50 protein-coding genes (2 of these 50 running past the window's edge) are annotated in these 57,671 nt (G+C 58.1%); 32 read left to right on the plus strand and 18 right to left on the minus strand.

Features of this window, described 5'->3' with window-relative positions; genetic code table 11:
• The 4 genes from fadJ to hemH form a co-directional block, all read left to right on the plus strand.
• Positions 1 to 617: the end of a fatty acid oxidation complex subunit alpha FadJ gene (gene fadJ / locus Q0753_RS02080; RefSeq protein ID WP_298716613.1), read on the plus strand. It extends 1,498 nt beyond the left edge of the window; only the last 617 of its 2,115 coding nucleotides appear in the window; the start codon falls outside the window, past its left edge; the stop codon is at positions 615 to 617.
• Between the two features lie 179 nt (positions 618 to 796).
• A complete protein-coding gene (htpG, locus tag Q0753_RS02085) occupies positions 797 to 2,713 on the plus strand; it encodes a molecular chaperone HtpG (RefSeq protein WP_298716436.1) in 1,917 nt (638 codons plus the stop codon).
• Positions 2,714 to 3,017: 304 nt separating this feature from the next.
• On the plus strand, positions 3,018 to 3,662 hold the full coding sequence (gene adk, locus Q0753_RS02090; protein WP_298716438.1) for an adenylate kinase: 645 nt from the start codon (positions 3,018 to 3,020) through the stop codon (positions 3,660 to 3,662).
• Positions 3,663 to 3,754: 92 nt separating this feature from the next.
• Complete coding sequence (hemH, locus tag Q0753_RS02095; RefSeq protein WP_367179484.1) at positions 3,755 to 4,723, plus strand: ferrochelatase; 969 nt, start codon at positions 3,755 to 3,757, stop codon at positions 4,721 to 4,723.
• 130 nt (positions 4,724 to 4,853) lie between these two features.
• On the opposite strand, the gene Q0753_RS02100 is transcribed toward hemH, so the two are convergent.
• The 3 genes from Q0753_RS02100 to mtgA form a co-directional block, all read right to left on the minus strand.
• Positions 4,854 to 6,443, minus strand: coding sequence for a cation:proton antiporter family protein (locus Q0753_RS02100; RefSeq protein WP_298716443.1), 1,590 nt, complete (start codon positions 6,441 to 6,443; stop codon positions 4,854 to 4,856).
• A 23-nt stretch (positions 6,444 to 6,466) separates the two neighbouring features.
• Positions 6,467 to 7,219: an HAD-IIA family hydrolase gene (locus tag Q0753_RS02105; protein WP_298716446.1), complete on the minus strand. Its 753-nt coding sequence runs from the start codon at positions 7,217 to 7,219 to the stop codon at positions 6,467 to 6,469.
• Positions 7,220 to 7,340: 121 nt separating this feature from the next.
• On the minus strand, positions 7,341 to 8,015 hold the full coding sequence (gene mtgA / locus Q0753_RS02110; protein WP_298716448.1) for a monofunctional biosynthetic peptidoglycan transglycosylase: 675 nt from the start codon (positions 8,013 to 8,015) through the stop codon (positions 7,341 to 7,343).
• Between the two features lie 221 nt (positions 8,016 to 8,236).
• Here mtgA and Q0753_RS02115 point away from each other — a divergent pair, with 221 nt between their 5' ends.
• The 3 genes from Q0753_RS02115 to Q0753_RS02125 all read left to right on the plus strand — a co-directional run bounded on the left by Q0753_RS02115 (position 8,237) and on the right by Q0753_RS02125 (position 11,269).
• The gene (locus Q0753_RS02115; RefSeq protein ID WP_298716451.1) at positions 8,237 to 9,259 is read left to right on the plus strand and encodes an adenosine deaminase; all 1,023 of its coding nucleotides are present in this window, start codon (positions 8,237 to 8,239) and stop codon (positions 9,257 to 9,259) included.
• 53 nt (positions 9,260 to 9,312) lie between these two features.
• Complete coding sequence (locus Q0753_RS02120; protein WP_298716454.1) at positions 9,313 to 10,182, plus strand: OmpA family protein; 870 nt, start codon at positions 9,313 to 9,315, stop codon at positions 10,180 to 10,182.
• Between the two features lie 295 nt (positions 10,183 to 10,477).
• Positions 10,478 to 11,269, plus strand: coding sequence for a sulfite exporter TauE/SafE family protein (locus Q0753_RS02125; protein WP_298716456.1), 792 nt, complete (start codon positions 10,478 to 10,480; stop codon positions 11,267 to 11,269).
• A gap of 421 nt (positions 11,270 to 11,690) precedes the next feature.
• Here the strand turns inward: Q0753_RS02125 and lpxM are convergent, their stop codons facing one another.
• The 4 genes from lpxM to Q0753_RS02145 form a co-directional block, all read right to left on the minus strand.
• Positions 11,691 to 12,659 carry a lauroyl-Kdo(2)-lipid IV(A) myristoyltransferase gene (gene lpxM / locus Q0753_RS02130; protein ID WP_298716459.1) on the minus strand — a complete coding sequence of 323 codons (969 nt, stop codon included), beginning with the start codon at positions 12,657 to 12,659 and terminating at the stop codon, positions 11,691 to 11,693.
• 54 nt (positions 12,660 to 12,713) lie between these two features.
• Complete coding sequence (locus tag Q0753_RS02135; protein WP_298716462.1) at positions 12,714 to 13,487, minus strand: DUF3025 domain-containing protein; 774 nt, start codon at positions 13,485 to 13,487, stop codon at positions 12,714 to 12,716.
• A 323-nt stretch (positions 13,488 to 13,810) separates the two neighbouring features.
• Positions 13,811 to 13,912, minus strand: coding sequence for a MetS family NSS transporter small subunit (locus tag Q0753_RS02140; protein WP_139215073.1), 102 nt, complete (start codon positions 13,910 to 13,912; stop codon positions 13,811 to 13,813).
• Entirely contained in the window at positions 13,909 to 15,387 is a 1,479-nt protein-coding gene (locus Q0753_RS02145) for a sodium-dependent transporter (RefSeq protein WP_298716474.1), read from the minus strand. The genes Q0753_RS02140 and Q0753_RS02145 overlap by 4 nt, the downstream gene beginning before the upstream one ends.
• Before the next feature lie 573 nt (positions 15,388 to 15,960).
• Here Q0753_RS02145 and Q0753_RS02150 point away from each other — a divergent pair.
• On the plus strand, positions 15,961 to 16,170 hold the full coding sequence (locus tag Q0753_RS02150; protein WP_298716477.1) for a DUF1127 domain-containing protein: 210 nt from the start codon (positions 15,961 to 15,963) through the stop codon (positions 16,168 to 16,170).
• A gap of 87 nt (positions 16,171 to 16,257) precedes the next feature.
• Here Q0753_RS02150 and Q0753_RS02155 read toward each other — a convergent pair whose 3' ends face one another.
• Entirely contained in the window at positions 16,258 to 17,625 is a 1,368-nt protein-coding gene (locus tag Q0753_RS02155) for a DASS family sodium-coupled anion symporter (RefSeq protein WP_298716480.1), read from the minus strand.
• Between the two features lie 69 nt (positions 17,626 to 17,694).
• On the opposite strand from Q0753_RS02155, the gene Q0753_RS02160 reads away from it, so the two are divergent.
• The 19 genes from Q0753_RS02160 to Q0753_RS02250 all read left to right on the plus strand — a co-directional run bounded on the left by Q0753_RS02160 (position 17,695) and on the right by Q0753_RS02250 (position 38,562).
• Positions 17,695 to 20,505 carry a response regulator gene (locus Q0753_RS02160; protein WP_298716485.1) on the plus strand — a complete coding sequence of 937 codons (2,811 nt, stop codon included), beginning with the start codon at positions 17,695 to 17,697 and terminating at the stop codon, positions 20,503 to 20,505.
• A 248-nt stretch (positions 20,506 to 20,753) separates the two neighbouring features.
• A complete protein-coding gene (locus tag Q0753_RS02165; protein ID WP_298716487.1) occupies positions 20,754 to 22,007 on the plus strand; it encodes a D-amino acid dehydrogenase in 1,254 nt (417 codons plus the stop codon).
• Positions 22,008 to 22,104: 97 nt separating this feature from the next.
• Positions 22,105 to 22,986, plus strand: coding sequence for an AEC family transporter (locus Q0753_RS02170; protein WP_298716616.1), 882 nt, complete (start codon positions 22,105 to 22,107; stop codon positions 22,984 to 22,986).
• Positions 22,987 to 23,285: 299 nt separating this feature from the next.
• Positions 23,286 to 24,152 carry an MSHA biogenesis protein MshI gene (locus Q0753_RS02175; protein WP_298716489.1) on the plus strand — a complete coding sequence of 289 codons (867 nt, stop codon included), beginning with the start codon at positions 23,286 to 23,288 and terminating at the stop codon, positions 24,150 to 24,152.
• Positions 24,149 to 24,727: a fimbrial assembly protein gene (locus Q0753_RS02180; protein ID WP_298716492.1), complete on the plus strand. Its 579-nt coding sequence runs from the start codon at positions 24,149 to 24,151 to the stop codon at positions 24,725 to 24,727. Before Q0753_RS02175 ends, Q0753_RS02180 begins: the two co-directional genes overlap by 4 nt.
• Complete coding sequence (locus Q0753_RS02185; RefSeq protein ID WP_298716494.1) at positions 24,724 to 25,374, plus strand: MSHA biogenesis protein MshJ; 651 nt, start codon at positions 24,724 to 24,726, stop codon at positions 25,372 to 25,374. Before Q0753_RS02180 ends, Q0753_RS02185 begins: the two co-directional genes overlap by 4 nt.
• Positions 25,367 to 25,699, plus strand: coding sequence for a hypothetical protein (locus Q0753_RS02190; RefSeq protein WP_298716497.1), 333 nt, complete (start codon positions 25,367 to 25,369; stop codon positions 25,697 to 25,699). The genes Q0753_RS02185 and Q0753_RS02190 overlap by 8 nt, the downstream gene beginning before the upstream one ends.
• The gene (gene mshL / locus Q0753_RS02195; protein WP_298716500.1) at positions 25,696 to 27,327 is read left to right on the plus strand and encodes a pilus (MSHA type) biogenesis protein MshL; all 1,632 of its coding nucleotides are present in this window, start codon (positions 25,696 to 25,698) and stop codon (positions 27,325 to 27,327) included. Before Q0753_RS02190 ends, mshL begins: the two co-directional genes overlap by 4 nt.
• Entirely contained in the window at positions 27,327 to 28,076 is a 750-nt protein-coding gene (locus Q0753_RS02200; protein WP_298716503.1) for a tetratricopeptide repeat protein, read from the plus strand. The genes mshL and Q0753_RS02200 overlap by 1 nt, the downstream gene beginning before the upstream one ends.
• On the plus strand, positions 28,054 to 29,751 hold the full coding sequence (locus tag Q0753_RS02205; protein WP_298716505.1) for a type II/IV secretion system protein: 1,698 nt from the start codon (positions 28,054 to 28,056) through the stop codon (positions 29,749 to 29,751). The genes Q0753_RS02200 and Q0753_RS02205 overlap by 23 nt, the downstream gene beginning before the upstream one ends.
• Positions 29,751 to 30,971 carry a type II secretion system F family protein gene (locus Q0753_RS02210; RefSeq protein ID WP_298716508.1) on the plus strand — a complete coding sequence of 407 codons (1,221 nt, stop codon included), beginning with the start codon at positions 29,751 to 29,753 and terminating at the stop codon, positions 30,969 to 30,971. Before Q0753_RS02205 ends, Q0753_RS02210 begins: the two co-directional genes overlap by 1 nt.
• A 179-nt stretch (positions 30,972 to 31,150) precedes the next feature.
• The gene (locus tag Q0753_RS02215) at positions 31,151 to 31,630 is read left to right on the plus strand and encodes a type II secretion system protein (protein WP_298716511.1); all 480 of its coding nucleotides are present in this window, start codon (positions 31,151 to 31,153) and stop codon (positions 31,628 to 31,630) included.
• A gap of 40 nt (positions 31,631 to 31,670) precedes the next feature.
• Complete coding sequence (locus Q0753_RS02220) at positions 31,671 to 32,207, plus strand: prepilin-type N-terminal cleavage/methylation domain-containing protein (RefSeq protein ID WP_298716514.1); 537 nt, start codon at positions 31,671 to 31,673, stop codon at positions 32,205 to 32,207.
• Between the two features lie 12 nt (positions 32,208 to 32,219).
• Positions 32,220 to 32,771 (plus strand): prepilin-type N-terminal cleavage/methylation domain-containing protein, encoded by a 552-nt coding sequence (locus Q0753_RS02225; protein ID WP_298716517.1) that lies wholly within the window; start codon positions 32,220 to 32,222, stop codon positions 32,769 to 32,771.
• Complete coding sequence (locus Q0753_RS02230; RefSeq protein ID WP_298716520.1) at positions 32,761 to 33,330, plus strand: prepilin-type cleavage/methylation-like protein; 570 nt, start codon at positions 32,761 to 32,763, stop codon at positions 33,328 to 33,330. The genes Q0753_RS02225 and Q0753_RS02230 overlap by 11 nt, the downstream gene beginning before the upstream one ends.
• Positions 33,327 to 34,088, plus strand: coding sequence for a type II secretion system protein (locus Q0753_RS02235; RefSeq protein WP_298716522.1), 762 nt, complete (start codon positions 33,327 to 33,329; stop codon positions 34,086 to 34,088). The genes Q0753_RS02230 and Q0753_RS02235 overlap by 4 nt, the downstream gene beginning before the upstream one ends.
• A 34-nt stretch (positions 34,089 to 34,122) precedes the next feature.
• Positions 34,123 to 34,467: a hypothetical protein gene (locus Q0753_RS02240; protein WP_298716618.1), complete on the plus strand. Its 345-nt coding sequence runs from the start codon at positions 34,123 to 34,125 to the stop codon at positions 34,465 to 34,467.
• Positions 34,464 to 36,533: a hypothetical protein gene (locus tag Q0753_RS02245; protein ID WP_298716525.1), complete on the plus strand. Its 2,070-nt coding sequence runs from the start codon at positions 34,464 to 34,466 to the stop codon at positions 36,531 to 36,533. Before Q0753_RS02240 ends, Q0753_RS02245 begins: the two co-directional genes overlap by 4 nt.
• Positions 36,534 to 36,795: 262 nt before the next feature.
• Positions 36,796 to 38,562, plus strand: a complete 1,767-nt coding sequence (locus tag Q0753_RS02250; RefSeq protein WP_298716528.1) for a bifunctional diguanylate cyclase/phosphodiesterase — start codon at positions 36,796 to 36,798, stop codon at positions 38,560 to 38,562.
• Here the strand turns inward: Q0753_RS02250 and glpD are convergent.
• The 3 genes from glpD to mepA all read right to left on the minus strand — a co-directional run bounded on the left by glpD (position 38,559) and on the right by mepA (position 42,526).
• Positions 38,559 to 40,067: a glycerol-3-phosphate dehydrogenase gene (gene glpD, locus Q0753_RS02255; protein WP_298716531.1), complete on the minus strand. Its 1,509-nt coding sequence runs from the start codon at positions 40,065 to 40,067 to the stop codon at positions 38,559 to 38,561. The two genes, Q0753_RS02250 and glpD, sit on opposite strands and share 4 nt — an antisense overlap.
• Before the next feature lie 170 nt (positions 40,068 to 40,237).
• The gene (gene glpK, locus Q0753_RS02260; RefSeq protein ID WP_298716534.1) at positions 40,238 to 41,755 is read right to left on the minus strand and encodes a glycerol kinase GlpK; all 1,518 of its coding nucleotides are present in this window, start codon (positions 41,753 to 41,755) and stop codon (positions 40,238 to 40,240) included.
• 51 nt (positions 41,756 to 41,806) lie between these two features.
• Positions 41,807 to 42,526, minus strand: coding sequence for a penicillin-insensitive murein endopeptidase (mepA, locus tag Q0753_RS02265; protein ID WP_298716537.1), 720 nt, complete (start codon positions 42,524 to 42,526; stop codon positions 41,807 to 41,809).
• 157 nt (positions 42,527 to 42,683) lie between these two features.
• On the opposite strand from mepA, the gene Q0753_RS02270 reads away from it, so the two are divergent.
• Positions 42,684 to 43,298 (plus strand): hypothetical protein, encoded by a 615-nt coding sequence (locus Q0753_RS02270; RefSeq protein ID WP_298716540.1) that lies wholly within the window; start codon positions 42,684 to 42,686, stop codon positions 43,296 to 43,298.
• 6 nt (positions 43,299 to 43,304) lie between these two features.
• On the opposite strand, the gene Q0753_RS02275 is transcribed toward Q0753_RS02270, so the two are convergent.
• From Q0753_RS02275 to Q0753_RS02295, 5 genes are all read right to left on the minus strand, one after another.
• Complete coding sequence (locus tag Q0753_RS02275; RefSeq protein WP_298716542.1) at positions 43,305 to 45,155, minus strand: methyl-accepting chemotaxis protein; 1,851 nt, start codon at positions 45,153 to 45,155, stop codon at positions 43,305 to 43,307.
• 102 nt (positions 45,156 to 45,257) lie between these two features.
• Positions 45,258 to 45,890: an MBL fold metallo-hydrolase gene (locus Q0753_RS02280; protein WP_298716544.1), complete on the minus strand. Its 633-nt coding sequence runs from the start codon at positions 45,888 to 45,890 to the stop codon at positions 45,258 to 45,260.
• A 317-nt stretch (positions 45,891 to 46,207) separates the two neighbouring features.
• On the minus strand, positions 46,208 to 47,302 hold the full coding sequence (gene mnmH / locus Q0753_RS02285) for a tRNA 2-selenouridine(34) synthase MnmH (RefSeq protein ID WP_298716546.1): 1,095 nt from the start codon (positions 47,300 to 47,302) through the stop codon (positions 46,208 to 46,210).
• Between the two features lie 5 nt (positions 47,303 to 47,307).
• Positions 47,308 to 48,342, minus strand: a complete 1,035-nt coding sequence (gene selD / locus Q0753_RS02290; RefSeq protein ID WP_298716549.1) for a selenide, water dikinase SelD — start codon at positions 48,340 to 48,342, stop codon at positions 47,308 to 47,310.
• Positions 48,343 to 48,583: 241 nt separating this feature from the next.
• Complete coding sequence (locus Q0753_RS02295; RefSeq protein ID WP_298716552.1) at positions 48,584 to 49,777, minus strand: class I SAM-dependent methyltransferase; 1,194 nt, start codon at positions 49,775 to 49,777, stop codon at positions 48,584 to 48,586.
• Between the two features lie 76 nt (positions 49,778 to 49,853).
• On the opposite strand from Q0753_RS02295, the gene yccX reads away from it, so the two are divergent.
• Positions 49,854 to 50,126 carry an acylphosphatase gene (yccX, locus tag Q0753_RS02300; RefSeq protein WP_298716555.1) on the plus strand — a complete coding sequence of 91 codons (273 nt, stop codon included), beginning with the start codon at positions 49,854 to 49,856 and terminating at the stop codon, positions 50,124 to 50,126.
• Positions 50,127 to 50,386: 260 nt separating this feature from the next.
• On the opposite strand, the gene Q0753_RS02305 is transcribed toward yccX, so the two are convergent.
• On the minus strand, positions 50,387 to 51,907 hold the full coding sequence (locus Q0753_RS02305) for a fumarate hydratase (RefSeq protein ID WP_298716557.1): 1,521 nt from the start codon (positions 51,905 to 51,907) through the stop codon (positions 50,387 to 50,389).
• Between the two features lie 126 nt (positions 51,908 to 52,033).
• Here Q0753_RS02305 and pabB point away from each other — a divergent pair, with 126 nt between their 5' ends.
• The 3 genes from pabB to Q0753_RS02320 all read left to right on the plus strand — a co-directional run bounded on the left by pabB (position 52,034) and on the right by Q0753_RS02320 (position 55,509).
• Positions 52,034 to 53,410 carry an aminodeoxychorismate synthase component I gene (pabB, locus tag Q0753_RS02310; protein ID WP_298716559.1) on the plus strand — a complete coding sequence of 459 codons (1,377 nt, stop codon included), beginning with the start codon at positions 52,034 to 52,036 and terminating at the stop codon, positions 53,408 to 53,410.
• On the plus strand, positions 53,407 to 53,970 hold the full coding sequence (locus tag Q0753_RS02315; protein ID WP_298716562.1) for a CoA pyrophosphatase: 564 nt from the start codon (positions 53,407 to 53,409) through the stop codon (positions 53,968 to 53,970). Before pabB ends, Q0753_RS02315 begins: the two co-directional genes overlap by 4 nt.
• Before the next feature lie 156 nt (positions 53,971 to 54,126).
• Entirely contained in the window at positions 54,127 to 55,509 is a 1,383-nt protein-coding gene (locus tag Q0753_RS02320; RefSeq protein ID WP_298716565.1) for an L-serine ammonia-lyase, read from the plus strand.
• 541 nt (positions 55,510 to 56,050) lie between these two features.
• Here the strand turns inward: Q0753_RS02320 and metG are convergent.
• A protein-coding gene (gene metG, locus Q0753_RS02325; RefSeq protein WP_298716568.1) for a methionine--tRNA ligase crosses the window boundary here: on the minus strand, positions 56,051 to 57,671 show its 3' portion. 416 nt of this gene lie beyond the right edge of the window; 1,621 of the gene's 2,037 nt are visible here — the last part of the coding sequence; the start codon falls outside the window, past its right edge — the gene reads right to left on this strand; the stop codon is at positions 56,051 to 56,053.

Below are 57,671 nucleotides of genomic sequence, written 5' to 3' on the forward strand. Positions count from 1 at the left end.
TGGCGCCCTATCTCAACGAGGCGGCGCGGCTGCTGCTGGAAGGCGAGCCGATAGAAGCGATCGACCGGGCGCTGCTGGATTACGGTTTTCCGGTAGGTCCTTTTACCTTGCTGGATGAAGTGGGTATCGATGTGGCCGCCAAAATCTCGCCCATTCTGGCGCGAGAGCTGGGTGAACGCTTCACCGCCCCCGACGCATTTGGCACGCTGCTGGAGGACGAACGCTTTGGGAAGAAGAACGGGCGTGGTTTTTATCGTCATGACAAGAAAGGCAAGCACAAACCGGTGGACGACAGCCTGTACCCGCTGCTGGGCATCAAGCCCCGGCACCGATTGCCGGCCCAGGATCTGGCCGAGCGCTGCGTACTGTTGATGCTGAACGAGGCGGCGCTGGCGCTGGACGAGAGCGTGATTGCCTCGGCCCGGGACGGCGATATCGGCGCTGTCTTCGGCATCGGTTTCCCGCCCTTCAGCGGCGGTCCCTTCTTTTACATGCACCAGCAGGGTATTCAAGTCGTGGTGGATAAGATGGAAGAATACGCCCGCAAATACGGCCAGCGTTTCGCGCCCTGCGAGCCATTGCAGAAGCTGGCGGAAAGCGGCGGCAGTTATTACTGATTTTACGTAAGGGGTGAAGGGTGAGGGGAAAGGGTCTGCGAGCTTGCGCCGTATGAAGGCGCTTCTACCCTGTATCGCCTCACGCCTCACGCCTCACGTTTTTTCCTCCAGCCCTTGAAATCCTCCCGGCCAGCCCCATCTTTCTGTACATAAGTCAAACCCAAGCAAGGAACATGAAGATGTCAGAAGCTGTGCATACCGAAACTCATGGTTTTCAAACCGAAGTCAAACAACTGCTCAACCTGATGGCCCATAGCCTCTATTCCAATAAAGAGGTGTTTCTGCGCGAGCTGGTGTCCAACGCCGCCGATGCCGCCGACAAGCTGCGCTTCAAGGCGCTGTCCGACAGCGCCCTCTATGAAGCGGACGGCAACCTGCGGGTGCGGCTGGTACTGGACAAAGACAACAAGACCCTGACCATCTCCGATAACGGCATCGGCATGAGCCGTGACGAGGTGATCGAGCACCTGGGCACCATCGCCAAGTCCGGCACCAAGGCCTTTTTCGGTCAGCTGTCGGGTGATCAGGCCAAGGACTCCCAGCTGATCGGTCAGTTCGGCGTGGGTTTCTACTCCGCCTTTATCGTGGCCGACAAGGTGACCGTGCTCAGCCGCGCCGCCGGCCAGCCTACCGACCGGGGCGTGCGTTGGGAGTCCGACGGTGACGGCAGCTTCACCGTGGCCGACATCGAAAAGCCGGGCCGCGGCACCGACGTGATACTGCACTTGCGTGAAAGCGAAGAAGAATTTCTCGACGACTGGCGTCTGCGCAGCATCATCGGCAAATATTCCGATCACATCAGCATCGCCGTGGAAATGTGGAAAGACGGCGAGCCCGAGCAAACCGACGAAGACGGCACCGTTACCTCTGCCGCCACCGAAGGCGAGTGGGAGCAGGTGAACAAGGCCACCGCCCTGTGGACCCGCGCCAAGGGCGAGGTGAGCGACGAAGAGTACCAGGAATTCTACAAGCACATTTCCCACGACTGGCAGGACGCCCTGACCTGGAGTCACAACAAGGTAGAAGGCAACCAGGAATACACCAGCCTGCTGTATGTGCCGGCCAAGGCACCGTTCGACATGTGGAACCGGGACCAGAGTCACGGCCTCAAGCTGTATGTGCAGCGGGTGTTTATCATGGATGATGCCGAGCAGTTTATGCCAACATACCTGCGGTTCGTGAAAGGGGTGCTCGACTCCAACGATCTGCCGCTGAACGTATCGCGCGAAATCCTGCAGGACAACAAGATCACCGCCCAGCTGCGCAAGGCCTGCAGCAAGCGGGTACTGACCATGCTGGAGCAGATGGCGAAGAACGACGCCGACAAATACCAGGGCTTCTGGAAAGAATTCGGCAATGTGCTGAAAGAAGGCCCGGCCGAAGACTACGGCAACCGCGAGCAAATCGCCGGCCTGCTGCGTTTTGCCAGCACCCACAACGACGCCGATGCCCAGACCGTGTCGTTGGAAGACTATCTCGGCCGCATGAAGGAAGGTCAGGACAAGATCTACTACATCACCGCCGACAGCTATGCCGCCGCCAGCCACAGCCCGCACCTGGAAATCTTCAAGAAGAAGGGCATCGAGGTGCTGCTGATGTGGGAGCGGGTAGACGAGTGGCTGATGAACCACCTGAGCGACTTCAAGGACAAGCAGTTCGTGTCCGTCACCAAGGGCGAACTGGATCTGGGCGAGCTGGACGACGAAGAAACCAAGAAGGCCCAGGAAGAAGCCAAGGAAGCCCTGAAGCCGCTGCTGGAGCGGGTGCAGACTGCCCTGGGCGAAGAGGTGAAGGAAGTGCGTCTGACCCATCGTCTGACCAGCACGCCTTCTTGTGTGGTCGCCGGTGAGCACGACATGAGTACCCAGATGATCAAGCTGATGCGCTCTGCCGGTCAGCCGGTACCGGAGCAGAAGTACATTCTGGAGCTGAACCCCGAGCACACCCTGGTGAAAAAACTGGAAACCCTGGCAGAAGGCGACCAGTTCAACGAGTGGTCCCAGCTGCTGCTGGAGCAGGCTCAGCTGGCCGAGCAGGGCGGTCTGAAAGATCCCGCCGCCTTCGTGGCGCGGGTCAACCGCCTGCTGCTGGGTTAATCATCCCTGTGGAATAACCAAAAAACCCGGCCAGGTGCCGGGTTTTTTATTGGCTGATCCACACCCATTTGGCAGCTTCTGCTAACGATAAATGACGTTGTTGTTAAATGAGTTCGGTAAAAATACGAGTTTTCTGTTGTTCTCTCACACGGCACACCTTGCCGCCCACTTTTTTCACGTTTTTTCCTTTGCCTAATATCATCAATAGGTCTAACAGAGCCCTGCTGTTACTTGTCCCGATGGCGGTGTCATGACACAATTGTGACCCAAATCGTGAATTACTAATCAAGAAGAGGACGCTGTTATGCGCATCGTTTTGTTGGGTGCTCCGGGCGCGGGCAAGGGAACGCAGGCTCAGTTCATCATGGAGAAGTTCGGCATTCCACAAATCTCCACCGGTGACATGCTGCGTGCCGCTATCAAGGCCGGCACTCCGCTTGGTTTGAAAGCGAAAGAAGTCATGGATCAGGGCCAGCTGGTATCCGACGATCTGATCATCGGCCTGGTCAAGGAGCGCATCAGTCAGGACGATTGCGCCAAGGGCTTCTTGCTCGACGGCTTTCCGCGCACCATTCCCCAGGCCGATGCCATGAAGGAAGCCGGTGTAGCGGTAGACTACGTGCTGGAATTTGCCGTGCCGGACGAAGAAATCGTCAAGCGCATGAGCGGTCGTCGCGTGCACTCGGGCTCCGGTCGCGTGTATCACCTGATCTACAATCCGCCGAAGGTGGAAGGTAAAGACGATGTCACCGGCGAAGATCTGGCGATTCGTGCCGACGATGAAGAAGGCACGGTACGCAAGCGTCTGGCCGTATATCACGAGCAGACGGCGCCGCTGATCGAATACTACAAGCAAGCCGCCGAAGCCGGCCAGACTCGCCACTATAAAGTGGATGGCACCCAGTCTGTTGACACCGTCAGCAAGCAATTGGCCGAGATCCTGTCTTAAGGTCATTGCTACCAACCGGGCGCGTCTTGCGCCCGGTTTTTTTCCGCTTTTTCTCCGCTTTCCCTCCGTTTTTTTCAGATATGGATAACAAAGTGAAAACAGGCGTTTTACTGGTTAACCTGGGTACTCCTACCGCTCCCACCGCCAAGGCGGTCAAAACCTTCCTCGGTCAGTTTCTGCATGATTATCGCGTCGTCGATATTCCCAGAATGCTATGGTGCCCGCTGTTGCACGGCATTATTCTGCCGTTTCGCTCTCCCAAGGTCGCCAAGCTGTATCAGTCTATCTGGTGGGAAGAGGGCTCGCCGCTGATGGTGGTCAGTCGTCGTCAGCAGGCGGGTTTGAGTGCCGCCTTGCAGGAAGCGGGTATCGACATGCCGGTGGCCCTGGGCATGAGCTACGGCGAGCCGTCGATGGCGACAGCCTGGCAGGAGCTGAAGGATCAGGGGGTTGACCGGGTCATACTGTTGCCCATGTATCCGCAGTATTCGGTGAGTACCACCGCCTCGGTATTCGACAGCTGGGCCCGGCTGATGAAAAACGAGCGGCGTCTGCCGGCGTTCCGCTTTATTCACGATTATCATGACAGCCACGGCTATATTCAGGCACTGGCGGAGTCGGTACGCGAGCACTGGGAAGCCAGGGGCCGCACCGATTTACTGCTGTTGTCTTACCACGGCATTCCCAAGCGCTTCGAAGACGAAGGCGACCCCTATGGCCACCAGTGCCATCGCACCTCCGAGTTGCTGGCCGCCGAGCTTGGGCTGGAGCGCCATGAATGGCGTACCACCTTTCAGTCTCGTTTTGGCCGCGAGCCCTGGCTGCAGCCCTACACCGACGAAACCATGAAGGCGCTGCCGGGCGAAGACATCAAGAGCGTGAGCGTGATTTGCCCCGCCTTTTCGGCCGATTGCCTCGAAACGCTGGAGGAAATTGCCGAGCAGAACAAAGAGATCTTCATGGAAGCCGGTGGTGAGGCCTATCATTATATTCCCGCATTGAATGACAACCCGGCCCATATTCGCATGATGATGGATCTGGTCTGCCGCGAGCTGGGATAACGGCACTTTGTGGGGAGTGGGATTGGCTCTTGTAGCTGCCACTTCAGTCGGCAGGGCCTGCGCAGCAGGCCATTAACTTGAATAAAAGGGGTCGGAGTCATTTAAAAATGACTCCGACCCCTTTTTCTTTTTACGCGGATTGTAACTGTGGGCTGGTATTTTCGATCACGTGGCGAGCAAAGCCGCTGCCGGCCTCTTCGTAGATATTGAAGATATCGTCCGCCCCCATGTCACGCAGCTGAGCGCCTTCTTCCGGATAGCAGATAATGGCAGCCACCTGGCCCTTGAACTGGTTGTGGCGAATCTGCTCCAGGGCGTAGAGGTTACCCGCATGATTCGGCATGGCGAGAAAGATGTATTCCAGCTGTGTACTGATATTGGCTTTGTCCCAGAAGTCCGAATCCGAGGCATCGCCTTCGATGGCGTTGATATTCAGTTCCTGCAGCAGCGTGATTTTTTTCTTGTCGCTGTCGATCCCCAGTAACTGGCCCGGATAGTGTTGTTCCAGCTCCATGTAGGCGCCCTGACCGATACGACCCATGCCGATCACCAGCACCCGGGCGTCGCCCAGCTGAATGGGGGTGTCGTCCGGGTGCAGCTGCGGGTTTTCCCGAGGCTGAAAGCGGTTCATCAGGCGGCGATAGATATTTTCATTTTCGGCGTTCAGCGGGGCCGACACCATAAATGAAACCGCCAGCGCAATGGAGGCGACAATGGCCCAGTCGTTGCTAAGCAACCCCTGCTTGGCCGCCAGAGCGGCCACGATAAGACCGAACTCCGAATAGTTGGTCAGGCTGAAGGTCGCCAGCAGCGAGGTACGGATCCGCAGGCCGCAGCGGCTGTAAAACAGGTAGTAGAGCAGGCTTTTCAGCGGCAGCACCAGCAACAGTATGGCGGCAATCCACAGGGCGTCCATGGTCGGCATGCCGTTCAGGCCGATGCTCAGGAAAAACGCCACCAGAAACAGCTCTTTCATGTTGAACAGGGACTTGGCCAGTGAAGAGGCGCTGTAGTGAGAGGCCAGCATCATGCCGATGATCAGGGCACCAAGGTCGCCCTTGAGTCCGACCAGCTCGAAGCCGCCGACACCCACCACCAGGGCCAGAAACACCGCAAACAGGGTTTGCAGCTCGCCGTGACCGCTTCGTTCCAGCATCTTGAAAAACAATGGCCGCAGCAATGGCAGCAGCACCAGCAGGCCCAGCGCCCAGGGGCTGGGCACCTTGCCGCTGGAGATGGTTAAAAACGCCACCGCAAACAGATCCTGCATCACCAGCACACCGATGGCGATGCGACCATAGAAGGTGTTCATGTCGCTGCGCTCTTCGAGCACCTTGACCGCAAAGACGGTGCTGGAAAAACTGAGCGCAAAGCCCATCAGCATGGCCTGACGCCATTCCAGCTCCAGCGCCAGGCTGAAACCGATGGTTTTCACCGCCAGCAGCACCCCGGTAAACAGCAGGGTCGAAAACAGGATATGGCCGGTGGCCGTGCCCCAGACTTCTCTCTTGAGCAGGGTCTTGATGTCCAGCTTGAGCCCGATGCTGAACAACAGCAGGGTGACCCCCAGGTTGGCGAGGGTGTCGAGGGTAGCGTTGCTTTCATAGCCCATGGCGTTGAGCACGAAGCCCGCTGCCAGAAAACCAATCAGCGGGGGCAGGTTAATCAGATAAACAGCCAGGCCGCAGCCAAAGGCAATAGCGATAAAAATGGGATCCATTGGTGCTTCTTATTATTACTGGGTCAGAACAGGTCGATATCGGCGACGGATGAATAAACATGCTGCGGACGGAAGGGCATCTTGTCAATGTCTGCGACCTGACTGACACCGGTCAGCACCAGTACGGTTTCGAGTCCGGCCTGAAACCCCGCCAGAATGTCGGTTTTCAGGTTGTCACCCACGATCAGGGTGTTTTCGGAATGGGCGTCCATGTGATTCAGTGCGGCCCGTACTATCCAGGCGCTGGGTTTGCCGACGTAAAACGGTTTCTTGCCGGTCATCCGCTCTATGGGGGCACAGAGCGCGCCACAGGCCGGGTGCATGTTCGGGCCGTGGGTATCCGGATTGGTGGCAATAAAGCTGGCACCGTCGGCCACGAAGCGGGCCGCCATCTGGATCATGCTCCAGTTGTAGTTGCGGGTTTCGCCCACCACCACAAAGTCCGGGTCGATATCGGTAATGGTAAAGCCGGCCTTGTACAGTTCGTGGATCAGCGCCCCTTCACCGATGACATAGGCTTTTTCGCCGTTCTGGCGTTTCAGAAAGTCGGCGGTGGCCATGGCCGAGGTATAGAAACTGCTTTCCGGTACTTCGATGCCGGCGGAATAAAAACGGTTTTGCAGATCCTTGGGCGTCTGGGCCGGATAGTTGGTCAGAAACAGCAGGTTGATGTCCTGCTCCAGTACCCGGCGTATAAAGGCGTCGGCGCCGGGGATCAAGTCGTTGTTATGCAGAATGACGCCGTCGATGTCACAAATCAGATTTTTCTTATGCACTCATGCTCTCCTTGAGGCCCGTATTGAGTAGGCCCTTGTCTAGTAGGCCAGAGCCCGCTATGGCTTTATGCCTACTGTCATCGCAGCTTATGACAAATTGATGACCAGCGTCACCGTTTTATTACTTTTCTATGCAGCTTAACAGGGGGCCGAGTTGATTGATGCGATAGCCAATGGTGCTGGCGCGGCCTTGTACGTAAGCCGAGGGCCGCCCGGCATGGTACTGTCGCGGATTAGGCAGCACCGCGGCCAGCAAGGCGGCCTGATGGCGAGTGAGATTGGCGGCGGAGCTATTGAAATAGGCTCGTGCCGCCGCCTCGGCACCGTAGATGCCGGGGCCGAATTCGGCGATGTTCAGATACAGGGTCATGATGCGGTCTTTCGGCAAGATCAGCTCCAGCATGGGGGTATAAATGGCCTCCAGTAGCTTGCGGGTAATGCTGCGTCCCGGCCACAGATAGAGGTTTTTGGCGGTCTGCATGGTAATGGTGCTGCCGCCGCGTAACCGGCCCTGGTCCCTAAATTCGTTGAAGACATCATTGAAGGCGCCCCAGTCAAAGCCCCGGTGGCGACAGAACTTGTTGTCTTCGGAGGCGATCACCGCCTTCTTCAGGTGGTGGGAAAGCCGGGAGGACGCTTGCCAGTCTTTGGCCAGGGACTCACCTTCAAACAGCCGGATCACCATCAGCGGCGTCACCGGCACCGGAACGTAGCGATAGAGGAATGTCAGCAGCAGGGGGCCCAGGATCACCAGGCCCAGCAACCAGAGTACACAGCGTTTTAAAAAAGCAATCATCGATAGGGCATTCCCATGGTGGCGTTGATATCACCGAGCGAGCTTTGGCCTGTTTGAGCCCGATTTGTGACCATTCGGTTATTTTGTGGCGGCAGCGGCGATGGAATCTTTGTTATCTTTAACCTTATTGGTTTCAGCATCCTGCTTTCATGACCGGTTTATCCGCTTTCGGTTGATAAATAGTCGGTTAACAAGCGGTGTATAAACAGCGGAGAAACGCCATGTCCACGTTTATCAGTGAATTGCCCAAGGTGGAATTGCACCTGCATATAGAGGGAACCCTGGAGCCTGAAATGGTGTTCGCCCTGGCCAGGCGCAATGGTATCACCCTCGATTACCCGGATGAAAGCGCCCTCAAGGCGGCCTATCGGTTTGAAGATCTGCAATCGTTTCTCGATGTCTATTACCAGGGCATGCAGGTATTGCTGACCGAGCAGGACTTTTTCGATCTGACCTGGGCCTATCTGCGCCGGGCACATGCCGAGCGGGTACGCCATGTGGAGATCTTCTTCGACCCCCAGGCGCACACCGGGCGCGGCGTGCCCCTGGCGGTGGTGGTGGGGGGCATAGGGCGAGCATTGGAGCAGGCCCGCCGGCAGTGGGGGCTGACCAGCCGGCTGATCATGTCGTTCTTGCGTCATCTGTCTCAGGAGTCGGCCTTCGACACCCTGCATCATGCCGAACCCTTCCGCCAGCAACTGTCGGGCATCGGCCTCGATTCGGCCGAAAAGGGCAATCCGCCCACCAAATTCACCCAGGTGTATGCCGCCGCCCGGGAGCAGGGCTATCGGCTGGTGGCCCACGCCGGTGAAGAGGGCCCGGCCAGCTATATTCGCGATGCGCTGGATGTGCTCGAGGTGGAACGCATCGACCACGGGGTGGCGGCCATTACCGACACGCCCCTGATGGCGCGACTGGCGCAGGAGCGTATTCCGCTTACGGTGTGTCCGCTGTCCAATCTCAAGCTCAAGGTTGTCGAGACCATGGCCGAACACCCCATGCTCCAGCTGCTGCATGCGGGTCTGTGCGTGACGGTCAACTCCGATGATCCGGCCTATTTCGGCGGTTACATGAACGCCAACTACCAGGCGCTGCAGCAGGGGCTGGGTGCCAGCAACGAGGAGTTGTTGCAGCTGGCGCTGAACGGGGTGGAAGCCTGCTGGTTGTCACCGGAAGAAAAGGCGGTGCTGACACGGGAGCTCAAGGTATATGGAGAGCAGGCCGGCATCCGGTTAAATCATTAAAGAGTTGGGGCCGACCGCCGATAACCTGCGTAACGATGATCAGGAGAGCTGACGTGCGCATTATTTCTGTAGTGGCAGGGCTGACCCTGTGCGCCGGGGCCTGGGCCCAACCCCGTACCTATATGGCGAATATGGATCAGTCTCTGTGGCGGCTCACCTCGGATTCGGCGGTGCAATGCCGGCTGGAACACCCCATTCCCGGTTTTGGCACCGGTGCCTTTACCAGCCGGGCGTCCAAAAACATCAATCTGGTGTTTGAACTCAAACCACTGCGGGCCCAGCCGCGTACCCAGTCGGCGATGCTGAAAAGTGTGCCGCCGCAATGGCAGCCGGGCCGGGTTGCCAACAACCTGACCCGGGTGACCTTTTATCAGCAGTTCGATGCCATGGTCGAGCAGCAGTCGGCCTGGGTGATGCTGGAGGAGCTGAGTGAAGGACATTGGCCGACCTTCTATTTTGATGACTGGTATCGCAATGGCCAGCCGACCGGGGTGGGACTGTCGTCGGTCAACTTTCGTGCCCGTTATGTCGCCTTTCTCGACTGTCAGGCCAATTTGCTGCCCTACAGTTTTGAGGATATCGCCTTCAGCGTGCTCAATTACGTCAACAACGACGACGTGCTGACGATTCATTCCAGCCAGCGACTGGCGATGATTGCCGAGTATGTGAAGGCCGACCCCAACATCGGCGAAGTGGTGATCAACACCTATACCGACAGCTTCGGTACCGCCGGTCACAACAAACAGTTGTCGCAACGCCGTGCCGAAGCCATCAAGACCCATTTCATGAACCTCGGCCTGCCGGAAGACACCATCAGCCTGGAAGGGCATGGCGAGCGTCGGCCCATCGCCGACAACCGCACCCCCGAAGGACGCGACACCAACCGTCGGGTGGTCATCAGCCTCGGCCACGACAGGCTCTGAGAGAGGATATCTACAGCTTTATCCGGACATGCGGGCTCTTTTTGATATGGCCTTGCCGTGGGTTTTGTAGCCGGCGCTTCAGCTGCCGGAGCAGACGGTGCCGAATCATCAGGCACAGCGCCGTTTGCAGGTTTGCGTCGGCTAAAGCGGCGCCTACCATTTTTGCCTCACGCCTCACGCCTCACGCCTCACGCCTCACGCCTCACGCCTCACGCCTCACGCCTCACGCCTTTCTGGTTGGCTTTTACCACCGTCTTAGGTAGTTTATGGCCTTTGTCTTTTTTAGGGATTCAATATGACCTGGTTGATGTATCTGGCTCTGGGCGCCTTCGCCGGCACTCTGGCCGGACTGTTTGGCGTGGGCGGCGGCCTTATTATTGTGCCTGTGCTGATTATCAGCTTTAAATTGCAGGGCATCGGCGGCGATCTGATCACCCACATGGCGGTGGGCACCTCGCTGGCCACCATCATGTTTACCTCGCTGAGTGCCATTCATACCCACCATGGTCGCAAAGCCATCGACTGGCGCCTGGCGGCGCTGTTGTCTGTCGGCATTGTCGTGGGGGCCTGGATGGGCGGTTATACCGCTGACAAGCTCTCTGGCCCGCTGCTGCAGCGGCTGATCGGCCTGTTTGCCTGGCTGATGGCGGCGCAGATGCTGTTTGGCCTGGCGCCCAGCGGCGGCGCTAAACTGCCCGGCAAGCCGGTGCAGGTGGCGGTGGGCGGTGTGATTGGCTGGGCCTCGGGTATTTTCGGTATCGGCGGTGGCTCGCTGACGGTGCCGTTTCTCAGCTGGTGTTCTGTGCCCATGCAGCGGGCGGTGGCGGTGTCGTCGGTCTGTGGTTTTCCCATCGCGCTGGTGGGGGCGTTGAGCTATGTGGTGCACGGCATGGCGCATCAGGGGCTGCCGGCCGAGGCCTGGGGTTATGTTTACCTGCCGGCGATGCTCGGCATCAGTCTGGCCAGCATGCCCTTCGCCCGTTTCGGCGCCATTCTGGCGCATAAACTGTCGGCGCCGGTACTGAAACGCGCCTTTGCGGTATTCCTGTTGCTGGTTGGCGCCAAGTTCCTGTTTTTTCCGGGATAAAGCAGAATCAGCCCGCGTTGTAGGGTCGATTTCAATCGACCAGCGAGCCACGCCTTTGGTCGAATAAATTCGACCCTACGACTACCAGAAAACACGACGCCAAACGTTTTGTGCCGTCATCCTGACGAAGGTCAGGATCTTGTTTTGGTTTCGATGCTATTTGCAAGAAGATACCGGGGCCGTCATGCTGAACTTGATTCAGTACCGGTATGACGAAGGTCACTCTGCACCTGTAGGCGCCCATTTATGCGGCGCAAACCCACAGGCGTTGCCTGCTCCGCCAGCTAAAGCGGCGGCTACAACACCTCCCCCCTCACGCTTTACCCCTTACGTTCTTTCTCGATCAACCAGTCGTCGATACGAGCCACCAGCCAGATGATGAGCAGACCGATGGCGATGGTCAGCAGATATTCCAGCCAGCTCATTGTTTTCTTATCTCCCTGATCCCCGCCTCGTAACGGCCCTCGTTGCTGTCGACCTGGGTCTGAAAATATTTCAGGAACCACATGTACTGCTCGGGCCAGTCACCGAGCAGGGCTTCTATTTCCGCGTTCATTGCCCGGGTGTCGGCGGTGATGTCGGCGGTGGGGTAGGGCGCCATGGGCGGGCGCAGGATCAGCTCGTAGCGATGCTGCTCCATGTTGTAGACGCTGAGCACGGGAATCACCTTGGCCCCGGTGAGCTTTACCAGCTTGGGCAGAGCCGGCAGGGTGGCCTTGAGTTCGGCGAAGAAGGGCACAAACAGGCTGGCTTCCCGGCCGTGATCCTGATCCGGCAGATAGAAGAAATGCTTGCCGCTCTTGATGGTCTTGATCACCGCCTTGATGCCGGCGTCGCGCTCGTAGACGATGCCGTTGAAACGTGCCCGCTGACGATTGATAAACCAGTCAAACACCGGGTTCTTGGCGCTGTGCATCATGGTACACATGGGCAGCCCCAGTGACGTCAGGTAAAGGCCGCCGGCGTCGATGGCCCAGGTATGAGGGATCATGAAGATGATTTTTTCATCATTAGCCAGGCAGGTATCCAGATGTTCCCGGCCCTGCACCACGAAGCGGCCCTGCAGATAGTCACGGCTGCGGGCGGTCCACTCGCCGTAGCCCATAAAGGTCATCAGGCCGGCACGAATGGAATTCAGCAGCATGCGCTCTACGTCATCGGCAGGCAATTCGGGAAAACACAGCCGAATATTGGTGCGGGCTATGTAGCACTGCTTCCTGGCCAGCCTTACCAGCAAGGGCGCCAAGGCGCCGGCAATCGCATCGCGCGCGCGCGCCGGCAACCAGGCCAGCAACCACAGCGCGCCGATGGCCAGCCAGGTTGGCCAGTATCTGGGGTGCAGATAATGACGTTTGAATTCAAGGTCATAAACGGGGTCGGACCCGGACATAACAACATCCTCTTTCTGATAAGGCGGCAAGTGTAAGAAAAAACAGGCGTTAAATCACCTGTTACGCCGAGGGCGGAAGTAATCCCGGTTCTGATAAAAGTCCGGATTCTCATTGGCCGGCCACCAGCCGGGGATGCCCAGCAACGGCAGCGGCAGCAGCGGGCGTGGCCGATCGAACAGGGCATACTGCGCCAGATGGTCGGCCAGCCTTGCATCCAGCAGCGGATAACGGGCCGCGATGGGCAGCTCAAAAAAGGCGGCAGGCATCTCCAGCACCACACATTTGCCGGTCATGCCGATAAACGGCGCCAGCGCCTGTTCATACAGCGCATGGCCGAAGATAAAGGGCTGCCAATCCCGATTCCAGCGTTTGCGTTCGGTGATAAACAGCCGTTGCCAGTCGTGCTCGCGCAACCAGTGCTCCGTCTCGGTTTTATCCGGCACTGCCAGCACCAGGCCACATTCGTCGAAATGGGTGATTCTGTCGCGTCGGGGCGTGCGTTTACCGAGGCCGTTGGCCGCAATATCTTCCATGTGCAGCCGGTTGAGTAACCCCTTGGTGCGGGGAAACAGCGCCCAGATCACGGCGCCGAAAAAGTCATGCCAGTTATTGGCCCGCGTCGGCACCATGCCCTGCGCCACCGCCTGCTCGTAGTAGCAGTTCAGCTCGGCAAAACGGTCATCATCGATAAATTCCACCGGCAAGTCGGCGGCCAGTTGCCGGTTAAGCTCAATCAGGGTCGGCCATTGCGCCGTAGTGATATCGACCAGACCGGCCAGCTGCGCCAGCACACCATTGCGCCCGGTAACATGGGGATCCCAGTCCATGATGACTACCTGTATGAATGAAAACGCGCAAGCATACCCGGAGTCGCGGCCGAGATCACCTTCGGGGACATGTTCAGGTGTATGAGGTGGCCTGGTGGCAGCCTGTACGTCGGGCAAAGGGCCCGCTCCGCCGACCCGCTTCGAGCACATCCTTGTGACGCTCAGCACATAACGTCCGACCGTCCGCTTCAGGGATGAAGCGGCTGAGCGTACACGGATGTATTTACAGCGTGTCGGAAGAGGCAACTGTGTTGTCTCTGGATTGCGGGGACTGGCTTATACAAGGCCGAAAAAAAAGGCAGCCTGTCGGCTGCCCTGGTGCGTTATTTTGCTTTGGACTTCATCGCCCGGCGAATACAGAGGGCGGCACCGCCCCAGGTAATGCCGAGTCCGATCAGCATCATGATGATGGCTCCGGTGCTCATGCGGTGGTCTCCTTCTTGCTGCTGAGGTTGATGACGATGGCCACAACCAGCATCAGTGCAATCATGCCCCAACCGATAAAGGTCACGTCATTATCGGAGTAACCGCCGTAGTTTTCGCGGAAGGCACTCAGAATATTGTTGAACAGGATCACCACCAGAATGCCGATAGAGACAAACTTGATGCAGATGGCCCACCAGCCGCCGATGGTGAACTCGGACAAACGGTTGGCATGGGCACGGAAGTCCTGCAGTTTGCACAACCAGCCCACCAGCAGCAGCTCAAGCAGGCAAGAGCCGAGCAGGGCGATGTTGTTGATGAAGTAATCCACCAGATCCAGCAGCAGCAGGCCACCCTGGGTGATGAACATCAGGCTGACCACCAGGCCGGTCGAGCAGAAGATGGTGGCGGTTTTCGGACGGCTCCAGCCCAGCTTGTCCATCAGGCCGGTGGTCACCGCCTCGGCGATGGAAATGTGCGAGCTGATACCGGCAAACACCAGCGCCAGGAAGAACAGCGGCCCCATCACGCCGGGGGCGGGCAGCAGGTTGATGGCGGTCGGCAGGGTCACGAAGGCCAGACCCACACCGGAGCTCACCACCTCGGTCAGTTCCTTGCCCTGGGCGTTGGCCATGTAGCCGAGCGCGCCGAAGATCATGATACCGGCCAGCATGGAGAAGCCGCAGTTCATCAGCACCGTCATGAAGGCGTTGTTGTTGATGTCGGACTTTTCCGGCAGGTAGCTGGCGTAAGACAGCATGATGGCGAAGCCGACACTCAGGGTGAAGAAAATCTGGCCGTAGGCGGCAGACCATACCTTGAGATCCCAGATCTTGCTGAAGTCGGGCTCCAGCAGCCAGTTGATGCCGTTCAGGGCACCGGGCAGGAAGGCGATGCGGCCAATCAGCAGCAGTACCATCACGAACAGCAACGGCATCAGCACCTTGTTGACCTTCTCTATGCCGCCTTTCACGCCACGGAAGGTGGCGAAGTAGGTCGCGGCCCAGGCCAGGCACAGCGGCAGCAGCAGGTGCCACTGCAGGCCACCCAGGTTGGAAGGTGCACTGTCATCCCCCAATCCCAGAAACTCGCCGAAGAAGAAGCCGTTGCTGTCTTCTCCCCAGGCCTGGGTAAAGGCGAAGTAGGCATAGGAAATGGCCCAGGCAATCACCACCACATAGTAGAAGGCGATAATGGCCGAGATCATCACCTGAAACCAACCCAGCCACTCAAAGCGATGATTCAGGGCCTTGAGCGTTTTTGGGGCACCGGAGCGGTATTTATGGCCCAGGGTAAACTCCAGGATCATGAAGGGAATGCCGGCGGTGAGCATGGCAAACAGGTAGGGAATGAAAAAGGCACCGCCACCATTTTCATACGCCATGTAAGGGAAGCGCCAGATGTTACCCAGGCCGACGGCAGAGCCGACGGCGGCAAGGATAAAGCCGGTGCGAGAACCCCATTGCTCTCGTTTCATAATGACTCCGAATCAGGATATTTCAGATGTGTAAGGATAGGTAAACGGAGCGCAGAGTAGGGAGGCTGTGGCATAAAATCAACGAGCTCGGTTGCTGCAGGTGCATGAGTCAACCCTACAACAAGGGGTTAACCGCTTCCGTGGTGGTGATATTGATTATTTTTTATTGTTAACTTGGTGTTATCTTTCAAATGTTTCTTAAATCATGGTTCATCTGTGTTTTTTGCATTTTGAGTATAATCGTCGACAGGAGCACATTCTGGTAGCAGTGAGTGCTGTTTGCTATTTATGCGCCTGTTGTCGTGAAAACAGCGCAATAGCAAGGTGTGAAGCGCTTATTTTGCATAAAAAAACCTTATTGTTGACTGTTTATTTTGTTGTGGTGTTTTTTGATGGCGATGACCTGATCCTGGTTCGCATGGCCTCTGTTAAGGCAATGATCGCGCAATGTTTAATCGTTTCCTTCGGCCGTTAACCTATTATAAAAACTAATGTTGTGATCGAATAAAAGTGGGTTGAGCCGGGATCGGCGGCTCACTATCCTGTGCCCCATATCAGCTCAGGAGGCGCATCATGAACACCGCAACGTATCAAACTCAAGACCTGTCGCACGCAGGCAAAAAGACAACTCAAGCCGGCCTGCTGGCCACACTCGGCCTGTGGCTGCAACGCACCCGTACCCGTCGCCAGTTATCCGAGCTGCCGGCCTACTTGCTGAAAGACATTGGTTTGAATGAATCCGACCGCTATCAGGAGATCAGCAAGCCGTTCTGGCAACAATAAACCGGCAAGGATGCGCCCGAAAAAAGCCGCTGACGTTCAGCGGCTTTTTTGTATCTACAGTTTTTATGTTTACAGCATGGGTAAGGCTCAGGCGAAGACGAAGAAATACACCGCCAGCATGCTGATACAGACCAGGTTGAGCACAAAACCCGCCCTCATCATGTCTTTCTGGCGAATGTAACCGGAGCCGAACACGATGGCGTTGGGCGGGGTCGCCACCGGCAGCATGAAGGCGCAGGAGGCGGATACCGCAATCACCGAGGCCACCATCACCGGGGTCAGTCCCAGGCCTTCGGCGACCGCCACAAATACCGGAATCAACAGCGCCGCACTGGCGGTATTGGATGCCAGTTCGGTCAGGAACACCACGAAGGCGGTAATTACCAGCAGGATCACGAAGGGACTGGCATGACCCAGCATGTCGGCCAGATGGTGGGCCAGAAACTCGCTGGTGCCGGTGGCCTTGAGCACATGGCTCAGGGTCAGACCACCACCAAACAGCAGCAATACGCCCCAGTCGGTGTGCTTTTCAATGTGCTTCCATTCCGCCACCCGGGTAATGCCGATCAGGGCGATGGCCAGTAGCGCAACAATGGTGTCAAATGAACTCAGACCACCGAGGGCCCTGGATACGGAGCCGGAGAAAATCCACAGCAATACCGTCAGGCCAAAAATGGCCAGGGTGGTTTTGCGTTGGCCGGTCCAGCTGATGTGCTCTTCGGCCAGCTCGATGCGCTCGCTCAGTTTGGGGCGGAACAACAGATAGAGCACCAGAATGGCCACCGGCAGCAGCAGCAGGGTAATGGGCAGACCCAGGGCCATCCATTCGCTGAAGCTCAGCCCCACCTGGGCGGCGGCAATGGCGTTGGGCGGGCTGCCGACCAGGGTGGCAATACCACCGATGCTGGCGCTGTAGGCCACACCCAGCAGCACGAAGATATAGGTACTGCGATAACGCTCGCCATCCAGGCAGCTCAACAGACCCAGCGCCAGCGGCAGCATCATGACGGTGGTGGCGGTATTGCTGATCCACATCGACAGAAAGGCGGCGGTGCCAAACAGCAGGAACACGGCGGTACCGAGCCGACCTTTGGCCAGCCGCAGGATCCGGCTGGCAATCAGCCGGTCCAGTTGCTGACTGTGCATGGCGGCGGCCAGTGCAAAACCGCCCAGAAACAGAAAAATGATGGAGTTGGAGAAGTTGCCGAGCGCCTCTTTGGTATCCAGCACGCCCAGCAGGGAAGCCAATAGCGGCACCAGCAAGGCGGTAATGGTAATATTCAGTGCTTCGGTCAGCCAGAGCACGGCAATAAAGACCAGCAGGCTCAGTCCCTTGGTCACGCCGGGATCAAAAGGCAGTGTATTGAGCAAGAGCAGGAACAGGAGCAGGTTGGCACTGAGAATGCCCCACTTGGCCCTGATGTTTACACCTTGTTGTGGAATCTCGTCGGACATGTTTTTTACTCGTTATGTTGTTGTTTTGGTTGAATTTGTCAGTATATCACCAGACGGTGGGAGCAAAAGATGATGTCGGTTGCAAAACGACGCAATTTACCGGTGCCGCGCTGGACAATACTGACTTGTGCGCTGCTGTTGTGTCTGCTGTTCATAGCTTATGGTAGCAATCAATATCGGCAGTATCGTTATTACCAGGTGCTGCAACAGCAGACCGAGCCGGTACTGAAGGCGCTGCACCGGCAGCAGAGCCAGGCAACGACCAGCGCAAAAAGCGGCCTGCAACTGAACGAACAGCTCACCTCGCTGGCACTGACGGTGTCGCACTTTATCCGGTTTATCGAACAGCATCCGATTCCGCTGGCGGGCACCGACGAGGTGTTTGCCGAACTCAATCGCTATCAGGAAACGGTGCTGGCGCTGCAGGATGCCGATATTCGCAGCCGTCATGCCTTGCAGTCTTTTGCCGAAGCCCTGCAGGGTCTGCCTACCCGGCCGGAATACGAGCAGTTTTTGCAGCATAGCCGGCTTTATCTGACGGTGCCCAACCAGCGATTTCTGTACGCGCTGGATGACGAAGCCGAACGGTTACGGCAAGCGGCCACCGGCGAGTGGCTGGATGCATTCTATTATCATCGGCTTTACCGCCATCGCGTGGGCGAGGTGATACGGCTGCGCGAGGCGATGGCCGCCAATGATCTGTCTGCACTGCTCCAGCGCACCGACGACTGGCGGCAACAGGCCGAAGACAGCTGGAAGCAGATGCGGGCGATACTGGCATTGCTGGTGCTGCTGTTTGTCGGCCTGGGGGTCTTGTTGCTGGTGGTTCGCAACCGGCAATTACGCGAGGCAAGTCAGGCCTCGTTTGCGCTGGCCCGGGCCAAAACCGATTTTCTGGCCAACATGAGCCACGAAATCCGCACGCCCATGAATGCCATTATCGGCTTCGCGTCCCTGTTGCAGCAGACACCGCTGAATGGACAACAGTCCGAATACCTGAAAAAAATCAAGAATTCGTCCGATAACCTGCTGCTGCTGATCAACGACATTCTGGATCTGACCAAGGTGGAGGCGGGCAAGCTGGAGCTGGAAGACATCGAGTTTGATCTCAACGAGCTGCTGGAACGACTGTCCGGGCTGTTTGCCGACATGTCCGAGCAGAAACAGCTGGAAGTCATCATCAACAAGGTGGCCGATGTGCCCGACTGTCTGCATGGTGATCCCTTGCGACTGGGACAGGTGCTGGTCAATCTGGTCAATAATGCGGTCAAATTTACCGAGCGTGGTGAAGTGGTGCTGACGGTGTCGGTGTGCGCCGACCCCGAGCCGAGGCTGTGTATCGAGGTCAGCGATACCGGCATCGGCATCATGCCCGACCAGCTCAACCGACTGTTTGGCTCCTTTACCCAGGTGGATGCCAGCACCACCCGCAAGTACGGTGGCAGCGGCCTGGGTCTGAGTATCAGCCGTCATCTGGTGCAGTTGATGGGGGGCACTATCGAGGTCAGCAGTCAGCCGGGGCGGGGCTCTATCTTTACCGTCAAGATGCCGTTGCAACCGGCAACCATGGTCCGGGCCGAGCTGCAGCCGGCACATCTGGCGGGACAGAAGGTGCTGCTGGTTGACGATAACGCGCTGGTGCTGGAGGTGATGAGCCGGTTACTCCGTGGGCTGGGGCTGGTGGTTTACAGCGCCCAGGATGTGGGCACGGCCAGAGAGCTGCTTCACAAACGGGGCTTTGAGCTGAATCTGGCGTTAATCGACTGCTGTCTGGGGCAGGACAACGGCCTGGAGCTGGCCCGTTACCTGGTGCAGCAGCCCCACTTTGGCCATATCGGCGTGGTGATCATGAGCGCCTTTGGCCGAGAGCGGCCAGAGCCCCGCATGCAGGCGCTGGGTATCGAGCATTACCTGTCCAAACCCGTCACCGAGCACAGCCTGATCCAGTGTCTGAACCAGGTGCTGGGTAATGATGCCGATGCAGCGGGCAGCAAACTGGTGGCCGGCCTGCAGGATCTGGCGTTTTATCACGGCCAGCTGGCGGGCAAACAGATATTGCTGGCCGAAGACAACCGCATGAACCAGCAGTTGATCGTGGAGTTTCTGAAACAGGTCTCGGTGTCGGTGACCCTGGCCGACAACGGTCGCCAGGCGGTTGAACAGATGGTCAGGCGCCGCTTCGACGCGATTCTGATGGACTTGCAAATGCCGATACTGGACGGGTTGGAGGCGACGCGCCAGATCCGCAAACTGCGGGTGCACCACGATATTCCCATCGTGGCACTGACCGCCAGCGCCATGCGCGGCGATCGGGAAGCAAGCCTGGAGGCGGGCATGAATGGTTATGTCACCAAGCCGGTCAACCGGCTCGATCTCTATCAGGCGCTGACGCAGATACTGGCACATTCTCCGGCGGCAGCTGCCAGCGTAGCGGACAGGAACACCGATAGTGCAGAGACCACTAATGCAGAGAGCAAGAGTGCAGCGGATAACGCTGCGGCCGACGCCGAACACGCGGACGCATGGGACACGCAACCGCGTACGACCGCCGTGTCGAGTGAAGGCGCCGGACCTTCCTTCGATACGGCAACCGATGCGGCCACCGAGCTTTTAGCGCGGCAAAGGGCGGATTTTGCCGCGCAGCACCAGGACGATGTCTGGCTGCTCCAGGCCGCGCTGGCCGGTGAAGACTGGAGCGAGGCATTGGCGGTAGTGACGGCGCTGGCCGAACAGGCCGAGGCCTGCGGGCTGGCGCCATTGGCGGCGCAGGCCCGGGCACTGCGGTTGCCGTTGCAACAGCGGCGACGACCCGAGCCGGAGCAACTGACGGCCTTGAGTCACGCGCTTGGCCGGCTGGCGGATGAACCGGTGACATCCTGAGAACGTGATTTTATTGAATTGAGATATTCGTCACACTTTGCTGTTTGTTAGTTAATTATTCTGATAATTTTATTTTAACTGAATTTATTCACCAATACAGAAACCGAGCTCAGATAAAGATAGAGCCCCCGAATTCACCGGCCCTGTGCCGGTTATTCCCGCCGTAATACGTGATGCGTTTTGCTCTGGATTTTATTGTTTTTTTAGACGATATTGCCGCTATACAAGCATCTTGGTAGGGGAGTGTCATGAAAGTATTAGTATTGGGTAGTGGTGTCGTCGGTGTTACCAGCGCCTGGTATCTGTCGCAGCAGGGCCACGAGGTGGTAGTGGTAGACCGGCAGCCCGATGCGGCCGAAGAAACCAGCTTCGCCAATGCCGGCCAGCTTTCATTCGGCATGAGCTCCCCCTGGGCCGCCCCCGGTATTCCCCTTAAAGCCGCCAAGTGGATGTTTCAGACCCATGCGCCACTCAAGCTGCGTCCCAGCCTCAATCCGGCCCAGTGGCAGTTTATGCTGTCGATGCTGGCCAACTGCAACGAAAAATCCTACGGCGTCAACAAGTCGCGCATGGTACGGGTATCCGAATACAGCCGTCAGTGCATCAATGCGCTGCAGAGTGAGCTGAAACTGCCGTTTGAAGGCCGCAAGCAGGGGCTGTTGCAGGTATTCCGTACCCAGAAGCAGATTGACGATGCCGCCAAAGACATCAAGGTACTGCAGGAATTCAACGTACCTCACGCCATGCTGAATGTGGACGAATGTATCGCCCGTGAGCCGGCGTTGGCGCGGGTGAAGCACAAGCTGGTAGGCGGTCTGCACTTTCCCGACGATCAAACCGGTGACTGCAACCTCTTTACCAAGTCGTTGGTGAAGAAGTGTCAGGAAAACGGTGTGGTGTTCAAGTTCAACACCGAGATCAAGGCGCTGGTCAGCGAAGGCGATCAGATCCGTGGTGCGCAAACCTCGAATGGTCTGGAAACCGCCGATCAGGTGCTGGTGTGCATGGGCAGTTATTCTCCCTTCCTGCTCAGCCCGCTGGGCATTCGTCTGCCGGTATACCCGATCAAGGGCTACTCGCTGACCATCGACGTCAAGAATGATGTCGATGCACCGCAGTCCACCGTCATGGATGAAACCTACAAGGTAGCCATCACCCGTTTCGAAAATCGCATTCGTGCCGCCGGCACCGCCGAGCTGGCCGACTTCAATGCGGATCTGCCCAAGGCCCGCCGTGCCACCATCGCCGAATCGGTCAGCAGCCTGTTCCCCGAAGGCGGCAAGGTAGAAGAAGCCGAATTCTGGAGCGGCTTCCGTCCCATGACCCCGGACGGCACGCCCATCATCGGCGCCACCCGTTACAAGAACCTGTGGCTGAATACCGGCCACGGCACCCTGGGTTGGACCATGGGCGCGGGCTCCGGCAAGCTGATCGCCGATTTGATCAGCGGCAACAAGCCGGAAATAGACGACAGCGGCCTGGCGTTCAGCCGCTACGGTTAAGCCCTGATCTAACCGGGCGATCGGCCAACCGCCGCCGTCCCCGGCGGCTGGACAGCTCCATAGCAAGGCGCCATACTGGCGCCTTTTGCGTCTCTATATGTTTTCTACCCTGCTTAATATCGTGGTGCCGGTGTTTGCGGTGGTGGCGGTGGGCTTTGCCTTCGGTCGCCGTCAGCGTCATGCCGACATGGGATTCATTAACCTGGCCAATGTGGCGGTGTTCTGCCCGGCATTGGTATTTTCTGCCCTCATCGACAACCCGGTGCGACTCGGCACCAGCTGGCCGCTGATGCTGGCCGGTACCCTGATCATCGTGCTGCCGGGCCTGCTGTTGTGTCTGTTTCGTTTCAAGGGACTGGAGCGCCGGACCCTGGTGCTGGGCGGCATGTTTCGCAACACCGGTAACATCGGTATTCCGCTGATGATGCTGGCCTATGGCGAGGATCAACTCGGCGCCATCATTATTCTGTTTGTGCTCTCCAACCTGATTCATTTTTCGCTCGGGCTCTTTATCCTGTCGCGCGAAGCCGGTCGCTGGCTGTGGCTGAAAAACCCCATCATCTGGTCTGCGGTGCTGGGCATGCTGCTGGCGGATCACCCGAGCCTGTTGCCCGAGTTTGTCTACACCAGCACCGGACTGCTGGGGCAAATGGCGGTGCCATTGATGCTGTTTGCCCTGGGCGTGCGGCTGTCGGGCGGTGAAATGGGGGATCTGGGGCTGGCGCTGCGGGTGAACCTGAGTTATTTGCTGGTCGGGGCGGCGAGCCTGCTGCTGGTGGCCTGGTGGTTGCCGTTAAGCGCAGACTGGCTGCGGTTACTGGCGTTGTCGGTGATGCTGCCGCCGGCGGTACTCAATTACCTGCTGTGCGAACAATATCGTTGCCAGCCCGATAAAATGGCCAGCATAGTACTGCTCGGTAATGCGCTGTCGGTATTGACCATTCCGCTGGTGATTTATCTGACCCTGACTTTGCTTTGAGGTCATACCGCAGCATAGGGTCGGATGAAGAGTTCTACTCTACCGACCGTCACATGACAGGACGTCATGTGCTGAGCGCCACATGGAGGTGCTTGCAGCGTGTCGGTGGAGTAGGCCCTTCATTCGACCTTTACAGAGCAGCTGCTTTAGTCAGATTGGTATAAATTATTGATCTTAATCAAGGGGAATAATTGAGAAGGTCTAATTAGAGTCCTTTTTCTAATCGCTTTATAATAGCTTGTTTATAAATAGATTTTATCTGTTTATACTGCTGCTTTAATTCTTTTTGTGCGGTGCAGATGGCCTTTATTTCCCGGTGGTTCAAACCCGTCAAATCCTTGTCTTCGGTGGGAATTTACATTACCCGGCAATGCCTGTTTGCGGTAGATGAACTTCAACCTCAGCAAACGGTGCAGCGCGATCTCGGCCATGGCGAGTCATTGCCGATGGCGCTGAAGGCGTTGATTGATGAACAGCACTGGCAGGGCCGACGGCTGTATCTGGTGCTGAACCGGCACTGGTATCAGCAAAGCCAGATAGACAAACCCGCCATGCCCGATGACGAGCTGGCACAGGCATTGCCCTGGTGCATGCGCGAGCTGGTCAACGCACCGGTAGAAAGCCTGCTGTTTGATTATATCGAACTGCCGCCAAGCCCAAGCGGGCAGGCGCGCATCGCGGTATACAGCAGCGAGCGGGAGAGGCTGGCCGAGCTGGTGCGGGCCGTTACCCCGCAACACGAGATTGTCACCATCGGGGTGGACGAGCTGGCCATGGCCAATTTGCTGGAGCCGGAGGTGCGGGGTCTGTTGCTGCACAAAATGCCAGGGCAGGAGTTGACCCTGACCTTTATTCATCAGCGTCAATGGCATTTTTCCCGTACCATTCGCGGCTTTCAGGCGCTGGATGACGAGCAGATGCCGGTCGACCAGTTCGTGTTCGACAACCTGCTGCTGGAGCTGCAGCGCAGCATCGATTATGCGGTCGGTCAGCTCAAGCTGAGCGCGCCCAATCGCTGGTATCTGGCCCTTCCCCAACGGGTTACCCCGGCCATTCAGGAGGCCATTCGTCAGGTATTCGATATCAAGTCCGAGTCGCTCACCAGCAGTACCCTCAGCCCCATCAGTTTGCCGGCGCTCGGTATCTTGCGGGAGGAGCAAGCGTGAAACGGCGTATCGAGTTTTATCAGGCCGCGCTCAAGCCGTCGCAGGATCCGGCTTCCATCACCCTGCTGTGGCGCGTTGGCCTGGCCATCGTGGTGCTGTGGGGGTTCATGTTTGCCTATGCGGGCTTCAATCAGTATCAACTGCAGCAACAGAATAGCGCCCTGCAGGCGTCGGTATTGTCGGGTGACAATGATCTGAACCGGCTGCGTCAGGGACTGGCCACGCTCAACAGCCGGCAGGACGACGGCCGGCTCGAGCGCATAGAGCAGAATATCAATGCGCGCCAGCGGTTGCTGGGCGTGCTGCTACAGGAAAACTTTGTGTCTTATGCCAATACCCTCAACGATCTGGCGCGCATTCCCTGGCAGGGCATCTCTCTGCAGGGGCTGACCCTGGAAGGCAAGCGCATGGTGTTGCGCGGCGAGGCCGCCAGTGCCAGTCAGGTACCGGCCTGGATTCTGGGCTTTGAGCAGCGCGACAGCCTGCGCGGTCACCGTTTTGGTCAACTCGAGATCAGTCGGCGACCCCGGGGCGGCCTGGGCTTCAGCCTTTACAGCGCCGAGGCGACCCCATGAGCCGCTTGGCCGAACAGCTGAAAAAGGGGCAAGAGCGCTTTGACGCCCTGTCGCGCCGGGAGCGCTGGCTGGTGCTGGGTGTCAGCTGGGCGCTGCTGGCCTGGCTGGGATTACTGCTTTATGAATCCACACTGCAGGCCGGCGTGATCCGTCTGCAGCAGGAACAGCTTGGGCTGCAGCGTCAGCTGGCCGAGCAGCAGCAGCTGCGAGATGAGCTGGCCCAGGGTATCTCCCGGTTGTCGAATAACGACAGCGAACAACAGCTGGCGCGGCTGAACCGTCGCCTGAGCAAGCTCAACGAGAACGTCGATCAGCGCATGCGTACCCTGGTGGGGCCGGAGCAAATGGCCGGCCTGCTGCTGACCATACTCGAACAAAGCCAGGGGCTGGAACTGCGGGAACTGAGCAACCGGCCGCCGCAGCGGCTGAACGGCGCAGAAAACACCGAGCCCTTGTATCGGCACGATCTGAGCCTGCATTTAACCGGCAGCTATCTGGCGTTGCTCGACTATGTGCAGCGCCTCGAGCAGCTGTCGGGGCGCGTGTTCTGGCGCGGGCTGGAATTCGAGCTGGAGCAGTATCCCGACGCCATCATTCGGCTCGACTTCTTTACCATCAGCCAACACAAGGAGCTGCTGCGTGGTTAACCCGTTATTGTTACTGCTGCTGAGCAGCACCGCCGGACTGCAGGACCCGACCCGGCCACTGACGGCCATGACGGCCACGGCCGACGCGCCGGCGACGTCTCAGGCGCAACAACATCAGCAACAAACGCCATTGCGGTTGCAGGCCATTTTCACCGGCGGCCATCGCCCCAGCGCCATTATCGACGGCCGCCGTTACCAAACCGGCGATGCGGTTGCCAACTACCGGCTGGTGCGCATCAGGCCGGACCATATTCTGCTGGAAGGCCAGGGCGATCCCCTGACTCTGACGCTGTTTCCCTCATTATCAACCCTGAGTAGCCAATGAATTTCACGACACGACCTTTTGCAGTGGCCCTGCTGGGTGCCTCTCTGGCCGCCTGTGTACATGCGCCGGATGGCTCCTTACCCAAGGACGCGCTGGATGAGGCGCTGACTGCTCGCCCGCATGCGGTACCGGCGGCGGTTGAGCAGGAATTGTTGAGCGGCCGTTCAACCGCGGCAGCCCTGAGCGCCGAGCCACGGCTGCGCCGCTTCAATATTGCCGCCAACGACGTAGAAACGGCCGACTTTTTCAATGCCCTGGCCAGCCAGCACGGTATCAGCATAGCGGTGCACCCGGATGTGCGCGGCACCATCAGTCTCAACCTGCGCCAGGTCACCCTGGCCGACACCCTGGCCGCCATTTCCCGGTTATACGGTTATGGCATAGAGCAGCAGGGCGGTGTGTATCAGGTGTATCCCAACGGGGTGCGTACCCGTACCTTCAGCGTGAACTATCTGATGCTGTCCCGTAATGGCCAGTCGCAAACCGCCATCAGCGGCAGCAGCCTGTCAAACGGTGAAGACGGTGGCAACAGCGCCGGTAACAGCTCGACCCGCATCAATACCGAGTCCAGCAACGACTTCTGGGCCGATCTGGAATCGGCGCTGGGCCGGTTGATCGGCAGCGAAGACGGCCGGGTGGTGGTCACCAATCCCCAGGCCGGGCTGGTGAGTGTGCGCGCCGCCCCCGACGAGCTGGCGCTGGTGGAAGACTTTTTGAGCCGGGCCGAACGCCAGCTCAAGCGCCAGGTGATACTGGAAGCCCGTATCATAGAAGTGGAGCTGAACGACGGTTATGAGCAGGGCATCGACTGGGATAATCTGAGTGCCGGCAGCACGGCCAGCCGTTCGGTCACGCCGCTGGTGACCGCTGGTAATGTATCGCCTTATCCTGCAGGTACCGTGCAACTCAATCCACTGGCCAAGTTACTCGGCGGTGGCGTGGTGTTCAATATTACCGATGGCAATTTTACCTCCGTCATCAGCCTGTTACAGACCCAGGGGGAAGTGAATACCCTGTCCAACCCCAGAGTGACCACCAGCAATAACCAGAAAGCGGTGATCAAGGTGGGGACCGATGAGTACTTCGTGACCAACTTTACCCTGGAAACCACCACCAGTAACAACGGTCCACCAGTACAGTCACCGGATATCGAGCTGACGCCGTTTTTCTCCGGTATCTCGCTCGATGTCACGCCGCAGATAGCCGAAGACAACCGTATTCTGCTGCACGTTCATCCCACCGTCAGTCAGGTTCAGGACAGTAACAAGATCATCAATTTCGGCAATCAGTCGGTTGAGTTGCCGCTGGCAAGCAGCAGCATCAGAGAATCCGATACCGTCGTCGAGGCCCGCTCGGGCGAGATGATCATCATCGGCGGCCTGATGCAGGAAACCCAGAGCGAACAGAATTCCGGTGTGCCCCTGCTCAGCCAGATACCGGTATTGGGCAACCTGTTCAAGAACCGTAAACTGGGCACCAAGAAAAGCGAACTGGTGATCATGTTGCGCCCTGTGGTGGTGAATGAAAATACCTGGCAGAACGAGCTGCAGCGCTCGCGCGACCTGCTGGAAAAATGGTATCCGCCCTTGTCGGAGCCGCTTGCTTCCGTGCACAGCGGGGTACGCTGATGAAAGGCGCCCGTTACTGGTCTCGGTTATTGCTGATGTTGCTGCCGCTGGCACCGCTGGTGCAGGCGCAGGCGCCGGATGAAGAAGAGTGGGAAGCGTCCGAATGGGCCGATGTCATGGTGGCGCCGCCGGCGGCAGAAAGCAGCCTCGACATCAGCGAAGTGACCCTGAGCCGGGCCGACTGGCTGGCCGAGATTGGCCAACAGGCCGACGCAGCCCTGGCCGCCGGTGACTGGGCCCGGGCCGAGTATCGGCTGGCTCAGGCGCTGACGGAGTACCCCGACGACGCTGCCACCCGCCTGCGCCTGGCCTCATTGCAGTTTGGCCGGGGCGCATTGGATCAGGCCCGCGCCCGGTTGCAGCAGGGGCTGGAGCTGAACCCGCAACAGGCGGATATGCGCCTGGCGCTGGCCCGCCTGCTGGCCGAACAACAGCGTTATGATGCGGCCTGGCAGGTGCTGGATGAAAGCCGGCCCCCCTTGCCGATGCACCTCGATTATTACAGCCTCAAGGCCGACATGGCCCGGCGCAGTGGTCAGTGTGCAGCGGCGGCAGAGATCTATCGTCTGTTGCTGGCCGAAAGCCGGGTCGGTGCCTGGTGGCTGGGGCTGGGGTTATGTCAGCGCCAATTGGGTGAAGACTTTATCGGGGCCTTTCAACAGGCGCGGGCCAGTGCCGATCTGGGGATGGCCTCGCAGCATTTTGTAACACAGCAACTGGAGCAACATGGCACAGCGCAAACTCACTAAACGGCTCGGCGAGTTGCTGATTGAGCACGATGTTATCAGTAACCAGCAGCTGGAGTCGGTGTTAAAGCAGCAGCAACGCGAAGGCGGCCGCATCGGCACCCTGCTGGTGCAGATGGGCATATTGAGCGAGCTGGAACTGCTGGGCTTTGTGGCCGAGCAGCTGGACCTGTCGTTGCTGGATTTGAACAAGACCGAGATAGACCCGCAGGCGGTCAAGCTGCTGTCTGAAGTGTATGCGCGGCGTTACCGCGCGCTGGTGATTGCCGCCGACGACACCGAGGCCACGGTAGTGCTGTCGGATCCGGCGGATCTGGACACCCAGGATGCGATCGGCAACCTGCTGTCGCCCCGCGAGATCAAACTGGCGGTGGCGCCCCAGAGCCAGCTGTTCGGGCTTTACGATCAGCTGTACCGACGTACCGACGACATTGCCAACCTGGCCGAGCAGCTGCAGGGTGAAAACACCCCCAGCCGACCGGCGCTGGAAGCGGCCGGGCTGGACGACAGCGACGCCACCGTGGCCAAGCTGCTGTATTCGTTGTTTGAAGATGCCCTGCAGGTCGGCGCCTCCGACGTGCATATCGAGCCCGATAAAAACCTGATCCGCTTGCGGATGCGGGTCGATGGCCTGCTGCAGGAAACCGAGCTCAAGGAAGTCGGCATCGCCCCGGCGCTGGTATCCCGGCTCAAGCTGATGGCCGGGTTGGATATCGCCGAGCGGCGGTTGCCGCAAGACGGTCGCTTCGCCCTGAAAATAAAAGACAGCCCGGTGGATGTGCGTATGGCCACCATGCCGGTGCAGTTTGGCGAGGCGGTGGTGTTGCGACTGCTGGATCAGACCCACGGGGTGCGCAGTCTGACCCAGGCCGGCATGCCACCGGCGTTGCTGGCCGCTTTTCGGCGCAAACTGGCCAGCCCCAACGGTATTATTCTGGTGACCGGCCCCACCGGCAGCGGTAAAACCACCACCCTTTATGGCGCCCTGAGCGAGTTGAATACGCCGGATCGCAAGATTATCACCGCCGAAGATCCGGTGGAATACCAGTTGCCACGGGTCAATCAGGTGCAGGTGAACAACAAGGCCGGCCTGACTTTCGCCCGCATTCTGCGCACCAGCCTGCGCCAGGATCCGGATATTTTGCTGATCGGCGAAATGCGCGATCAGGAAACCGCCGAAATCGCCATGCGCGGCGCGCTCACCGGTCACCTGGTGCTGTCTACCCTGCACACCAACGACGCCCCCAGCTCGGCGGTGCGACTGATGGACATGGGCGTGCCCGGTTATCTGGTGGCCAGCACCCTCAAGGGCATTCTGGCTCAGCGCCTGGTGCGCCGTTTGTGTAAACACTGCAAGGTAGAGCAGGTGCCGGAGCAAAGCGAACAACAGTTTTTACAGTATCTTGCCCCCGGCCTCGGCGCCGGTCGTTATTATCGGGGCGAGGGCTGTGCCAGTTGCAACAACAGCGGCCACAAGGGCCGGGTAGGGGTCTATGAATGGCTGGAGATCACCCACGACATGGCGGACACCCTGCGCGAGCAGAATATCGAACGCTTCAACGAACTGGTGGCGGCTGCGCCGGACTACATCACCCTGGCTCGCTCCGCCCTGGAGTTGGCACGGGCCGGTGAGGTGGCGCTGAGCGAAGTGCTGCGCCTGGCCGAGTGGATGGAATAATGGCGTTTTATCGTTACCGGGCCCGTAACGCCCAGGGGCAACTCAACGAAGGCCGGCTTGAAGCCACCTCGTCCCAGGCGGCGGCCGAGAGCCTGCTCAACGCCGGCTTGATCCCGGTAGAGCTGAAAGAGACCCAGGCCGGCACCAAGAGCTGGATACAACTGCAGCAATTTCTGAAGGGCGGCGTCAAGCCCGAGGTGCTGTTGATCCTGAGTCGCCAGTTTGCCTCCCTGACCCGGGCGGGCATTCCCATACTGCGCATCGTCGAAGGGCTGCGCGACACTACCGACAACAAGGTGATGAGCGGGGCGCTGAACGAAGTGGCCGAGGCGCTGAATCAGGGCCAGACCCTGGCCAACGCGCTGGCGGCGCACCCGCATCTGTTCAACAGCCTGTTTGTGTCCCTGGTGGAAGTGGGCGAGAGCACCGGTCAGCTGGAGCAGGCCTTTCTGCAACTGGCCCATTATTTTCAGCTGGAGCTGGATACCCGCCGCCGGGTCAAGGCCGCCATTCGCTACCCGATGTTTGTCAGCATCGCCATGCTGGCCGCCATGGTGGTGATGAACATCTATGTGATCCCGGCCTTCAGCGGTATTTTTGCCGGTCTGGGCGCCGACCTGCCCTGGACCACCCGTTTGTTGATGAGCACTTCCAGCTTCTTTACCCAGTACATCGGCCACATGGTGGTGGCCTCGGTGGTGGGCAGCCTGTTGATCTGGCGCTATGTCAACACCCCGAACGGACGCCTGCGCTGGCATCAATGGCAACTGCGCATTCCCATCATAGGGCCGCTGATCAAGCGTATTTTACTTGCGCGTTTTTGCCGCAGTTTTGCTATGATGCTGACCGCCGGCGTGCCCATAGTACGGGTGCTGACCCTGGCGGGTAATGCCACCTCCAATGCGTATCTCACCCGCGCCATTCTGGGCATGGGCGAGCAACTGTCGTCCGGCAGCAGCCTGTCGGCGGTGGCCGAGCAAAGCGGGGTATTTACCCCGCTGATTTTGCAGATGTTTCGCGTGGGGGAAGAAACCGGCCGGGTCGACGAGATGGTGATGGAAGCGGGCCGCTTCTACGAAGAAGAAGTGGACTACGACATCAGCAACCTCACGTCCAAGATCGAGCCGATATTAATCGTGGTGATTTCTGTCATGGTGCTGATCCTGGCGCTGGGTATCTTTACCCCCATGTGGGACATGATGAATGTGATCAAGGGGTAAAGGCTCGAGGATAGCAATGAAGTAGAAATACTGATTTGCATCAATACCGGCAGTGCTTTTTTGATATAAAAAGCATTGAAGGGGTTCAATCGGGCCAGTATGATCGAATGGTGACATCGATCATTTATCCATGAATTATTTTGTTATTAATATTAAATAAACCGAGAAATGAGGAAAGCATGAGAAAAACAGCGGGTTTTACCCTGATCGAACTGGTTATCGTTATCGTTATTCTGGGCATTTTGGGTGCCGTGGCCGCGCCCAAGTTTCTGAACCTGCAGGGTGATGCGTATGGGGCCAACCTGAATGCTGTTAAAAGCTCAATGGAGTCTGCGGCAACATTGGGTAATACCAAGGCTATTTTGGCCGGTGTTGACACAATATCATCAGCCACTGGAACATCTGGTCAGATAGATGGTATTGAATTTGCGTATGGTTACCCCAAAGCAAATGGCAATGGCATTATCAAATTGCTGGATATCAGTGCATCTTCAGCTGGTGACACTGCAGAGTACATTTATGATGACACCACCACAGTCGGTACAATAGTTATCCAACCTCAGGCACGTAATGGTGAAAGTAATTGTTCAGCCGAATATAAAGCCCCGACGACATCCAATACTCGCCCTGAAATTACAGTTGAAACTTCTGGTTGTTAATCAGTATTTAAAGGCGGCTTAGGCCGCCTTTTTTAACTCCATGACCAAACTCCGTGGTTTTACCCTCATCGAATTGATACTGGTGCTGGTGCTGATGGGCATACTGGCGGCGGTGGCCGCGCCTCGTTTTTTTAATATTCAGCGTGATGCCTATATCGCCAACCTGAATGGTCTGGCCAATGCGATGAAAACCGGTACTACTCTGGCTCATACCAAGGCCATACTCGGCGGCTTTGACAGGCTGGGCGCGGGCACTTATACCGATGCCGATTTTAATCTGGTTGAGAGTCGGGTTGAAGGCGGTATTAGCTGGGTACGGGGTTATCCCACCGCCGATGAATACGGTATTATTGCCATGCTCTCTGGGTCCGAGGGTTTCAAAAATGATAATGACAACGCTGATGATGTGCTTGACACCGACAAGTATGTGATTACTTATTCGACCAGTGGTGGCGAAGCAAGAAAAAGTCTCACCATTAAACCCAGACAGCGCCAGTCCGATGGTTGCAAGGTCACCTACACAGCAGCAAATAAAAGCAAGCCGGCAAAGGTCGAGATAAATGTTAAAAAGTGTTAAGGAAAACCGCTTTTGAGCAAGCAGGGTGCTTTTACCCTCATCGAATTAATACTGGTGCTGGTGCTGATGGGCATACTGGCGGCGGTGGCCTTGCCACGACTGCAGTTGGGTAGTCAGTTCGAGCAAGGGTTGCAGGCGAATAACCTGGTCGGATTGTTGCGCTTGGCGCAGTTGCGCACCATGAACGATCCGGAAGCTTTAACCAATGACATTGGTTTTAAGCAATGTGGGCGGGTTGTGATTGCCCTGAATGGTTTCTCCCTTTCCAAAGACTGTGATTCTGCCGTGTTGTTAACGGACGATCAGTTAAAGTCCGCCGAACAACAAGGTCTTTTTTTGGGTAAAACCGGTCTGACGATGACGGTCGAACCTTCTTATACGCTGCCGCTGGTGCTGCAATTTGGCAAAAAACCAGAAAGCGAAGCCGACAAGAATTATCTCAGTGAAGCCAGTCGCCTGGGACGTCCCTTTATTAATGACGTTCAGCTTTCCGAACCCCTTGAAATAACGATAGGCGGCAAAACCGTTCATATCGAAACCGAGGGCTATATTCATGCGCCCTAGTTATTACTTTCACAATCGTCGCCACATTAGCGGCGTCAGCCTGGTGGAATATGTGCTGGGACTGGCGATACTGGCCATCGTGCTGGTCGGCGTCGGCCTCTTCTTCTTAAGCCAGCCACGCCAGCTGGATCCTGTATTTCAGTTCAGAGCCGTGTCGCTGGCCGAAGCCCTGGCCGAACAGGTGCTGGCGGTGAAATACGACGGGAATAACAACCCTGCCGCCCAGGAACGTTGTGGTATTAATGGTGTAACAGCCTGTGCAAATAGCCCTCAGGCAAGCACTACCAACATTACCGATTTTAAGGTGGTCGATGATTTTCAGCTTTGGTGTGGTGCCAATGCTGTCGATGGTCAAACTCTAGCCAGCGATCTTGGGTTGTCCTCTTCCGAATTGTATTCACGCTTTAGCGTCGCTACCTGTGTCGAGACGCCGGCTCCCTTGACCCCCGGTTATGATGAAACTGATCCCGCTCTATTCATGAAAAAAGTCAGCATCAACATCAGCATCGATCAGGGCGATACTCTCTCCTTTATTCTGCACAGGTACAACATTCGATGAAGGCGCGCGGCTTTACCCTGATCGAGCTGGTGATCGTGCTGGTGCTGATTGGCATCAGCGCCATTTTCAGCACCCGTTTCATCGCCGACATGGCCGCCGGCTACGTCGGCACCGCCGAACGCGGCCAGGCACTGGCCGGCGCCCGCTTCACCATGGAGCGGCTGCGCCGTGAACTGGCGGTGGCCTATGGCCCCAGTGTTTATATCACTAACATCGTTGATGATGAACACTGCATCTATTTTGTGCCCGCCTTGGCCGCGGGGACTTATTTGGGCTCTGTAAAGACTGGGGCGGCCACTTTTGTGGTGCCGCTTAGCTTGCAGGGAGAGAGTATTAAAAACAATATTATGGCGATTCGTGCCGACAGTGGCGCTGTATGGAGTAGCTACCCGGAAGCATTACCTGCTGAAATTTACAAACTGGAGAAAGAACCTACCTCCACCAGCTTTACTTTTAGCAATGTATTTAATGATCCCGACGATGTTAACTTCAGTCGTGAAGGCTACGGCCAGCGCTATACCCTGCTAACGCCCGAACAGGTACGCTATTGCCTGCGCAATGGCGGGCTTGAGCGTGAGATAAAAACCCTTGATAAAGACTGGAGAAAAAGCAGCCTGATGATGACAGGGATCACAGGAGACAAGGTATTTATGGGCTACGATGAGTCCAATCAATTGATACAGTTGGAGCTTGTTTTGAACACTCGCGACGGTGATTTGGTACTGCCCGGCCAGTTGCAGGTGACTTATGCGCCTTGAGGGTTCAAGACAAAACGGCAGCATGCTACTGAGTGTGTTGTTTATCATACTGGTGCTGGCGGGCTTGATGGCCGGCTTGGCGACCCTGTCGGGCCAGAGCAGCCAGCAACTGGTATACGAAGTGCAGGCGCTGAAGGCTCGCCTGGCTGCCGAAGCTGTGCTGGAACGGCAGATATTTGCAACGCTCGACAAAATTGATACCGACATGGTAGTGACAAGCGCCGCTTCCGCCACCATTAATCAATGTCAGGCTTATATTGATAAACTGGAGCCCCAAAGTAGTGCTCTAGCAACCCAGGTAAGAATAATCAGCAGCGGCACCTGCACTGGCAGTGGCCTGACCGTAGTCCGCAATATTGAAGTTGAGGTGATTGAATGATGAATCGTAACTGGCTATATGTGATAGCTTTGATACCTTTTTTATCATATGCCGCTAAGGGAAGCGGAGAGGTGGATCACTATCGCCTTGATTTTAATCCTGATAAAGAGGAAATGACCCTACTTGCTTGTAAGAATAAGGGCTGTAGTGATTTATATAAGAATAATAAAACTGCAGTTCAAATAACCAAAGATAATAATAACGAAGGGAATGAAATTCATTTTAAGAAACAGGATATGTCAGATGGTCATGGTGTTGTTAAATATGATAGCGCCCATGAAGGAAAATGCTACCCCCTAAGGCTTAAGTTGAAAGGTAATAGTACTTGGCCTAAGCCCAATGATGAATTATCAGGACTCAAATGTTATATTAATGGCGACCCAAATGGCAGCTGTAAGTTCTGTTCTGATGGTGATTCAGAAGACGAAAATGATGATAAATTAGAAGGTATTGATGTAGAAATGGAGTTGGCTGGTTATGTTGGTATCAGCTCCGAAAAAGCAGGTGTCCGTATAGACGATGAAAAAATAAACGGACACTCCCTGAAAATAGAAAAAATTGAAGGTGATGACGATAATATAAATGTGGAGCTGCGAGATCAGCATGGTAACCTGTTAAGTGTAGGTGATGAATTTACCTTTCCCAATACTCTTTACTATAATCGCGTTGGCGAAATAGAATTTGATTTGGAAGAGGTTAATGATGAGGCTCAAGAGGTTGATATCGAGTTTGACCTGATATATGTGCCTTATAAACTGGCATGGGTAAAAGAGTCTGAAGAGGTTGACTGTTACAGCTCAAACGATTTTGAATACAAGACTCATGCCAGTAAATGTCCGGTAATTGGCAAGGCAGGTGACAGACTTTCACTCAAGTTACAAGCTTATGATGCTGACAATAATGCAATAAAAAACGAATATATCGATGATCTTGATATTGATATTGACTGTGAAGATGATAAAGAGCCTGGTTGTATAGAAATACGCGAATTGGATGAAAATCTGAATGTTATTAGAGAGTTTAAGCAAGCAGAAGTTGAATTTGACGACCAAGGTGCTGTCATCTTTACAACCGATAGTGAAGATGGCGGTGGTCATATAAAGAATGTCGCTTTGATTGAGGCTTATATTTCAGCTTCTTGTGCCGAAGAAGCTGAAGGCGACGACGATATATGTCTGCTGGAAACAAAAGGTGACACCGCCATTATCGGCCGCACTGTGCCAGATCGTTTGTTCATTGAAGAGCAATTGGGGAAGATAAAAGACAACGTTGCTTATCGAGGAAAGCCGGTTGACTTTGAGAACAAGCCTTATTTCATTGTGAAAGGCTGTGCCGTTGACCAAAAGAAGGATGAGGAATGCAACTTGCCCAGTTACAGCGGTGAGTTTGCCGGAGGCCTCAAGGAGAATTATGATTTTACCATCAAAGAATTACTTGAGGGCACCGAGTTTGAGTTGGATATTTCGGAACCCAGTCTTGGAGAGCATCAGTTCGGGTTGAAGCCTGATAGCCTGATATTTAGTAAAACTGATCCCTCTGCCGAAACCAGCCTGAAAAAACTGAAGCTGAAATTAACCATCCAAGAGCATGATGGTTTAAATAAACTGAATAATAAAACAACGGCACTGGCGGATGATGATGACATGCTTCGCTTCGGCTATCTGATTCTGGAAGATACCGAGTTGCCGGTAGAGACCAATGGTCATATCACGGGAAAGCTGTATTACCTTGATCAATTCAAGCACTCCAAGCCGGTCACCGAAAATCACTTCCGCTTTGCCAGCCATATAGCAGGTGACGCCAACGTTGCTGCAACTGCGCCAGAGCCGGCCGATGCCGTAGCGCCGGTGTTGGCGGTAGATAATGATGGCCTTGGCACCGACGGCATCGGCGTGGCGGGATACGATAAGGCCGCAGAGTTTGATGTTGAGCTGACAGTGGATAAATGGTTACAGCCACATAAAGATGGTGGTTTGGTACAACCAACAGCCCAGCTGAAGTTCACCTCAGACTCGCGCAAGCGTGGTAACGACAGCACCTTCAACCGCCGCGAAGTGATCCGTTAACCTCCCTTTACCGTGCCGCCTCGTCAATGAGGCGGCATCGGTTATAGGGTCTTTGCGTTTTCCCCAATAACCCGGTACTTTATATGGCTAAGGTAGCCGAATGGCTACTTTACGTGCCAGGGGTGATCTGGCATAAGTGTGGTTTGTGACCGCTGTCAGAGTACAAACACAATTTTTAATACAATGGTTTTACTTTTTGTTTACAATTAATTATTGTGATTCAACGACAATGACTTAGCACATAAGGTAAGGATGCCGAGCCGTGCAAAATACCATCAGACATCAGGAAGACCGGCAACCCATCATTGAGCTCTCGGCTCCTTCTGCCGGGCGAGCATTGAAGTTCAAGCGTCAGTTGCTGCAGCACGTATTCGATCACTCGATAGAGTCGATCATGGTGACCGACGAAGAAGGCATTATCCTGCAAGTGAATGCGGCCTTCAGTGAAATCACCGGTTACAGTGCCGAAGAGGCCATCGGCCAGACGCCGCGGTTGGTGCAGTCGGCGCGGCATAATCCGGAGTTTTACCAGCAAATGTGGCTGCAGTTGCAACAGAGTGGCAGCTGGAGCGGCCAGGTGTGGAACCGGCGCAAATCGGGCGAGGTCTATCTGCAATGGCTCAATATCAATACCCTCACCGATGATGAGGGGCGTATTACCCACCGTGTTGCCATCGGCCACGATCTGAGCGGCGTAAAGTCGACTCATCATGAACGCACTCTCTTTACCTTCAAGGATCCGCTCACCCAGCTGGGTAATCGTCAGCTGTTGACCAGCCGGCTCGACCAGGCCCTGGCCGAAGCCGAGCGCAACAGGATACGGGTGGGCTTGATGGTGATCGATGTGGGCCGCCTGCGACCGGTTAACGAGGAGCTGGGCCTCGCCTGGGGCGATGATGTATTGCGCCAGCAGGCCCGCATACTGCAGGCGGCGGTTGACGAAGCCGACACCCTGGTGCGGCTGCAGGGCGATCAGTTTGCGGTGTTGCGTCACAGTCGGGCGGGGGATGTCACCATGGCCCAGCTGGCCGACAAGCTGCTGGGGTTGCTGGGTAATCCAATCGTGCTGGCCGATCAGAATATCGTCAGCCTGCAACCGAGTATCGGCATCGCCATTTATCCGCGTGACGCCACCGACAATGCCGGTCTGCTGCAGGCGGCAGAGCATGCCCATGCCATGGCCAAGCGGGGCGGACGCAATCGATTTCAGTTTGTGGATCAGCGCCAGCACGACCTGCACCACCGGGAATTGCTGATCGAGCACAGCCTGCATCATGTGCTCAACACCGCTGCGGGCGAAGGATTGAGCCTGCATTATCAGCCTCAGGTGTTTCCGGGCAATGGCCAGATCCTGGCGATGGAAGCCCTGTTACGCTGGGAACATCCGCGATTGGGGGCGATTTCTCCGGCCGAATTTATTCCGGTGGCAGAGCAAAGCGGCCAGTCGGTGCGGCTGGATCGCTGGGTGATAGAGCAGGTCTGTGCCCAAATCGCCGAGTGGCGGTGCCATTATCCGCAACTGCCGGTGGTGTCGATTAACCTCAGTGCCCAGCAATTCAGCCAGCCGGACTTTGCCGACTGGTTGCAGGCCTGTATCAAAGAGGCGGGTATTCAAGCCGAGTGGTTGAAGCTGGAAGTGACCGAAACCGCCATGATGATGCATAAAGACACCTGTGTGATGATGCTGGGCCGCTTGCGTCAGCTGGGCTTCAAAATCTCGCTCGATGACTTTGGCACCGGTTATTCGGCGCTGGCCTGTTTGCATCAGTTTCCGCTGGACGAGCTTAAAATCGATCGCAGCTTCATGGTCGAGGCCAGCCTTAACGAGCGGGCCTTCATGTTGCTGAAAACCATTGTCGGTCTGGCACAGCAGTTGTCATTGAGCTTGGTGGTCGAAGGGGTAGAGCAGCAGCACCAGCTTGATTTGTTGGCCGATTTTGGCCCGCTGATGGTGCAGGGCTACTTTTTTTACCGGCCCTTGCCGGTGGTCGACGTCATGGGCCTGCTGGGCGAGCGGCCTGCAAGCTAGCTCGTCGGCGGCCTGGTGTCGGGCGCCTGCAGGTAGCGTTGCAGGCGCTCGCGTGCTTCGTCGTGCAATTCCAGGCCCAGCTTGGTGCGACGCCACAGAATATCATCTGCCGTGCCGGCCCATTCGTGGGCTATCAGATAATCCACTTCCTTTTGATACAGCTGGTCGCCAAAGGCCTCACCCATATCCTCCAACTGCTCACACCCCTGCAAAAACCGGTGGCACAGGGTGCCATAGCTGCGCACAAAGCGTTGCAGCAGGGCATCCGGCAGCCAGGGGTAGTGGCTGCGTAACGCCTCGGCCAGCCGGGCCTGGGTGCTGAAATTGCCGCCGGGCAGCACGGCGGTGTGGGTCCAGGCCGGGCCGGCTTCGGCAAAGAAGCGGCACAGGGTGTTGGTGGCGTCATTGGCCAGCAGGCGGTAGGTGGTGAGCTTGCCACCAAACACCGACAGCAAGGGGGGCTCGCCCTCGGGGGCATTCAGCTCGAAGCTGTAATCGCGGGAGGCCTGCTGCGCCTCACCCTCTGCGTTGTCGATCAGCGGGCGCACGCCGGAATAGCGCCACACCACCTCCGCCGGGCTTGTCTGGCGTTTGAAATAGCCGTTCACCAGGTTGCATAGATAGGCCACCTCGGCATCGTCGATGGCGACTTCGGCCGGATCCCCCTGGTAGTCCACGTCCGTGGTGCCGATCAGCGAGAAGCGCTGCTGATAGGGCAGCACAAACACGATACGGTTGTCCTGACTCTGCAAAATGTAGGCGACTGGCTCGTCGTGCAGCCGCGGCACCAGAATATGGCTGCCCTTGACCAGCCGCAGTTGTCTGGGGGAGGGCATGGCCAGGGTATCGGCAAACAGCGTGCTGGCCCAGGGGCCGGCGGCATTGACCAGCGCCCGGCTGCGGCACTGTTGCCGCTCGCCGGTAACGGTGTTCTGCAGTGTCAGGTGCCAGAGGCCGGCTTTGCGTCGCGCCTTGATGCAACGGGTTCGAGTCCGGATCTCGGCGCCTCGCTCACGGGCGGCCAGGGCGCACAATACCACCAGTCGGGCATCGTCCACCCAGCCGTCGGAATACTCAAAGCCTTTGGTGATCTGCGGCTGAAGCGGGCTGTTGTCACCAAAGCGAATGGCGCAGGAGCCGGGCAGACGCTCGCGCCGGGCCAGGTGGTCGTAAAGAAAGAGGCCGACGCGAATCATCCAGGCCGGGCGCAAATGCGGGCGGTGTGGCAGACGAAAACGCAGCGGCCACATGATGTGGGGGGCGCTGTTGAGCAGCAGTTCCCGTTCGATCAGCGCCTTTCTGACCAGCCCGAATTCGTAATGCTCCAGATAACGCAAACCACCATGAACCAGCTTGCTGCTGTTTGACGAGGTGGCCGAGGCCAGGTCGTCCATTTCGCACAGGCAGACCCGCAAGCCGCGACCCGCCGCATCCATGGCGATGCCGGTACCGTTGACACCACCGCCGATCACCAGCACATCGAAAAGAGGAGAGTCTGTTGTCATGCGGTTCCTTATCGGTTGTTATATCAAACGGATTAATCATGTGCTCAGGCCGTCATCCTGACGAAGGTCAGGATCTTTCTGCAGAAAGATACCGGGTCAAGCCCGGTATGACCGTGCTTAAAACACGGCATGGCTATCGAATATTGATCACCTCTTTAGTCCGATTGGTATTATTCATGCTCTTCCCAGTCTCGTGAACGGCCCACCGCCTTCTGCCAGTCGTGATAGAGGCGAGCTCGCGTGTCTTTATCCATCCGGGGCTCAAATGTTCTGTCCAGCGCGAGGGTGGCGGCCAGCTGCTCGGTATTCTGCCACAGGCCGACCGCCAGCCCGGCGAGAAAGGCCGCGCCCATGGCGGTAGTTTCGGTTTGCCGCGGCCGCTCTACCTGCGTGTTGATGATGTCGGCCTGAAACTGCATCAAAAAGTCGTTGGCCACGGCGCCGCCGTCTACCTTGAGTGCGGAAAGCACAAGGCCGGCGTCTTCCTGCATGGCGTCCAGCACGTCGCGGCTCTGGTAGGCAATGGCCTCCAGGGCGGCGCGAATGATGTGATTGCGGTTGGCTCCCCGGGTCAGGCCCACCAGGGTGCCGCGGGCATAGGGATCCCAATAGGGGGCGCCGAGGCCCACGAAGGCCGGCACCAGATACACGCCATTGGTGTTGTCGACTTGTTCGGCAAAATAACCGCTGTCCTGTGCCTCGCGGATCAGGCCCAGCTCGTCGCGCAGCCATTGAATAATGGCGCCGGCCATGAATACCGAGCCTTCCAGCGCATAGTTGACTTCCCCTTTGGCGCCCACCGCCAGGGTGGTGAGCAGGCCGTGGCGGGAGCTGACTTTTTGCTTGCCGGTGTTCATCAGCAGAAAGCAGCCGGTGCCGTAGGTATTCTTGGCCATGCCCTTGTTGAAACACAACTGGCCGAACAGCGCGGCCTGCTGGTCGCCGGCCATGCCGGCAATGGGAATTTCGCCGTTGGCACCCAGCCGGGCCTGACCGTAGATTTCACAGGATGACTTCACCTCGGGCAGCATGGCGGCGGGAATGTCCAGCTCGTCCAGCAGGCGCTGATCCCATTGCAGACGGTTGATATTGAACAGCATGGTACGGGAGGCATTGGTGTAGTCGGTCACGTGCACCCGGCCTTCGGTCAGCTTCCAGACCAGCCAGGTGTCTATGGTGCCGAACAGCAGCTCGCCGTTATTGGCCTGCTCGCGAGCGCCGTCAACGTTGTCCAGAATCCAGTTGATCTTGGTGCCGGAAAAATAGGCATCCAGCACCAGGCCGGTGTTTTTCTGCACATGGTCGGCCAGGCCTCGGGCTTTCAGTTGCTCGCAGAACTCGGCGGTGCGACGACACTGCCAGACGATGGCGTTGTACACCGGCTTGCCGGTGATTTTATTCCACACTACCGTGGTTTCGCGCTGATTGGTGATGCCGATGGCGGCAATTTGCTCGGGATCTATGCCGGTTTTGGCCAGCACCTCGGTCAGGGTGGCACGCTGGGTGGCCCAGATTTCCATGGGATCGTGCTCTACCCAGCCCGCGTGAGGGTAAATCTGGGCAAAGTCGCGCTGGGCAATGCCCTGAATACGCGCGGCGTCATCGAAGATAATGGCACGAGACGAGGTAGTGCCTTGATCCAGGGCCACCACATAGGGTTTGTTGTGTGGCCGTTTGGCGTCTGACATGGGGAGATCTCCTTATCTAATCATCATGGCAGCAGAGCCGCTGCGGCACTGTTATCGTACCCAGCCGACGCACTGTTTGGGCAGGGTAGGGCGAAAGGGCGTGCGTGGCCCGCTGGTGATTTCACCGGCCTTATCGTTCAGCCAGCTGGCCAGCTCCCGGCCGCAGCCGGTGCCGGCGGGCACCTGTGCCTGAGGCTCGCACAGGTTATTGCCCTCCGGGCAGTGCAGCCGCACATGAAAATGGCTGGAGTGGCCAAACCAGGGCCGCAACCTGCCGAGCCAGTCGGCGTCGCCGTAAGCCTTGCACATGGCGTTTTTAATCAGCGGGTGCACGAAAATACGGCTCACCCGCGGGTCTTCTGCCGCCAGCGCAATCAGCTGGCGCTGGGGGTCACGAAAGTGGGCATTCAGAATGTAGTGGCGATGATTCACCATATCGACGGCTTTTATGTTTTTCAGCCGGCGGTGTGATGGCTGCGCGGGGGGCGGGCGCAACCAGATATCCGCATCCAGCCCGGTCTGGTGGCTGCGATGGCCATATTCGAAGGGACCGCCGCGCTGCCTGGCGATATCGGCAACCAGCATCGGCGGCAAGTCGGCTTGTCGGGTTTTCTGCCCCAGGGTCTGCAGGTAGTCGATTAACGGCGGCTGGCCATAGAAGCGCTCCCGGGTGCTTCTTATCACATAAAAACCGGGCCCGGAGGCGGGCAGGGCCCGGGCGTTCATCTGGCAACCGGCCGCGTAACCACCGATGGCCTGGGCCCATGCCATAGCAGGCAGCCATAACCCCAAACAAAACCAGAAGCCGAATCCCAAGCCTAACCATCCGATCATTGCCGTGCTCCCCTTATGGCCACATGACACCATTATTTATGGTTGCGGTTTTTTTTGCTAGGGTTGTGCCCCTTTTGACCGATGGAATACAAAAATGACAGTGCAGCGCTTATCCCTGCCGCAAGTGCTTGAACAACCGCTGGAGTTTGTGTCGAGCCCGCCGGCTCTGCGGTTTTACCTGACGCATGCGCTGGTATTGCTGGCCAGTCTGGCGGCGGTGGGCCTGTCGTTGTGGGATGCACAAACCGGTTTTGGCCTGATCCACTGGGTAGGCCTGATATTCGGTGGCACGGTTCTGCTGCTGAGCCTGTGGCCGGCCAGTTGGAGCCGGCAACGGCTGATTAACCTGGCGTTCGACCGTGAATATCTGTATCTGATCAACGGCAGTAACAAACAGGCGATGGCCTTGCCGCGTGAACGGGTGCGGGCGGTCAACCAGGGCAAGCTGCCCGGCCACGACGGCGCCATCATCGCCTTTACCCTGGATCTGGCGCTGAACGAGCAGGAGCTGGCCCAGGTTCACGATACCCTGGGAACCCAGGCGGAAGCGCGTTTCAAGCTGGATGAAGACTGTTATCGGTTTGGTTTTGTCGGCAACTGGCAAAACCGGCGCCAATTGCTTGCGGCCGTGTCGGTGCTGGCGCCTGCCGTTATCATCCCCGCCGCGGTGGCGGACGAGGATGATGAAGACGATGAGTGGGATGACTGAAGCGGGTTATACCCGAAACGCGGCAACCACCTGACGCAGTTCCCGCGCCTGAGCGGCAATGTCGCTGCTGGCGCGGGAGTTGTTACGCACCGCCTGGGCGGCATCTTCGGTGATATCGCGGATCACCACCACATTTTGCCCGACTTCACTGGCGACGCTGCTTTGCTGCTCGATGGCGGCGGCAATCTGGGTCGCCATGTCCGAGATTTCGGTGATCTCCCGAGTGATGTCGTTGAGCACGGTTTCGACCGTCCCCGCCTGCTGACTGCTTTCCCGGCCTTCTTCACTGCTGCTGTTGATCATTTTGACCATGGCGCCTGTATTAGCCTGCAGCGAGGTGATGATGCCGGAAATTTCCCGGGTGGCTTCCTGTGTGCGCCCGGCGAGGGCGCGCACTTCATCGGCCACCACCGCAAAACCTCGACCCTGTTCACCGGCCCGCGCCGCTTCAATGGCCGCATTCAACGCCAGCAGGTTGGTTTGTTCGGCAATCCCCTGAATCACTCCCAGCACGCTGCCGATGGTATCGCTCTGGGTTGACAGCGCTTCCATGCTGCCGACGGTGTTGTCCAGCGTATCGGACAGGCGGCGAATACGGCTGATGGCGCCTTGCACCTGCACTTGTCCCTGTTTGGCCCCGCTGTGGGTAGAGCCGGCCTTGAGCGCGGTGTTTTCGGTGTTATGGGCGATCTCTTCGATGGTGGACACCATTTCGGTGACGGCGGTGGCCACCATCTCGGTTTCTGCCTGTTGGCGTTCGATGTCGGCGCTGGTGCGGGCCGCGTTCTCCGACAGTATCTCGGTGGTGTGATTCATGGTCTCGACCGCCTCGTTGACCTGGCGGATCACCCGTTGAAAGCCGCCGAGCATGGTGTTGAGGACTTGCGCCATTTCGGCGAGTTCGTCGTTACCTTTTTCTTCTACCCGCAGGCTGAGATCGTGGCTCTCGTGAATGTGCTGCACGCCTTGCTGAATGCGGCGGATGGGCAGAAAAATGGAGCGGGCGATCAGCAGGGCAATCACCGAGGTCAACAGCAACATGGTGATAAACATCACCATCGCAAGGGTGCCGGCCCGTTCGGCATGCTGGTGGGTCAGCGTCTCAACGTCGCTTACGGTTTTATCCAGCAGGGTTTCGGTGCTCTGAATGGCTTGCCGCATGGTCAGTTGCAGGCCCTGATCGCTGCTGAGACCGAGGCGACGGGCGCCGTCAGCATAACGATGAAAGCGATCCTGATAGGTGCTAGCCAGTGACAGTGTCTGTTTCGGCATGGCCGCTGCACGCAGCTGTTGCTCCAGGGTGGCAAAGAGGCTGTCGAATTTGTCGAGATAGCGGGGGTCCTGGCGCAGCATGAAGTCCTTTTCGGCCCGGCGCAGCTGCAGCATGGTCACCAGTATTGAATCGGCATTATATTCATTCAGCGCCTGTTCAATGTCGTACACCGCGGCCCGCAGTTCACCGTTGAGGCCGGATTCATGATCGAGCCCCATCAACTGTTGCGCCTGCACCAGTTGTTCGAAATGGTGACCGTATTCGCCGAACCGCTGGCGCAGGGTGCCGAGGGCTCGTGTGTCGAAGTCGAATTCAGTCAGCAGTTGTTCCAGCTCGTTCAATAGCTGCTGATTCTGGGTCAGTATTTGCTGAAACTCGGCGACGTATTTCATATCCTGCCGGCCGAGAAAGTCCTTTTCTTCCCGGCGCAGGCTCAGCATGCCGGTTTCGAGCGACATGGCCAGCTCGGTGCCATGGTTTAGCGTCTTGATGGTACTGAGGGTTCGGGCGAACAACAGGAAGAGGGCGGCCATGGCCAGTATTACCAGCAGGGTATTGAGCCCCAGCTTATGTTTGATTTTCATTAATGCTCTCGGTGATTATCTTTACACAGATACAACGACAGGCCCGAACACGATCTTCAGGCCGTACAGAAACAGTGGCTTGCTGGCGAGTGATGCTAGCGGTTAGCGCAGATAGGGATTGTGCTGTCGCTCATGGCCGAAGGTACTTTCCGGGCCGTGGCCGGGCACGAAGGTGATATCGTCGCCCAATGGCAGCAGAGTCGTGAGAATGGCGTTGATCAGGGTGGCATGGTCGCCGCGGGGGAAGTCGCTGCGCCCGACGCCGCCGTTGAACAGCACGTCACCCACAAAGGCCAGCCGCTGTGCCTCATGCACCAGCACCACATGGCCCGGGGTGTGGCCGGGGCAGTGATAGACGTCCAGTTGCTCGTTACCCACGGTCACGGTATCACCCTGGTTTAGCCAGCGGTCGGGCGTAAAGCCGGACACGGGATCGAAGCCGAACATCTGCACCTGTTGATCCAGCGCTTCTATCCAGAAGGCATCGTCTTTCCCTGGCCCGATGATCGGTACGCCGGTGTTGGCCACCAGCTCGCCGGTGGCGCCCACATGATCCAGATGACCGTGGGTCAGCAGAATGGACTCCAGCGTCAGGCCATGCTCGGCAATGGCCGCCAGCAGCCGTTCGGTTTCACCGCCCGGATCGATCAGCGCAGCCTGGTTGGTGTCGCTGCACCACACCAGGCTGCAGTTCTGGGCGAAGGGGGTGACCGGCAGTGTGATTCTGTTCAGCATCTGTTTATGGTTCCTTTAACATAATGCGCCTCAAGACGCAGTCTATATTCTAGGGAAGGATAAGGTGTTCGCTAAGCCAACCGTCGATGGCATGGCCGGAAAATGCTCCTGCCATTCCGGCATTCTCGCCATCCCTGGCGGTCAGACGCCATCGCCGAGCATAGATGGGGCAAGCTTGCTTGCCGTGACGAATTGTTTCAGCTTGATCGAACATCCAGTGAATGTTCGCAGCGAGCTGAAACAATGAGTGTCTTATCCTGCTGCGTGTTGGCGTGCGGTGCCTTATCCTGACTTTCATATTGACTGAATATATGGCGCTAGACCGCAGACGCAGTCTGTGATTCGGGCCGGTTGGCCAGCCACTCGGCCAGCTCGTCGGCTTCGCCGCACTTGATGATACGGTCTTCCTTGTCGACCTGATGGCGGCGATAGATGGGATCGTAATAGCGGCCGAGCAGCTCGGCGATCCACTCCTGATGACCGTCACTGCCAAAACCCTGTTGCTGCTGCTTGATGGCATCGGTCATCTGTTGTGACAACCGGCGCCAGTCCCGGTCGCCCAGGCGTTTGTACAGCCGCTTTAGGCTGTCTTGCAGGTAGGCTTCCAGCCGTTCCATATCGTCGTTGAAATGGCCTTGCATCACGTCCACATAATCGTGCTGAATCTGCCGCACCCGTTGCTCGAAGGGGACTTCCAGCAACAGAATGGGTGTGCGCTGCATGCGCAGGTACAGGCTCTTTGGCAGCGGGCAACGGCCGATCATGGCGCTTTCGTCTTCCACCAGCCAGCTGCCGATGCCGGCCCGGCGTTGCTTGAGCCGGGCAATGGCCAGCCGGTTTTCGAAGTCGATGGGGGTAGGTTGCGGCTCGCCCCAATGACCGAAGCTGGAGCCGCGATGATGGGCGCAGCCTTCCAGATCCAGCGCCAGCGGGGTGCGGGCCAGCCAGTCGGTCTTGCCGCTGCCGGTCAGCCCCGACAGTACGAAGCCCGGCTGCTCAAAGCCGGTCTCGATTTCCTGCAGCAGATGACGGCGCAATGCCTTGTAACCGCCCTCTACACGGGTTACCGGGCGACCGGCGTCCTGCAACCACTGCTGTACCGTCTGGCTGCGCAGGCCGCCGCGAAAACAGTAGATGACGCCGGTCGGATGCTGTTCCAGCCAGTTGAGCCAGCCCTGCAGCCGTTGCTCGCGCAGCTCACCCGCCACCAGTTGGTGGCCCAGCTCGATGGCGGCCGCCTGGCCCTGCTGTTTGTAACAGGTGCCGACCCGGGCGCGTTCTTCATCGCTCATCAGCGGCAGGTTGTTCGCATGGGGGAAGGCCCCCTCGATAAATTCCACCGGGGCACGCAGATCCAGCAGGGGAATGTCGTCGCCCAGTAGCCGGTCGTAATCGGTGGTCAGTTCACTCACGTCACTCACCCAATCACCTCGATACGATGCTCACCGGCGGCGGTCAGCTTGCCGATGGGGGCCAGCTGCAACTGGTGTTGGGCGGCCAGACTCAGGAAGGCGTCAACCGACTCGGGGCGTACCGCCACCAGCAGACCGCCGCTGGTCTGCGGGTCGCACAGAATGTGCTGCTGGCGTTGGCTCAGCGGGGCCAGCTTGTGGCCGTAGGCATCCAGGTTGCGCAGGGTGCCGCCGGGCACGGCACCGGCCTGCAGGTAGTGATCCACCGCGGGCAGCAGCGGAATGGCATCCATCTGCAGCCGGGCGCTGACATCGGCGCCTTCGCACACTTCCAGCAGGTGGCCCATCAGGCCGAAGCCGGTGACGTCGGTCATGGCGCTCACACCCTCCAGCGTCGCGAAGTCCTGCCCCGGCTTGTTGAGCTGACACATGACCTCGGCGGCCAGGGTGGCGTGCTCGTCCAGCAGAACGCCTTTCTTCTGGGCGGTGGACAGAATGCCGATGCCGAGCGGCTTGGTCAGAAACAGCAGGTCGCCGGCGGCGGCGGTGTCGTTGCGCTTGACTTGATCGAGCGCAATCTGGCCGGTGACGGCCAGCCCGAAGATGGGCTCGGGGGCATCGATGCTGTGGCCACCGGCCAGCGAGATACCGGCGTCATGACAGGCCTGACGGCCGCCGTCGATCACCTGCTGGGCCACTTCCGGCGCCAGCAGATTGACCGGCCAGCCGAGAATGGCGATGGCGGTGATAGGGGTGCCGCCCATGGCGTAGATGTCGCTGATGGCGTTGGTGGCGGCGATGCGGCCGAAGGTGAAGGGGTCGTCCACTATCGGCATGAAGAAGTCGGTGGTGGAGATAATGCCCATGCCGTTGCCAATGTCGACCACGGCGGCGTCATCCCGGCTGTCGTTACCGACCACCAGACGCGGATCGGTGAAGCGGGGCAGCTGGCTGTGCAGTATGGTGTCGAGCACCTTGGGGGAGATTTTGCAGCCGCAGCCGGCGCCGTGGCTGTATTGGGTCAGGCGAATAGGTTCCACTTGGGCTTCCTTGGAGTCACTAACGGAAAGGCCATATGTTACTCCTAATTACCGCAGGGTGCATCCGGAGCAAAATAACGGACACCACCTTATGTAGGGTCGAATTTATTCGACCAATGGTCGTGGCACGTAATATAAGGCGGTCGAATAAATTCGACCCTACGACACACAAACAAACAGTGTCTTTATACGTAGGGTCGAACAATGTCATCAAAACACGATTAAGTGCAGGATTGGCTTCTTACCAGGCGCGGACGACCAGGCCTTTCAGGTAGTGACCTTCCGGGTAGGCGGTGCCGATGGGGTGATCGGCGGCCTGATTCAGTCGCTCCAGGATCTGGGCGTCACGGCCCGCGTCCAGGGCGGCGTCGGCGACGATTTTCTGGAACAGATCCTGAGTCATCAGACCGGAGCAGGAGAAGGTCAGCAAGACGCCACCGGCATTGAGCAGCTGAAAGGCCAGCATGTTGATGTCTTTATAACCACGGCAGGCGCCGTTGAGCTGGGCCTTGCTGTCGGCAAACTTGGGCGGGTCCAGCACGATGACGTCGAAACGCTGACCCTGATCCCGGTATTCGCGCAGCAGCTTGAACACATCGGCCTGTTCGAATTTGGCCCGGCTCAGATCCAGCTGGTTCAGCTCGACGTTCTGTTTCGCCAGCGCCAGTGCCGACTCGGACATGTCCACGTTCACCACTTCGTTGGCGCCACCCTTGAGCGCATAAACGCCGAAGGTGCCGGTGTAGCTGAAGCAGTTGAGCACCCGCTTGTGCTCGCAATAACGGGCGGCGATACGACGGTTGTCGCGCTGATCCAGATAAAAGCCGGTCTTGTGACCCTGCTCCACATCGACCAGGATGCGCACGCCGTTGTTTTCTTCGATGGTGACCGGCTGATCCGGCAGGGTGCCGGCCAGCAGGCCCTTGCGCTCTTTCAGGCCTTCTTTCTTGCGTACCGCCACATCGGAACGCTCATAAATGCAGGTATCCGGATAAAGCGTGGTCAGCGCCTTGACGATGGCGTTGCGCCAGCGCTCGGCTCCGGTGCTCAGCAGCTGACAGACCACCACGTTGGCGTAGACATCGATGGTCACGCCGGGCAGGCCGTCGGACTCGGCGGCGCAGAGGCGATAGCCGGTGAGACCCTGCTCGGCAATCATCGGCTGGCGACCGGCTTTGGCCCGTTCCAGGCGACGCAGAAAAAACGCTTCGTCTATCGTTTCATTTTGATCGAAGGTCCATACCCGGGCCCGGATCTGAGACTGGGGAGAATAGAAACCCCGGCCGAGCCACTGGCCTTTCTGGCTCAGGATCTCGACGGTATCACCGGCATTGGGCTGGCCCTGTACCTTGTCGACGGCACGGGAAAACACCCAGGGGTGGCGACGAAGAAGGGACTTTTCACGTCCGGCGATAAGGGTAATGGAGGTGGTCATAGGCTGGGCTGCTAACAATAAAAGGGCCATAATTCTAGGGGCGTGCGGGGTAAAACACAAACAGGGAGCGAGCAAGATGACCGAGATAGCAAAAATAATCCGGGTAAGCGGCACGGTACAGGGGGTGAGCTTTCGTTTTTACACCCAGTGCGAGGCGGAAAAGCTGGGCGTGCGCGGATATGCCCGCAACCTGCCGGATGGCCGGGTAGAGGTACTGGCCGAAGGTGAGGCCGCCAGGGTGCGGCAACTGGTCAACTGGCTGCGGCAAGGCCCCGACACGGCGGTGGTGAACGGCATCAGCGAAGAAGAGGTGGCCCCAACCGGGCACCACGGCTTTGAGACCGGATGACGGCTTGATCTCGATAGCGACACCCCCTCCCAACCTCCCCCTGGCGAAGGCCCGTCGTTATGCCTGTGATGCCGCAGCCAAGGGGGAGGGGCAGTCTGGCGCCGTTCTGCTCCCTCCCCTTAGCCTGTGTTCGGCAGAATGACAGCGAGGTGCAACGCAAGGGGAGGGTTGGGGAGGGGTTACGGCAGGGGCCATACGCATACAAAAAAGCCCGGCAGGGCCGGGCTTGGTCGTGATTTATCGGGAAACTATCGAGAAAGTCAGACTTTCATCTTTGCATCCAGCTCTTCAATTCTGGCCTGCCAGATGGCGGGGCCGGCCACGTGGGCGTTGTTGCCTTCGCTGTCGACCGCCACGGTCACCGGCATGTCTTCCACTTCGAATTCGTAGATGGCTTCCATCCCCAGATCTTCAAACGCCAGCACCTTGGCCTTCTTCACCGCCTTGGCCACCAGGTAGGCGGCGCCGCCCACGGCCATCAGGTAGACGGCCTTGTGCTGCTTGATGGAGTCGACGGTCGCCGGGCCACGTTCGGCCTTGCCGACCATGCCCATCAGGCCGGCCTGCTCCAGCATCATGTCGGTGAACTTGTCCATGCGGGTAGAGGTAGTGGGGCCGGCGGGGCCGACCGCTTCGTTGCCGATGGCGTCAACCGGACCTACGTAATAGATGAAACGATCCTTGAAATCCACCGGCAGGGTTTCACCCTTGCTCAGCATTTCCTGAATACGTTTGTGGGCGGCGTCGCGACCGGTGAGCAGCTTGCCGGACAAAAGCACGGTTTCGCCCATCTTCCACTCGGCAATGTCGGCGCGGGTCACGGTGTCCAGGTTGACCCGGCACACGTTTTCGCCCACTTCCCAGGTTACTTCCGGCCAGTCCTCCAGTTTCGGCGGCGTCAGCTCGGCGGGGCCGGAGCCGTCCAGGTGGAAGTGCACGTGACGGGTAGCGGCGCAGTTGGGGATCATTACCACCGGCTTGGAGGCCGCGTGGGTGGGGGCAGACTTGATCTTGATGTCCACCACGGTGGTGAGACCACCCAGCCCTTGAGCACCGATGCCGAGCTTGTTGGCTTTCTCGAAGATCTCCAGCCGCAGCTTCTCTTCGGTGGTCTCGGCGCCGCGCTCGATCAGCTCGTGAATGTCGACCGGATCCATCAGCGATTCCTTGGCCAGCACGGCGGCTTTTTCGGCGGTGCCACCGATGCCGATGCCGAGCATGCCCGGCGGGCACCAGCCGGCGCCCATGGTGGGCAGGGTCTTCAGTACCCACTCGACGATGTCGTCGGACGGGTTGAGCATCACCATCTTGGACTTGTTCTCGGAGCCGCCGCCCTTGGCGGCAATGGCCACCTCGACCTCGTTACCGGCCACCATGTCGATGTGCACCACGGCGGGGGCGTTGTCTTTGGTGTTGATGCGGCGACCGGCGGGGTCGGCCACGATGGAAGCGCGCAGGGGATTATCGGGATTGTTGTAGGCGCGGCGCACCCCTTCATCCACCATTTCCTGCACCGTCAGATCGCTGTCCCACTGCACCTGCATGCCGATTTTCACGAAACAGGTGACGATGCCGGTGTCCTGGCACAGGGGGCGATGGCCTTCGGCGGCCATGCGCGAGTTGATCAGTATCTGGGCGATGGCGTCCTTGGCGGCCTGGCTTTGCTCTTTGAGATAGGCTTTTTCCAGCGCCTGCACGAAGTCCAGCGGATGGTAATAGGAGATGTATTGCAGCGCGTCGGCAACGGAGTCGATAAAGTCCTGCTTCTTGATAATGCTCATGGCTTCCTCATGGGTTATCGGTTAGCTCTGTATTGTTATAATCGCCGCTATGATACGCTTGGCGGCCCCCGGCTGGCCAGCCTGAGCGCCGGACGGAATGCCAAAACTGTCGAGTGGATTACATTAATGGGACTGCCTTTACACATTCACAGCCAGCCGTTTTCCGGCTCGGTGCATGATTTCTTTTCTCCTGTCGCCGAACAGCCCTGGGCCATGCTGCTGGAATCGGCCGCGCCAGGCGGCTCTGATAGCCGTTTTCACATCATCAGCGCCCAGCCAGTGGCCACCCTGGTGACCCGCGGCGAAACAACGGTGATCGATCATCCAGCTGGATCTGTGACCTCCACCGAGTCGCCTTTTTCTTTGCTCAAAGCCTGGCAACAGCAGCTGCTGGGCGAGGTGACGCTGCCCGATTCTTATCAACATCTGCCCTTCGCCGGCGGCGCCCTGGGGCTGTTTTGTTACGATTTGGGCCGCCGGCTGGAGCGACTGCCCAGCCTGGCCATCAACGAGCTGGCGACCCCCGACATGGCGGTAGGTCTTTTCGACTGGGCCTGGGTCATCGACCGTGAAGCCGAGCAGGCGCATCTGCTGGTGCTGGGTGATGAGGTGGCGCTGGCCACACGACTGAGCTGGTGGCAGACACTGCAGGCGTCAGCATCGGAGCCCTTTCACCTGACCGGAGCCTGGCAGGCCAATCGCACCGCCGCCGAGTATGAAGAAAGCTTCAACCGGGTACAGCAGTATCTGCAGGCGGGTGACTGCTACCAGATCAACCTCACCATGCGCTTCAACGCCCCTTTCAGTGGTGATGCCTGGCAGGCCTATCGTCACCTGAGCGAGCACAACCGCGCACCGTTTTCCGCCTTTCTGCAATTGCCCGACAGCCAGGTGCTGAGCCTGTCGCCGGAGCGTTTTATCGCCCTCGACGGCCGGCGGGTCGAAACCAAGCCGATCAAGGGTACCCGGCCCCGCGGTGCCAGTGAGGCCGAAGACCGGCGGCTGGCGCAGGATCTGCTGGTGGCGCCGAAAGACAGGGCCGAGAACCTGATGATTGTGGATCTACTGCGCAATGACATCGGTCGGGTTTGTGTGCCGGGCACGGTCAAGGTGCCGTCGCTGTTTGCCATCGAGTCGTTTCCGGCGGTGCATCATCTGGTGTCGACCATTACCGGCGAGCTGGACTCCATGCTGGACGGCACCGACTTGCTGGCGGCCACTTTTCCCGGCGGCTCCATTACCGGCGCACCCAAGGTGCGGGCGATGGAGATCATCGAAGAGCTGGAGCCGCACCGGCGTCACGGCTATTGCGGCAGCATCGGTTATCTCAGTGCCCACGGCCGCATGGACACCAGCATCACCATTCGCACTTTGCTGGCCGAGCAGAGCCGGCTGTATTGCTGGGCCGGTGGCGGGGTAGTGGCCGACTCGCAGGCGGCCGACGAATATCAGGAGCTGTTCGACAAGCTGGGTAAAATTCTGCCGGTGCTGGAAGCCCTGTGACCCTGAACGAGCTGGAAACCCGCATCAAGCTATTCCAGCCCCGGCCGGATCCGCACCTGCCGGATCACGCCTTTCCGGCGGCGGTGCTGGTGCCCCTGTTGCAGGCGGAGCAGGGGCTGGAGCTGGTACTGACCCGCCGCAGCCGCCATCTGCGCCAGCACCCGGGGCAAATCAGCTTTCCCGGCGGCCGGGCCGACAGCACCGATCCCAGCCTGTGGCACACGGCGCTGCGTGAAAGCTTTGAAGAAATCGGGCTGGCGCCGGAGTTGTGCCGCCAGCTGGCGCGATTGCGGGCCCAGCACACCATATCGGGTTTTGCATTGACGCCCTTCATCGGGGTGATTGAAGGGCAGCCCGATTTTATTTTGAATCCGGCCGAGGTCGAAGAGTTGTTTAGAGTACCGCTGGACTATGTGCTGGACCTGCGCCATCACCACCTGTTCAGCCTGCGGCGCCAGGGCCGCTGGCATCGGGTGGTGTTTATACGCTGGAATGGGGTCTGGATCTGGGGCATTACCGCCGCGGTGATTCATCAGTTTGCCCGCCAGATCGCCCGCTGACGGGCGATCCTTATCACAAATCCCACCTCCCCGTTTTCGTAACTGTTAAAATTTTGTTGGGTTGTCTCTCAAATAATTCTACAATCATTCAATAATAGTTGAGTGGCTCTCGAATTAGAGTCCTGTTAAGCCCCAGTTGTGTTTTGGAGTGTTCCCATGATCAGCGTGTTCGATATGTTCAGTATTGGCATAGGCCCGTCTTCTTCCCATACCGTTGGCCCCATGCGAGCGGCGCATGCCTTTGTGCAAACCATGGCCGAGCAGGGTATTCTGACCCGCACCAGCCGGGTTGAAGTAGAGCTGTTTGGCTCGCTGGGCCAGACCGGTATCGGTCACGGCACCGGCAAGGCGGTGATCCTGGGCCTGGGCGGTTTCGATCCGGAAAGCGTGGACGTAGACATGATTCCGGGCTTTCTGGAGCAGGTGGAGTCCAGCCAGGAAATACTGCTTAACCAGAGCCACCCGGCGGCCTTTCCGCGCAGCGGCGCCATCATCTTTCATCGCCGCAAGACGCTGCCGCTGCACAGTAACGGCATGAGCTGCCGCGCCTTCGAGGGCGATCAGTTGCTGCATGAGCAGTCCTACTATTCCATCGGCGGCGGTTTTATCGTCAAGGCGGAAGAATTTGCCGACACCAAGGCCAGTGCCGCGGCCGAGTCCAGCGCCAAACCGGTGCCGTTTCCCTTCAAGAGCGGTGATCAACTGCTGCAATTATGCCGCGAAAACGGCATGTCGATCAGCAGCCTGATGATGGCCAATGAAAAGGTAAACCGCAGTGAAGAAGAAATTATCGCCGGATTGCGCAAACTGTGGAGCGTGATGAAGGCCTGTGTTTCTCGTGGCTGCAAAACCGAGGGCATTTTGTCAGGTGGCCTCAAGTTAAGGCGTCGTGCTCCTTCGTTGCTGCGTAAATTAAACAGCGAGTCCTCCTATAACAAGGATCCATTGAGTGTCATGGAGTGGGTGGATCTATTCGCCATGGCGGTGAACGAAGAAAACGCCGCCGGTGGCCGGGTGGTAACGGCACCCACCAACGGTGCGGCGGGCATACTGCCGGCGGTGCTGCATTATTATGACAAGTTCGTGCAGCCGGTGGATGACGATGTGCTGGTGCAGTATTTTCTGACCGCCGCCGCCATCGGCATTCTGTACAAGGAAAATGCCTCCATCTCCGGCGCCGAAGTGGGCTGTCAGGGCGAGGTGGGTGTGGCCTGCTCCATGGCGGCCGCGGCATTGACTGCCGTAGTAGGCGGTACCATAGAGCACGTGGAAAACGCCGCCGAAATCGGCATGGAGCACAACCTGGGGCTGACCTGTGACCCGGTCGGTGGTCTGGTGCAGGTGCCCTGTATCGAACGTAACGCCATGGGCTCGGTCAAGGCCATCAATGCCAGCCGCCTGGCCCTGCGTGGCGACGGCGAGCACAAGGTGTCGCTGGACAAGGTGATCAAGACCATGCGCGAAACCGGCATGGACATGAAGTCCAAGTACAAGGAAACCGCCCGCGGCGGCCTGGCGGTCAACATCATCGAATGTTGAGTTAAAGCTTTAAGCGGTAAGCTGACAGCTGTAAGTAACAAAAAGCCCGGAGTTCCGGGCTTTTTACTGTCTGCAACGAGGTAACACCGCTTGGCAGCCGGGCTTTTTCGTCATTCCTGCGAAGGCAGGAATCCAGTGACCCAGGCTCGAGTCCGTAGCAAGATGCTGCATGCTCATGAACCCCCGCCTTCGCGGGGGCGATGGTGGAGAACACCTCACACCATTGCGAAGAGCCGACCCCACGCCTGAATGACCGCCGAACAGCTCCTCCCCCTTGCCTGCGGAGCGGCAGGCATGGCTGCGGATTCGCACCAGGGGGAGGCGGGGTGGGGGTGTCACTTTGGCCGAAGCGAGCAAGTTGGCGTATGAGCTAGCACCTGCAGTAACCCCTCCCCAACCCTCCCCTTGCGTTGCACTTTGCTTGGTTCTGTCGACCCGAGGTCAAGGGGAGGGAGCAAACCGGCACAGGTTTTTACCTGTAGGTCACATACAAAAAAGCCCGGCATCGCCGGGCTTTCTTACCGCTTAAAGCTTACCGCTTTTACTTGATCCGCATGCCGGGCTGGGCGCCGTCGTGGGGCTCGAGGATCCACAGATCCTTGCCACCGGGGCCGGCGGCCAGCACCATGCCTTCACTCACGCCGAAGCGCATCTTGCGCGGCGCCAGGTTGGCGACCATGACGGTGAGCTTGCCTTCCAGATCTTCCGGGGCGTAGGCAGACTTGATACCGGCAAACACCTGACGGGTTTCGCCGCCCAGATCCAGTTCGAGGCGCAGCAGTTTCTCGGCCTTGGGCACCGCTTCCGCCTTCTTGATCAGCGCCACCCGCAGATCCACCTTGGCGAAGTCATCGAAGCTGATGGTCTCGCCGATGGGGTCATCTGCCAGCGGGCCGGTGACTTGTTTGACCTGGGCCTGCTCGGCGGCCAGATCTTCCTTCGAGGCTTCCACCATGGCGGCGACCTTGTCGGCGTCGATGCGGCTGAACAGGGCCTTGAACTTGTTGACGCCATGGCCGAGCAGCGGTTCGTTCACGGCGTTCCAGCTCAGTTCGCAGTTGAGGAAGGCCTCGGCGCGTTCGGTCAGCTTGGGCATCACCGGCTTGAGGTAGGTCATCAACACCCGGAACAGGTTAATACCCACGGAGCACACGGCCTGCAGCTCGTCGTCTTTGCCTTCCTGCTTGGCCAGTACCCAGGGGGCCATGTCGTCCACATAGCGGTTGGCCTTGTCGGCCAGCGCCATGATCTCGCGGATGGCACGGCCGAATTCACGCTGCTCGTAAGACTGGCCGATGCGCTCGGCGGCGGCGGCAAACTCGGCATACAGCTCGGGCTCGGCGCAGTCGGCGGCAAGCTGACCGTTGAAACGCTTGGCAATAAAACCGGCGTTACGCGAGGCCAGGTTGACCAGCTTGTTGACCACGTCGCTGTTTACCCGGGCCACGAAGTCGTCCAGGCTCAAGTCCAGATCGTCGATGCGGCTGGACAGCTTGGCGGCGTAGTAATAACGCAGGCACTCGGGATCCAGGTGGTTGAGATAGGTATCGGCCTTGATGAAGGTGCCCTTGGACTTGGACATCTTGGCGCCGTTCACCGTCACATAACCGTGCACGAAGATGTTGCTCGGCTTGCGGAAATCGCTGCCTTCCAGCACCGCGGGCCAGAACAGGCTGTGGAAGTAGACGATATCCTTGCCGATAAAGTGGTACAGCTCGGTGCTGCTGTCCTTGTTCCAGTATTCGTCGAAGCTGAGATCGCCCCGCTTGTCGCAGTAGTTCTTGAACGAGCCCATGTAGCCGATGGGGGCATCCAGCCACACATAGAAATATTTGCCCGGGGCATCGGGAATTTCGAAACCGAAGTAGGGCGCATCGCGGGTGATGTCCCACTGATGCAGGCCGGACTCGAACCACTCGCTCATCTTGTTGGCCATTTCTTCCTGCAGGGCACCGGAGCGGGTCCAGGCCTTGAGCATGCCGCCAAACTGGGGCAGGTCGAAGAAGAAGTGCTCGGTGTCTTTCATCACCGGGGTAGCGCCGGAGACCGCCGAGCGCGGATCAATCAGCTCTGTCGGGCTGTAGGTGGCGCCGCACACTTCGCAGTTGTCGCCATACTGGTCTTCCGCCTTGCAGCTGGGGCAGGTGCCCTTGACGAAACGA

It is taken from the genome of uncultured Oceanisphaera sp., assembly GCF_947495715.1.
GTDB lineage: Bacteria > Pseudomonadota > Gammaproteobacteria > Enterobacterales > Aeromonadaceae > Oceanimonas > Oceanimonas sediminis.

Excerpts from the sequence above, each read along its gene's own strand:
- htpG (WP_298716436.1), top strand. The coding sequence starts at position 797 with ATGTCAGAAGCTGTGCATACCGAAACTCATGGTTTTCAAACCGAAGTC.
- adk (WP_298716438.1), top strand. The coding sequence starts at position 3,018 with ATGCGCATCGTTTTGTTGGGTGCTCCGGGCGCGGGCAAGGGAACGCAG.
- Q0753_RS02100 (WP_298716443.1), bottom strand. The coding sequence starts at position 6,443 with ATGGATCCCATTTTTATCGCTATTGCCTTTGGCTGCGGCCTGGCTGTT.
- mtgA (WP_298716448.1), bottom strand. The coding sequence starts at position 8,015 with ATGATTGCTTTTTTAAAACGCTGTGTACTCTGGTTGCTGGGCCTGGTG.
- Q0753_RS02115 (WP_298716451.1), top strand. The coding sequence starts at position 8,237 with ATGTCCACGTTTATCAGTGAATTGCCCAAGGTGGAATTGCACCTGCAT.
- Q0753_RS02125 (WP_298716456.1), top strand. The coding sequence starts at position 10,478 with ATGACCTGGTTGATGTATCTGGCTCTGGGCGCCTTCGCCGGCACTCTG.
- lpxM (WP_298716459.1), bottom strand. The coding sequence starts at position 12,659 with ATGTCCGGGTCCGACCCCGTTTATGACCTTGAATTCAAACGTCATTAT.
- Q0753_RS02135 (WP_298716462.1), bottom strand. The coding sequence starts at position 13,487 with ATGGACTGGGATCCCCATGTTACCGGGCGCAATGGTGTGCTGGCGCAG.
- Q0753_RS02140 (WP_139215073.1), bottom strand. The coding sequence starts at position 13,912 with ATGAGCACCGGAGCCATCATCATGATGCTGATCGGACTCGGCATTACC.
- Q0753_RS02145 (WP_298716474.1), bottom strand. The coding sequence starts at position 15,387 with ATGAAACGAGAGCAATGGGGTTCTCGCACCGGCTTTATCCTTGCCGCC.
- Q0753_RS02150 (WP_298716477.1), top strand. The coding sequence starts at position 15,961 with ATGAACACCGCAACGTATCAAACTCAAGACCTGTCGCACGCAGGCAAA.
- Q0753_RS02155 (WP_298716480.1), bottom strand. The coding sequence starts at position 17,625 with ATGTCCGACGAGATTCCACAACAAGGTGTAAACATCAGGGCCAAGTGG.
- Q0753_RS02160 (WP_298716485.1), top strand. The coding sequence starts at position 17,695 with ATGATGTCGGTTGCAAAACGACGCAATTTACCGGTGCCGCGCTGGACA.
- Q0753_RS02165 (WP_298716487.1), top strand. The coding sequence starts at position 20,754 with ATGAAAGTATTAGTATTGGGTAGTGGTGTCGTCGGTGTTACCAGCGCC.
- Q0753_RS02170 (WP_298716616.1), top strand. The coding sequence starts at position 22,105 with ATGTTTTCTACCCTGCTTAATATCGTGGTGCCGGTGTTTGCGGTGGTG.
- Q0753_RS02175 (WP_298716489.1), top strand. The coding sequence starts at position 23,286 with ATGGCCTTTATTTCCCGGTGGTTCAAACCCGTCAAATCCTTGTCTTCG.
- Q0753_RS02185 (WP_298716494.1), top strand. The coding sequence starts at position 24,724 with ATGAGCCGCTTGGCCGAACAGCTGAAAAAGGGGCAAGAGCGCTTTGAC.
- mshL (WP_298716500.1), top strand. The coding sequence starts at position 25,696 with ATGAATTTCACGACACGACCTTTTGCAGTGGCCCTGCTGGGTGCCTCT.
- Q0753_RS02200 (WP_298716503.1), top strand. The coding sequence starts at position 27,327 with ATGAAAGGCGCCCGTTACTGGTCTCGGTTATTGCTGATGTTGCTGCCG.
- Q0753_RS02205 (WP_298716505.1), top strand. The coding sequence starts at position 28,054 with ATGGCACAGCGCAAACTCACTAAACGGCTCGGCGAGTTGCTGATTGAG.
- Q0753_RS02210 (WP_298716508.1), top strand. The coding sequence starts at position 29,751 with ATGGCGTTTTATCGTTACCGGGCCCGTAACGCCCAGGGGCAACTCAAC.
- Q0753_RS02215 (WP_298716511.1), top strand. The coding sequence starts at position 31,151 with ATGAGAAAAACAGCGGGTTTTACCCTGATCGAACTGGTTATCGTTATC.
- Q0753_RS02220 (WP_298716514.1), top strand. The coding sequence starts at position 31,671 with ATGACCAAACTCCGTGGTTTTACCCTCATCGAATTGATACTGGTGCTG.
- Q0753_RS02230 (WP_298716520.1), top strand. The coding sequence starts at position 32,761 with ATGCGCCCTAGTTATTACTTTCACAATCGTCGCCACATTAGCGGCGTC.
- Q0753_RS02235 (WP_298716522.1), top strand. The coding sequence starts at position 33,327 with ATGAAGGCGCGCGGCTTTACCCTGATCGAGCTGGTGATCGTGCTGGTG.
- Q0753_RS02245 (WP_298716525.1), top strand. The coding sequence starts at position 34,464 with ATGATGAATCGTAACTGGCTATATGTGATAGCTTTGATACCTTTTTTA.
- glpD (WP_298716531.1), bottom strand. The coding sequence starts at position 40,067 with ATGACAACAGACTCTCCTCTTTTCGATGTGCTGGTGATCGGCGGTGGT.
- glpK (WP_298716534.1), bottom strand. The coding sequence starts at position 41,755 with ATGTCAGACGCCAAACGGCCACACAACAAACCCTATGTGGTGGCCCTG.
- mepA (WP_298716537.1), bottom strand. The coding sequence starts at position 42,526 with ATGGCATGGGCCCAGGCCATCGGTGGTTACGCGGCCGGTTGCCAGATG.
- Q0753_RS02270 (WP_298716540.1), top strand. The coding sequence starts at position 42,684 with ATGACAGTGCAGCGCTTATCCCTGCCGCAAGTGCTTGAACAACCGCTG.
- Q0753_RS02275 (WP_298716542.1), bottom strand. The coding sequence starts at position 45,155 with ATGAAAATCAAACATAAGCTGGGGCTCAATACCCTGCTGGTAATACTG.
- Q0753_RS02280 (WP_298716544.1), bottom strand. The coding sequence starts at position 45,890 with ATGCTGAACAGAATCACACTGCCGGTCACCCCCTTCGCCCAGAACTGC.
- Q0753_RS02295 (WP_298716552.1), bottom strand. The coding sequence starts at position 49,777 with ATGACCACCTCCATTACCCTTATCGCCGGACGTGAAAAGTCCCTTCTT.
- yccX (WP_298716555.1), top strand. The coding sequence starts at position 49,854 with ATGACCGAGATAGCAAAAATAATCCGGGTAAGCGGCACGGTACAGGGG.
- Q0753_RS02305 (WP_298716557.1), bottom strand. The coding sequence starts at position 51,907 with ATGAGCATTATCAAGAAGCAGGACTTTATCGACTCCGTTGCCGACGCG.
- pabB (WP_298716559.1), top strand. The coding sequence starts at position 52,034 with ATGGGACTGCCTTTACACATTCACAGCCAGCCGTTTTCCGGCTCGGTG.
- Q0753_RS02320 (WP_298716565.1), top strand. The coding sequence starts at position 54,127 with ATGATCAGCGTGTTCGATATGTTCAGTATTGGCATAGGCCCGTCTTCT.